The sequence below is a fragment of the Arthrobacter psychrolactophilus genome (assembly GCF_003219795.1).
GTDB lineage: Bacteria > Actinomycetota > Actinomycetes > Actinomycetales > Micrococcaceae > Specibacter > Specibacter psychrolactophilus.
Genome location: NZ_QJVC01000027.1, coordinates 1 through 42,955 on the forward strand (window position 1 = coordinate 1; position 42,955 = coordinate 42,955).

The window sequence follows — 42,955 nt, forward strand, 5'->3', positions numbered from 1 at the left end:
AACGGATGGCAAGAAATCACCAACACCACCCTCAACCACCAACCCCTCGAATAAAACAACCCCACCAAAACACCACCGTGTGCTGCGAGCCAGTCGTAGACTCGAGGTTGGGTCCTAGTGAACTCGTTCTTGGAGGTGGAATGCATGTCACGCATCATCCGTTTTGATCATGTTGGCGTCACGGTTCGGAATCTCACGGCTGTGACAGAGTTCTTCGTTGAACTTGGTCTGGAAGTTGAAGGGCGAACGTTCGTCGAGGGTGACTTTATCGACACGGTTATCGCCATCCCTGGCTCTCGAACAGAAATTGTCATGCTGCGAACACCCGGTGGAGGAACCGCAGTTGAGCTATCCAGCTTCGTCCGGCCGGAACCGATTCCAGGATCATCCAATGCCATGGCCAACGAACTCGGCTTGCGGAGTTTGTCCTTCGAGGTCGATGACCTTCAAGCCCACGTTGATCGATTGGTTACACAAGGCTATTCCTTGGTGGGCGGCATTGGTGAGTATGAAGGTGTCTGGAGAATGGCCTATGTGCGAGGCCCCGAGGGCATTATCGTGGCCCTCGCCGAGCGGCTCAATTGAGTGCGGCAACAGGGGACCGACGCCGTCGAACTTTATCCAGAAGGAATATCCGACACCCCCGTGTAAGTGGAGTAGTTGGCACTTCCCACAACCTGATACTTATGCAGAGCCAGGCCGCCGGGGGTGGTTTTGCTAGATAACAGTCGCAAGCCCGTGGGTGCGCTGCCTTCGGGGAAGAGCCGGCGTCCACTACCCACCACAACGGGGGCCTCTACGAGGCGGATCTCGTCGATCAGCCCGGTTGATAACAAGGACTGGGCCAGCACTGAACTCCCATGGATCTGAAGTTCACGACCCGGACGAGCCTTGAGCTCGGCCAATGCGGCAAGGATATCCCCAGAGAGGACAGTCGTGGGATGCCACGAGCCAGACGCCAGGGATTGGCTGACGACGTACTTAGGCAGGCTGTTCATGAGCGAGGTGAAGGGATCGTTCGGGTCAGTGATCTGTGGCCAATCCCGTGCAAACGCCTCATAAGTGCGGCGACCGAAGAGCAATGCGTCGGCCTGTTCGAGCCATCTGGCTGCCTCGTCGATGAAGGACTGATCCATGTGGGGAACGAACCAGCCGCCCTGCGTGAAGCCGCCGCTAATGTCCTCGTCAGGAGAGCCTGGACCCTGCGAGACGCCGTCGAGAGAAACGAACTCGGTCAATGTCAGCTTCATCTGGGTTCTCCATGGGATTTAGGCCTGGCGTTCATGATTGCGGCACAGGGGTGAAGCGGGTGATGGAATTTCCCGAGGCAAACGTCAGGTTATCCACCATGGCGAATTGGACTGGTGCGTAGCCGTGAGCGAAGGCGCGCAAACCCGAACCAACAATGACCGGATATCGCTTAATGATCAGCTCGTCGATCTCTGGCAGAAGGACGCCAGCCAGCTGTCCGCCTCCGGCAAGATAAATATCCATCACGGAGTCCTCACTTTTGAGGCTGCGAATCGTTCCGAGTGGATCGCTCTCAATGACCTGCACCGCAGGATCTGTGGACACCAAAGTACGGGAAAAGACCAGCTGTCGCAGATGAGCATAAGGACTCGTCATCCCCATTGCTAAGGCCGGTTCATAAGTCCGACGGCCCATCACCACGGTGTCAAAGCGACTCAATGAATGTTCGGACAGGCCTAGCTGCACCCGAGCGTGGTGTGGCATGAGATCGGCGTAGTCGTGAACCATGCGTTGCATATAGTCATCAGATCCATCGAAGAAGTCAACCTGATCCTCCGGGCCTGCAATGAAGCCGTCGAGGGACAGCGAAATGAAATACACCAATTTGCGCACGAGCGTGAGACCTTCCGTTGAGCGGCAGTGACTTCACGCTAGGTGGGGCAACGGTGGATCGTCAAGGGCTTCACGTGTGGAACAGGCGGTCACATTCTAGGTGTTGGGGCAATAACGTTATCTAATTACTGCATGGCTATTGATAACAGAGCCGCCGAGATCGCCGAGATGATCAAGGCGCAAGCGGCATCCATGCGGGCAGGAGACAAACTTCCGTCCGTGCGTGCACTCTCAAAGAGTTACGCTGCGAGTCCCGTGACGATTACGCAGGCACTCACGGCACTTTCCGCACTGGGGCTGGTCAGGGCAGAACCTGGTCGGGGTACTTTTGTGGCGAAACCCGAGGCGCCGAAGGAACCGGATTATGCGTGGCAGTCCTCAACGTTGGGGCGTTCCAGAGTTGAACCTGGACGGGTAGGCCGTCAGGGGAGCCACGCTGCGGACGATGTGCAACTCTCTTGGGGTTATCTCGCCCCGGAACTGCAACCCTTCGATGAGTTGCGAACCCTAGGCGTCCGGGCAGCCAAGAGCCACCGGGCCTGGACCATGGCCCCACCCATGGGGCTGCCGGAGCTACGTCGCGCCTTTGCCACGGGGCTCAATGCAGAGGTCGAGGACATGTTGATAATGCCCGGTGGCCAGCAGTCGCTCGTGTTTGCCATGCGGACACTCGCGGACCCGGGCGGCACCCTGATCACGGAAAGCCCCAGCTACCCCGGAGCGACCATCGCAGCTCAAGCAGCGGGTCTGGCGCTGGCAGCCGTCCCCTCCGACGCTCAGGGAATCATCCCAGAGTTACTCGCGGACGCCTTGAAGCGAACGAACGCGAAGTTGATCTATCTGCAGCCCTGTTATGCGAACCCGACCGGTGCGATCCTTAGTCCGGAACGTCGTGTCGAGGTCTTAGCTCTGGCGAAACGTCACGGCGCCTTCATTATTGAAGATGACTGGGCTAGGAATTTGTCCTTGGACGGCGCAGCGCCACCCCCACTCTTCACGCAAGATCCGGACGGCCATGTGGTGTCCATTGCAACGCTGTCCAAGCCTGTCGCACCAGGCCTGCGCGTCGGTGCCTTGGCCGCGCGTGGCCCAGCAGGGGAACGGTTGAGGAGCGCCCGCGTTGCCGACGACATCTGTGTCCCCCCGCTGGCGCAGGAAATTTCCCTGGGTTTGTTGACCTCTGGTGCGTGGCCGCGCCATATCAAGCGTCTTCGTTCGGGCCTCTTGGAGCGGCGCAACGCCATGCTGGCGCAAATCCATGAGTCCATGCCAGATGCCCGGGTGGCCAGTGTTCCTACCGGCGGCATTCACCTCTGGGTAAGGCTCCCTGAGGGCAGTAGCTCGACAGAGTTGACCGCGGCCGCTCAAAAGGTGGGCGTGCTCATCGGCGACGGTAAACACTACTATGTGGACGAACCATCGGCACCGCACATCCGGCTCTCCTACAGTGCGGCGTCCATCCCGCAGATTCAGGCCGGCGTGCGCCTGATCTCGACCCTCATGTAGGGCTGCGAGCGCTCTCTGGATGCTCCGACGCGATGGTTATCTCACTCCCAGTGTGATCACAGCCCCTGCATAGGCTCTCTGTTGATGATTGAAGAAGGAGTTCAATCATCAACAGAGGGGTCATCCCGCGAGAACTCACATCAGCGGAAAGAAGATCGCGGCTAGCGTCACAGCCATAGTGGCGGTGGGTAGCCTCGGGATGACCGGCGTGGCAGCGGCCGCGCTTGCCTCCACGAGCACCAGTGCTGATTCGAATACAGATTCGAGCGCAGATGCAGGCGGCGGCACATCCGTCAGCCCGGTGCAGCCAGGTACCGGTGGCATCGTCAGTGGCCGATCGGCGGGTTCTTGAGATGCCGCGGACGTGGACGGTATGGGGAGTGGAAGCCGCTCTCGATGTCACTCTTCCCGCGGTCGCCACAGCGGCCGAGCGGATTGTGCATTCCGTGACGGATGACGTCGACCGGGCCTGCAGTCGTTTCCGCAGCGACTCCGAGCTAAGCCTCCTGGGCCCGCAGCTGGCGACGGGTGCACGGCTGAGTCCTACATTGCGGACCCTTGTCGAGGCGGACCCTTGTCGAGGCGGCCCTGGATGCGGCGCGCCTGAGTAGGGGCGCCGTCGACCCTTCCCTGGGTAGTGATTTGACGGTGCTCGGCTATGACCGGGACTTCACCGAGGTGCTGCTAGCGTCGTCGAGTGGGCCCATCACCGCCAAAGTTCGACGGCGGACCTTGGCTTGGCAGGATGTCCACCTTGAGGGGGACTGGCTGAGAGTGCCGGCGCCGTTGCATTTGGACCTGGGTGCCACGGCGAAGGCTGTCGCTGCCAATCTGGCCGCTCGACGCATCGTGGAGGAGCTCGGCAGTGGGGTAATGGTCTCTCTGGGTGGTGACATTGCCACCGCTGCCACCGCTGGCACGGCGCCTCACGGTGGGTGGCAGGTGCTCGTGCAGGACCGGGATGAAAACCCTGGCCAGCAAATCTCCCTCGTGGCCGGGAAGGCCCTAGCCACCTCTAGTACGCAGAAGCGGCGCTAGGTGCAGAACGGTCGCAGCGTCCATCACATCCTTGACCCGCGCTTTGGGCTTCTTGCCGACGACGTGTGGCGTTCGGTCTCTGTTGCCGCGGATAGCTGTCTTGAGGCCAATGCCTACAGGTACGGCTGGAGTTGTCCGTGGTTTTGCGGCGATCCAGTGGTTTCGGGATCCAGGCATCGCGGGGCGCTTTGTGGATCAACGGGGACGCGTGGTGCTGACCGGGATGTGGCCGCAGGACGCGGGAGACCGCGAGCGCGCAGCGGTGGTCAACGCCGATGGATAACGTGATGTGGGCCATCGGACGGGTGAGCGGATTTGTCTCGCTGTTCCTGCTCACCAGGAATTTCTCACTCCTCTCGACGGTGTTCCTCGTCATCCATGTCGGAACGCTGCTCCTCGATTCCTATGCCCAGCTCCGTGCCATTGATCTGGTGGCGCCGTTCCTTGGTAACAACGCCGCAGCGATGGCCTCCGTACAGAGCGCTGTGGCACAACGCGCGGATGCACCAGGGATCAACGTCAGCCAGGAGGCGGATACCTTTATCTCAGGTGAGGCGAGCGCCGTCGTGCATGCCATAGGGGGAGCGAACGCCATCCCTAGGGACAAGAGTCAACGCCTCAGCGAATCGGGGCTGAAGAAGCGGCCCACCGTCGTGCTCAATGTGGAGACCCTGGCACACATAGCGCTCATTGCCCGCTTTGGCGCCTCATGGTTCAGCAGCGTGGGCGCCGATGACGAGCCGGGAATACGCCTATTGTCCATCTCGGGACTTGCACGCGCGCAAGTGCTGGAAATGGCGGCCTCCGCGACCGTGGCAGAAGTCCTTGCGGCAGCCGCCGTCGATCCTTCAGAGGTGCAAGCCATCCTCGTCGGCGGATACCACGGACGATGGATCAAGCCGCTGAACTATCGACTCGCCACCAACGGGCCCACGCTGAGCACCGTCCGTCCAGGGGCAGGGGTGATTCATCTTCTAGGGAAGGGGCAGTGTGGGCTCAAACCACGGCATCCATCGCATATTATCTCGCCCAAGAGTCCGCCAAACAATGCGGCCCCGGCGTATTCGGGCTACCTACCATGGCACAAACATTGTCCGCGCTCGCAGATGGTGGCCGTGATCCGCTGCTTCCCGCAGAGTTGGAGCGGTTGAGTGCTCTCGTTGCCGGGCGTGGCGCCTGCCATCACCCAGATGGCTTTGTGCAGCTGATTGCCAGTGCCCTCGAGACATTTTCCGATGAGGTCGCCGCTCATCTCGGCGGTCAGTGCCTCGCGGTTTCGGGGAGGCTGGCATGAGCACCTCGCTCAATATTGATTGGACGGCCTGCGAAGGGCGCGACTTGTGCTCGGAGCTCCTGCCGACACGTCTGGGCCGCGATGAGTGGGGCTACCGGCTCGCTCTCGCGCCGCAGCAGGGCGACGGCAGCAACCTCACACTGGCAAAGTCCGAGGAATCCGCCGCCCAAGACGCTGTGCGGCTGTGTCCTGTCCGGGCCCTGCGGCTCACCTCAGCAAAAATGCCATAGCTGGGCATTGCCCGTGGGCGGCACCTCGGGCGCCCACGGGGCAGAAAGGGAGTCCTAGTTGGCCCAGAACGGGTAATCGGTGTATCCGACGGGGCCCTCGGTGTAGAAGGTGGCGAAATCCGGTTCGTTCAACGGCAAACCTTGTTCCCAGCGCCGCACGAGGTCCGGATTAGCCAGCGCGGGGCGCCCAACAACCACGGCATCCGCCCATGCGGCAACAGCCATGGCATCGTCCAAGGTCGTAATGGTCTCGAAGCCTGTATTCAGCAGGACCGGACCACCGAAACCGGTGCGGAGCTTCTGAATCAGATCACCGGAGGGATTCTTGTGCAAAATACTCAGGCCAGCCAAGCCCAATGGAGCGATGCCAGCCACCAGCGCAGAGTAGGTGGCCTCGGTCACAATGGGATCCGTTTCCAGTGCTCCTTGAACATTGTGTTCGGGGGAGATCCGGAGCCACGTCTTCTCCGAGCCGATAGCGTCGGCAACGGCCTTCACTGTTTCAATGACAAAGCGGGCACGATTCTGCGCCGATCCACCATATTCATCGCTTCGCTGGTTCGAGGACGGAGCCAGGAATTCGTGCAAGAGATATCCGTTGGCGCCGTGCAGCTCCACGCCATCAAAGCCGGCCACCAGCGCATTGCGCGATGCCTGGACAAAATCCTCGATAATGCTCGGCAGCTCAGCCGCCTCCAGGGCGCGCGGCACGGGATACGGTTCCTTGCCTTCGTAGGTGCGGGTCTCGCCGTCGATCGCGATGGCACTGGGGGCAACCACCGTGCGCCCACCGGTCTTATCCGAGTGGGTGACCCTACCCGAATGCATGACCTGGGCGATGATCCGTCCGCCGTCGGCGTGGACCGCATCCGTGACGCGCCGCCATCCGGCGATATGCTCGTCCGTCACCAGACCCGGCTGGCGGACGAATGCTTGCCCGGCGAAACTGGGGTAAATACCCTCGCTCGTGATCAGCCCCATGGAGGCGCGCTGGCGGTAGTAATCCACCACGATATCCCCGGGGACACCGTCGCGACCGGAACGTGAGCGTGTCAGCGGCGCCATCACCACGCGGTTGGGTAGGTCAAGATCGCCAAGCGTGACGGGGGAAAACAAATTCACGGACTTCTCCAAAATTCGGTCAATAGGTACACCGGCGACAACGCCCAGACCGCAGAATGCTATTCCCCGCCAAGACGCGTCCCCGCTCACAGCTCTCGCCATTTCGAAAAGTCCGACGGCGGAACTCCACCTTCGCAGATGACCTCACCCGGTTCTCCACCTATCGTGAGACAGTCATCCCACCACCAAAAAGCAAGAACGTCCATATGGTGGGCAGGTATTGCAAAATGGCCGTAGACTAGCGCAGTGCAAAAACTTCAACCCGTCACCGTCTCCATCGCCAGGACCGTGCAGCCCGGATACCATCGGCAATTCGCGGCCTGGGCGCAAGCCGGCCAGGAGCTCGCCCGCGAATGGCCCGGCTACCTCGGATCGGGGTGGGTACGCACCAGCCCAGAGTCTGACGAGTGGCACGTCATGTATCGTTTCTCCACCGAGGAAACCCTGCGCGACTGGGACAATTCACATGAGCGTGCCTGGTGGATGGGCGGCGGTGACGACCTTATGGAAATCACGCGCGTGGAACATCGCACCGGCATCGAGGGCTGGTTCGATCAGCCCGGCGACGTCTCGATTTCCGTGCCCGAAACAGTGGTTCCGCCTCGCTGGAAGCAGGCCGTGAGCATCTTCCTGCCGTTCTTCCCCATGAGCCTTCTGTCCAACATGGCCCTGCGACCCCTTATACATACCTGGCCTCTGGTCCTCCAGGTGCTCCTGAGCGTCGCGATTTTGACACCCATCATGACCTACCTGATGCTGCCACTGAGCACCCGGATTCTGCGTCCGTGGTTGCAGGCACCGCGCAAGCCTCTTCGGAAAAAATCCACCGTAGCTAATCGAATGCATAACTAGACCCCGGGGAACACATCACGCAGCCCGTGGATGAACTAGGCGTTCTGCCACGCCCAATCGTGACTGCCAGGGACAGAGGGGTACTGGATATCGAATCATCGTAGCTGCGATCCCTCCGGACGTTTCATGATCGTGGTGTGGAGCTCCAATCATTCCGGTCGCAGCCTGGGAGATTGCCACAATCCACTTGCGCCGGCGCTGACAATCAGTGGTGTGATGTGCCACATAAACGCCCAACCATTTTGCGTTGTGGGCGGGTCATCGCAGTAGGCTTGGCTGCGGAAAAGCCCAGTAGGTGATAGGGAACCACCCGAAATTTGACGTCACACGAACCGCCGCAGGTAGAGCGCGTCGAACACACCAAGGCCGCCATGTAGCTTTCGTCGAATAACACAGGAATTGGCTTCTGCGACCGCCTCGCATAACCGGCACCGGCCGCTTCGCAGCACCGCCGGGACTTCAATACAATTCAACATCCAATGGACGGGCCAAGAATTTCCCATGAGCAATCCTTCTACAGAAACTCAGACTCAGCCGTCACCGCAGGGCCGTCGCATCGACACGTCCGGCGGCGGAGACCTCTCGGGACCTGCGACCAACGAACTCAAGCGTGGGCTCAACAGCCGCCATCTCCAGATGATCGCCATCGGCGGCGCTATTGGCACGGGACTCTTTGTGGCCTCCGGCGGCACCATCTCACAGGCAGGTCCGGGCGGTGCCCTAGTCGCCTATGCCCTGGTGGGTTTGATGGTCTTCCTGCTCATGCAATCTCTGGGGGAGATGTCGGCAAAGATTCCGGTCGCTGGTTCCTTCCAGACTTACGCCACCCGTTTTGTTTCACCATCCTTTGGCTTTGCCATTGGCTGGAACTACTGGTTCAACTGGGCCATCACCGTGGCCGCAGAGCTGGTCGCCGCCGGCATCATCATGGACTTCTGGTTCCCGGGGGTACCCGGGTGGGTTTGGGCCGGTGGGTTCCTGGTCCTGCTCACGGGAATCAATGCACTCTCGGCCAAGGCGTTCGGGGAGAGCGAGTTCTGGCTGTCATTGATTAAGGTTGTGGCCGTGATCCTGTTCCTAGCGGCCGGCGTACTAATGATCTTGGGCATTCTGGGTCATGGTTCCGCGGGCATGAGTCACTGGCAGAACCGCGAGGACGTGTTCCACGGCGGATGGGTGTCCATCATTTCCGTCTTCATGATTGCCGGATTCTCCTTTCAGGGCACCGAGCTCGTCGGTGTCGCCGCCGGCGAGGCCAAGAATCCTCGCAAGGAGGTACCGCGCGCCATCCGATCGGTCTTCTGGCGCATCATGATCTTCTACATTGGCGCCATTTTCGTCATCGGCTGCCTAATTCCGTTCACCGATCCAAGCTTGCTGGCGTCGGGTGAGGCCGACATTGCAGCTTCACCGTTCACCTTGGTCTTTGAACGTGCCGGCATTGCCTTCGCTGCCGCCTTGATGAACGCGGTCATTCTTACGGCCATCCTCTCTGCCGGCAACTCCGGGCTCTACGCTTCCACCCGCATGCTCTATGCCATGGCACACGACGGAAAGGCCCCCAAGATCTTTGGCCGCACCAATTCGCGCGGCGTGCCCCTGGCCGCATTACTGGCCACTGCCACTGTCGGGCTCTTTGGGTTCCTAAGCGCGATCGTCGGCCAAGGCGCTGCCTATTCATGGCTGCTCAATGTCTCGGGCCTGTGCGGATTCATTGTGTGGGCCGGCATTGCGGTCTCTCACTACCGCTTCAGGAAGGGTTTCTTGGCTCAGGGCAACAAAGCCAGCGATCTGCCGTACCGCGCAGCTTTCTTCCCGATCGGACCCATTCTGGCGTTCGCTGTGCTCATTGTGGTTATCGCGGGGCAAAACTACGAAGCGGTCCTTGCCGGTCGCGGCATGGAAGTTCTCTCGTCCTACATTGGCATACCGATTTTCCTTGGCTTGTGGATCGTGCACCGCATCGTCACGAAGTCCAAGGTTGTTTCGCTGTCAGAGATGGATCTGACCGGCCCCGACGACATCGACCTCGCGGCCGCTGAGAGGTCCTGACTCGCTGGTGCTGCGATTCATTGCTCTGGACTACACCGGCGAATTCAGATTTTGACCATCTGGGTGTGACTCCCGGGGATTGCCTATATGAGGCCCACGCTTGACTTAGGTTATGCTTACCTAGTTCATTTTCTTAGCACACACTCCTGTTGCGTAATTCTCATAAGGATGCCTCATGCGCTTTGCGCGTCCCTTTGCTCTGGCTGCCGTAGCACTCTCGGTGACACTGACAACCGGCTGTGGCGCAGCCACGGCCCCCACGGGCGCTCCAAACGCCAACAACGACGGCAGAATCGTGGTTGCCAATTTTCGGGCCCCGGTATCTAACTGGGCATTGGAAACAGATGACGCCTACATCCTCTCGATTGCAGGATGCTTGGAGACCATGACCCGCTACGATCAGACTCAACAGAAGGTCGTTCCGATGCTCTCCGAATCCTGGGAGCAGACAGCGGCAAAACAATGGGACTTTAAGCTCCGTGCGGGCGTCAAGTTCCAAGACGGCACTCCGATGGACGCGAAGGCTGTAGCTGGCTCCCTCAATCACGTTCTTGGTGCCACCGCACCTGCACGTGCTTTTAACTCGAAGTTCATCGACGCCGTCAAGGAAATCGACGCTACAACCGTTCGCGTCACCACAGTCAATGAAGACCCGCTCCTTCCTTACCGAGTTGCCAGCGTTAACACCGGTATTTTGTCCCCTGCGTCATACACCGACAAGGGCATCGACCCGTTCGGTCACTGCACCGGACCTTTCGAACCAGTCTCGGAGAAGCCCAGCCAGTCGCTGACAGTGGACCGCAACTCGGAATATTGGGGCGGGAAGGTCGCCTTGGCCGGTGGCGAGATTCGATTCATTGCCGAGGGAGCCACCCGTGCTACTCAGGTGCAGACCGGCGAGGCCGACATCTCTATGTCGATCCCTGCCGCCAGTCTCGATGCACTGGATACAGACAAGTCCCTGAGCCTTGAGAAGACCGACTCACCTCGCACAGCGACGCTCTATATGAACAACTCAAGGGCGCCCTTCAATAACGTTGAGCTGCGCCGCGCTGCCCAGCTGTCATTGGACTTGAACGCCATCTCCTCCAGCGTCTACGAAGGAGCGGCGGCCCCAGCCACCGGCCCGTTCGCGCCAAGTGAACCTTGGGCCAACAAGGAATTGGCGGTTCCGCAACAGGACCTCGAAAAGGCCAGGAAGCTGGTTGCCGAGTCGGGCTACAAGGCCGGCAAACCCTTGGAGGTCATCGCGATCGTTGAGCGAGCCGAGTTCGCCGACGTGGCCGCCATTATTCAGGCCAACTTCGCCGAAGCCGGTTTGGAGGTTTCAGTAGTCACGAAGGAGTACGGAGCGGTGGAACCGGACCTCCTGGCCGGCAACTACGACATGGTACTCAGCCAACGCAATCGCATGATCGATATTGCCAATCCCATTGGTTTCCTCCAGGCCGACTACACGTGTGAAGGAAGCTACAACCTGAGCCACTATTGCAATGTCTCTTACGACAAACTGGTGCAGCAAGCAGGTTCAGAAACAGATGAGAAGCTACGTAACGAGCTGTACCGCAAGGCTGGCGACATCCTCACAGAGGACGCGGCCAACGTCTGGGTCGTGAACGAACAAGCCATTGACGGGGTCCGAAACGAAGTACAGGGCTATGTCCAGGATCCGCTGACTCGATACATCCTGACAGCAACCCTCTCCAAGTCCAGCTAGGGTTTCCGGCACATGAGTACGCTCATCGCGCGGCGCTTCTTGGGACTTGTTGCCATCGCGCTGCTGTCTTCGTTCGTGGTATTCCTGATACCCTTTATCACCCCCGGAGATCCCGTGCGCAAGCTCCTCCGGGCCCGTATGGATGTGGGTCCGGCTGACGCGGCGGCGGTGCAAGCGTATGCCCAACAATTTGGGCTGGACGCACCGCTGTGGCGCCAGTTCCTATCGTGGGTCACCCGGTTCCTGACCGGTGATATGGGGATTTCCTACACGAGCCTGACCCCGGTCTTCGACCAAGTGATGCCCGCAACCGCGATTACGTTGACGCTTGCCGGTGGCGCGATGGTTGTTGCCGTACTGATCTCTCTGGCTCTCGGTCTGGTGTGTGCCGTGTCGACCGGCCGCTGGCCAGATCGGGTCATTACAAGTTTCACACACGCCCTGGTTTCGATTCCCGAATACGCTATCGCGCCGTTATTGGTGGTGATCTTTGCCTTGAAACTGGCTCTTCTGCCATCGGCGGGCTGGGCTGGCCCGGCATCGTGGGTGCTACCAATTGTAGTTCTGGCCCTTCGCCCCATTAGTTTCTTCACCGTCGCAGTGAGATCCGGCATGCTAGATGCCCTGGCCAAGGAGCACATCGTGGCCGCCCGAGCCCGCGGCCTAGGGGAGAGACGAACCGTGCTTACCCACGTGATTCCGCACGGCTTGTTGCCACTGTGGACCATGATGGGCGTATGGTTCGCTGGGCTGCTCGGTGGGTCCGTCATCGTCGAAGTCATCTTTGCCATCCCGGGCATGGGCAGGCTCGTGTACGAAGCAGTCCTCAACGCCGACATTCCCGTTGCCCAAGGAGGTGTCGTGGTCGTCGTTGTGCTGGCCGTTGTGGTGACTACACTCGTGGACTTAGGGCATGTGGCCTTCGATCCGACGGTGCGTTCAAGGATTCGGCATGCGTAGGAGTCATGCGCGTCGGTGCAATCTCGAGCTGTGGCCGCCACTGCTGTTCATCACGTTGGCCACGTTATCTGTGGTCTTACTCCCGATCCTCGTCCCGATGGATCCAGACGCCCAGAGCCTCGCCAACAGGCTCGAGGGCCCATCGCTAGCCAAGCCATTCGGCACCGATCATCTAGGACGAGACATCTTCAGCCGAATCGTGTACGGAGGCAGATTCTCCCTGGCGATTGCAGCCATCGCCACCATTGCGACATCCACCATTGGCGTGTGCTTAGGTCTGCTCAGCGCGATGAAGCGCGGCTGGATCGATGAGTTCCTGACCCGCACCAACGACATGCTGCTCGCCTTGCCGGAAATCGTTGTCGCCCTCTTGGTCATTGCGATCATGGGCCCGGGCTTCGCCTCAATGATCGTGGCGGTGACCATCATGGGATGGACGCCGACCGCCCGACTGGTCCGTTCACTGAGTTTTGAGATTCTTTCTAAGGACTATGTCGAAGTGGCCAGACACTTGGGGTGCAGCAAATGGTTCATTATCCGACACCACGTGATTCCGGGACTAGCCAGCCCCGTGATGGCGCAAACCGCATTGCGCTTTGGGCTACTGCTGGTCGGCCTTGGGGCCTTGTCCTACCTCGGAGTTGGCGTCCAGCCGCCGCAGTCCGATTGGGGATCCATGCTGGCCGACGCGCAACCCTACGCCGCCAGAGCGCCTTGGGGACTACTTGCCCCGGGCGCCGCCATTTTCATCGTGACACTGTCCATCACGCTCCTGGGTAACGCGATCACGCACCGCACAGGGCGCAGGGACTTGCTCTTGATTGAAGCCAATTCACCCGACAAGAAGGCGTCGCATGTCCAATAAGGGACTCAAAATCGCGTCATTGACTGTTCACATGGTATCGGGAGAAATGATTCTTGACGACGTGAACCTGGCGGTGGCTCCGGGGGAACTAGTGGCGGTGGTTGGCCGCTCCGGTTCTGGCAAGACCATGGTGACCCGGGCCATTCTTGGGCTGCTGCCACGCGGCCTGAACGCCACCGGGTCCATCCACCTGGACGGGAGGGACTTGACTGCGCTGAATGACCGCGAGATGGATTCCGTGCGCGGTGCACGGATCGGCATGCTGTTTCAGCAGCCCAAGCGTGTCCTGAATCCACGGATGTCGGTAGGGAACCAAGTGCGTGAGGGACTGCGTGCCAGGGGACGCTCAAATCGCACGCACGAATCTTCCGAGGTTCGGCGGCTGCTGGCCGAGGTAGGACTGAAGGATCCCGCTCGCGTGGCCAAGCTGCGTTCCGAGCAACTGTCCGGGGGCATGGCCCAACGGGTCATGATGGCCATCGCCATCGCCGCCAGTCCAAGCATCCTACTGGCCGATGAACCGACGTCGTCCCTAGACAGCATCCTCAAAGCCCAGACACTTCAGCTGATCCGCCAAGAACAACGGGCGAGGGGACTGGGCGTGCTCTTAATTACCCATGACCTCGGTAGCGTTAGTCAGATCGCGGACCGTGTCGTGGTGCTCGACGGTGGACGTGTCATCGAGGAAGGAGCCACCGAGTCCCTGCTTGCTGCTCCGATCCACCCGATCACCCGCGAACTCATCGCCGCCTCCACCCCTACGGCGGCGGCTGGCAAACCCTTCGAAGGTGAAGTCTTGGCACGCTTGCAAAACGTCGGCCGTACTTTCTCGCCGCGCCGTAACCCAACCATCGCCCTGAGCAACGTGGACCTGGTCATCAGGCGGGGCGAAGTTCTGGGAGTGTTGGGGCATTCCGGGTCAGGAAAGAGCACGTTCGCACGTCTGCTGGCACGCATGGACCGCCCCGATTCCGGCACCGTGACCCTCAGCGCGGACGCTGCGACGCCGACAGCCACCCAGATCATCCTTCAGGAGCCGTTCGCGTCGTTTGACCCGAGCCTCATCTTGAGGGAAAGCTTACGGGCACCGTTGCACCGCTCGGACAGAGACTCTGCCGATGCACTGGTGGATGCCGCAGTCAACGATGTCGGTCTGGATCCGCAGCTGCTGGAACGGATGCCATCAGGTTGTTCGGGTGGACAACTCCAACGCCTCGCGATCGCCCGGGCACTCCTTGTGAATCCCCTCATGCTGATCTGTGACGAGTCCACCTCGGCACTAGACACCGTAGCTCAACGGCACATCCTCGATCTGTTGCTGCGTTTGCGTGAAGAACGCGGGATTACCCTCGTGGTGATTTCCCACGACATCGAGGTCATTCGCTATGTCAGTAACACCGTTGCAGTCTTTTACGACACGGAACTCGTCGAGCATGCCCCGGCTGATGTTTTCTTCAGCTCAGCGCGCCACAAACACAGCCGCGATCTCATTGGCGCAGCCGGCTAGGAGCTCGATCAGGACCGTCGGCCTTGGACAGGCAGTGGTTAGGCGCGCTTTTGAGCCCCGGAAATCCTCGCTGTGCTCGCGGCTCCGGTAAGTCTAGGGATGGCAATGTATAGGACCATCATGATCCGTGGCTGCATCACCGACCGATTCCAGAAGAATGATGACCGCGTAATCCTCTCAAGCCTCGTCCATGTCCTCCAACGTCAACACGTGCTATCACCAAGTGGGTCAAAATAGGCACTTCACGGCGGGATGGCGGATTTGCCAGCACGTTTCCGGTTGATGCCTGGTTCATCCAGAGAATCACTTTTGTCGTGGAGGAAGCCATCCGTGTGGCTCTGATCCAGACTTGGGAGCATAACGCATGGACAACCACCACGAATGTCTGTGCCAACGACAAAACGCGGGCTCGGTCATCGTATTTTCTTCGATGACCGAGCCCGCGTTTTCGGGTTCAGGAACGGTTAGTGAACTGCTACCGAACCCTTGGCGGGACTCTTATGGGTGTCGGAGGAAGACTCCTTGCCCATGAAGGCCGCGATGACCATGATGCCCAGGGACACGCAGGCCGCCACCATGAATCCGCTGCTGAAGCCACTGGTCTGGGCGGCGATCTGGTCCTTGCCAGTCGCGGCGGCAGCCACCGTTCCGGCGGACATGACGCCCACAAGAAGAGCCGTACCCGCGGCGCCACCTAGCTGCTGGAGGGTGGAGAGCACGGCAGAACCGTGCGAGTGCAGCGAATGCGGCAGCGGGTTCAGGCCGGCTGTGAAGGCAGGCGTGAAGATGAACGCCAGGGCGATCGACATGAGCAGGTGCAGGCCAATGATCATCGGCAATGGCGTGTGCGCATCAAGCTGGGTGTAGCTGAACAAGATGACAGAGAGCAGCGCGCCGCCCGGAATAAGCAACGGTCGCGGACCGACCTTGTCGAAGAGCTTGCCGACCCATGGGGCCAACAGACCCATGAGCAAACCGCCGGGAAGCATGAGCAGACCGGTGACGAGCACGTCGAGCCCGCGCACATTCTGTAGGTACATGGGCAGCAAGATAATGACACCGAACAACGCCACCATGGCCATCACCATCAGGGCCAGCGCCAGCGTGAACTGGCGGTGCAGGAATGGGCGCATGTCCAGCAGTGCGGCATCCTTACGCTGCAATCGCAGCTGCAGAACCACGAAGCATGCCAGGAACACGAGCGAAACACCCAGGGCAATCACGGCGATCAGGTGTGTCTGGGCATCGGGGGAGCCAATTCCGCTCAGACCGTAGACCAGACCACCGAAGGCGGGGATCGAGAGCAAGACAGAGGGAACGGAGAGCTTACTCGGGGCGTGCTTCCTGTCGCCGGGCAACAGTCGTGCACCCAGAATCAAGGCAATCACGGCGATGGGCAAGACAAACAAGAACATGAAGCGCCACGACAGGGAGTGCAGGATCAACCCGGACAGGGTGGGCCCAATGGCCGGCGCCACGGAGATCACGATGGACACATTGCCCATCACGGCGCCACGACGGTTGGAGGGCACCAGATCCAGGATGGTCGTCATGAGCAGCGGCATCATGATGGCCGTACCGGAGGCCTGCACCACGCGTGCAGCCAAAAGGATCTCAAAGCCCGGAGCTATCCCGGCCAGCAAGGTTCCGGCAGCGAAGAGGCTCATCGCCAAGATAAAGACGGTACGAATCGGGAAGCGCGTCAGCAGGTAGCCCGTGGCGGGGATTACCACTGACATTGTGAGCATAAAGGCCGTTGCCAACCACTGAATGGCCGACGGTGAGACCTGGAATTCTTCCATGAGACGCGGCAGAGCCACGTTCATGATGGTTTCGTTCAAGATGACAACGAACGCTGAAACCAACAGCACCGTAATGGTGGTGCGGTCCCGAGCCGAGAGCCTGTCTGGGGCGTCAAGCGGGGAAAGAGACATAGTGGATCCTGAAGCTTGAGGATGAAAATAACGTGGGTTGCCGGGACTGAGTACGCAAGGGCCGGCGCCCATGAAAGCCGAAGTCACCAGAGTAAGCGCCGTGGCCGTTCCATCTATTCCCAGTTTTCCCTCAGGAATCAGGATAAAGTTCGACGGCGCCCAGCCTGAACTTGCGCTTCATAGAGTCGCCGACAGTTTTAGTGTCCGAGACGGGTCAGGAACGGAACTACTTGAGAGAGCAGGAAGAATATCGGCGGAGCCAGAAACAGTCATCGCCTAGCGGCTTTGAGTCGAGTTGGTGCCGGCTCCCAAACCAGCGCTAATCACACGACGTTGGCGAGGACCATGGCCAAGCCAACCGTCAGAATGGGTGAGAAGGTTCCTCCAAACGCAGCGCCTTCCTGCAAGGAGGATACGTCCGCGGAGAGGGCCAAGCCAAGGAGGAGAAAAAATCCAGATACCACGCCATAACTGAGAAAGAGCAGTGTGACCACGACGGACTGTCCTACAAAGTTCCCGGTTTTGTCTTGAGCGGTGCAGAGGTAGGAAAAGGCAGGCAATGACACGAGAAAGGCTACGGTTCCCCAGAGTCCGCTGAATGCCTCGGTGCCCCGGAAGGATCCGCCAAGAGTCTGGCCGGTAGTTGACCAGACCCACACGAGGTAGATGATCAAGAGCGCCATGAAGGTGATGGCCCGTAGCGTTCCCACTCCATAGCGGATGATCTGGGATGCGAGTGATGTGCGGGTTAGGTCAGAGGCTTTCACTCCGACCGTCCCAAGAAGTTTCCTCGCCAGTTATAGTTCCTTCACTTTTCATCGTTCAAGCCTGCCGCGGAGCATAGTCTTTAGCGTCCTACTGTGGGATGATTCGTCGTAGCGGAGGGCCTAACACTGCGAGGTTTCTACGCTCAGCGGTCCAGCTGAGTGCTCAGCAGGGAGCAGCAACCCCGCTGAGCCACTATGTGATGGGAGAAGCATGAAAAATCGCATGATCTTCATCGATCAGCTTATCGATTTGGACGGACGGTGGACTCATGTCGTCATGCTGGAAATAACACCAGAATCTACACTTCTTCACCTGAGGCGGGAAGTAAAACATCCCTTCGGAGTAGCCCACGATACGCCGAACTCTACCCTTGCCTTGATGTCCGATTTTCCATCGGTGGTGTTGCGCGATGAGTCTCGAGAGTTGTCAGTGACCGGGGCTCAGGGTGGTGGCAGTGGTATGCACGATCAAATTGTTTTGGCTTACGATTCGCAGGTCCGCGGAGACGTCGCTGTTCTTAATAGCCTAGGTGCCGAGCTCCTCACTGTGAAGTTATAATGACGGCACGGCAAGTGATTCTGACGAAGGTTGCTCCACAGTGTCGGCCGTCAGCGGGGTGGCCCGTCGGGCAATAGCTGCAATGCCGAGGGCCGAAACTAGAAAGATGACGGCGAGCCGTCGTCGACAGAACTGGGTGTTCGTTTCGGGGTGAGCACCTCGGCCGTCAATCAGCATCTGCGAGCTCTCCTGGCTGTCGGCCTGGTGACCTCCACGCGTTATGGGCACAGCATGTTGTATCTGCGCAGCCAGCTCGGATCGGCCTTACTGGGGGCACCGCAGCCGCTTTAGAAGGCGAAGCCGTCCGGCGCGCAGTGGGGTCTACGCATCAGGCTGCGCAATAATATGGGGGTAATCCCGGGGTCGAAACCGGGGGTTTCCCCCATAGTGCCCAGTCTCCACCATCCGTAGCGTTGAACTCATGAGAAACCAAGCGTTGCAAGGTGATTTAAGATGACTGAGTTTCTGCTTGGTGCGGCCGAACAGCCCTGGATCTACGCGGCCGTAGTGCTCGTCTGTCTGATTGACGGCTTCTTCCCGCCGGTTCCCAGCGAGGCCCTCGTTGTAGGAATGGCGGCACTGGCCGCCACCCATGGGGGACATGGCCTGTGGCTGCTATTGCTGGCCGGGGTGCTCGGAGCCTTCCTTGGTGACAACGTCGCCTATAGCCTTGGCCGGCGCATGGGAACAACACGTTTTAGGTGGATGCGGCGCCCACTGATGCAGCGCTCCTTTACAAGGGCACGCCGTGGCCTTGAGAGCAGGGCCGTGTCCATGATCCTGGTCGCCAGATTTCTCCCCGGGGCCCGGGTGGCCGTCAATCTAACGGCAGGTGCCACCGGGTTTTCGAGGAAGAGGTTTGTTGCCATTTCAGCCCTCTCGGCCACACTTTGGGCTGGCTATTGCGTTGGCATTGGCGCCCTTGCCGGCGCGTGGCTCGCCGAGAATCCGCTTGTGGGTCTTGTTGTGGCCGTGGTTGCAGCCGGGACCATCGGAGGCATCGTCGATATTATTGCCAGAAAGTTGAGCCCCCTTTCAGTCCGCACCCGCAAAACACTCCCGTTCGAGGGTGCAGAACCGAATTTCGGGTCGGCTCGTGAAGGGGTCGGTGCCACAAACTTGTAGCGGTTTCATTAGCTGTTCAAAACCTCGCGGACCAAAAAACCCCGCCCGGTTCAGGTGAGCCTGCTATTGATATTTCGGTATACCTAAACTAGCATCGTGGCATGCCAATCTTCCATGCGACGCCGATGAAGCCGCTACGCCGGAGCACCCTTGCCTGCCTCATCGTTCTTGCCCTGTCCCTCACCGCCTGCGGATCAGAGGCAAACTCTGCCGGATCTGCAGCGAATGACGATAGGCCGGTAGTGCTGACCACCTTTACAGTCTTGGCTGACATCGCCCAGAACGTCGCAGGGGATAAGTTACGCGTCGAATCCATTACCAAGCCCGGCGCAGAAATCCACGGCTATGAACCAACCCCCGGGGACATCCGCAAGGCGGGCAAAGCTGATCTGATCCTCGATAACGGCATGCATCTGGAGGCCTGGTTCGCCAAGTTCGTTCAGGACTTAGACGCTCCGCATTCCGTCATGACGGAGGGTGTGGAGCCCATCAACATTGCCGAGGATGCTTACAAGGACATGCCTAATCCGCACGCTTGGATGTCACCGGCCAATGTACAGATTTACGTTGACAATATGATGAAAGCCTTCACCAAGCTGGACCCGGCCAATGCCGCCACCTATGAAAGCAATGGGGCTGCCTATAAGGCATCCCTTCAAGAAGTGCAGGACGAACTCGTCGCCAAACTCTCCGTCCTACCTCAGAGCCAACGCGCGCTGGTCAGCTGTGAGGGTGCCTTTTCCTATTTGGCCCGCGATGCGGGGCTGACCGAGAAGTACATTTGGGCAGTCAATGCCGAACAGCAGGCCACGCCTCAACAGATCGCCAGCGCCATTGAGTTTGTTCGGGACAATCAGGTGCCGGCCGTATTCTGTGAATCCACCGTTTCACCGGCTCCCATGGAACAGGTCGTCGAAGCTACGGATGCCGTGTTCGGCGGGACTCTCTATGTTGACTCGCTCTCCGAGGTCGATGGGCCCGTACCCACCTATCTTGAGCTGATCCGGCATGACTCCAAGGTCATTACCGACGCCCTGACAGGAGCTCTAGCGACAGGAGCTGCTCCGTGAACACAGCCATCGACGTCAACGCGGTAACCGTCCACTACGGGGATGTGCTGGCCTTGGACGCGGCGACCCTGAGAGTTGAAAAGGGGCGCATCTGCGGTCTCGTCGGCATGAACGGCTCGGGAAAGTCCACGCTCTTCAAGGCCATCATGGGCCTTGTGAAGCCCGACGCCGGAACCGTCACCATAGCGGGCGACACCCCCACCAAGGCCCGACGGTCCGGTGCCGTCAGCTATGTGCCACAAAGCGAGGATGTTGACTGGCAATTTCCCTTGTCAGTCCAGGACGTGGTCATGATGGGCCGCTACGGACACATGGGCATGGCGCGGCGCCCACGAAAGGCCGACAAGCTGGCCGTTGCCGACGCCTTGGAACGCGTGGAACTTTCTGAGCATGCGCAGCGGCAGATTGGTCAGCTTTCCGGCGGCCAGAAGAAGCGCACCTTCGTAGCCCGGGGCATCGCCCAGGGTGCCACCACCTTGTTATTGGATGAACCGTTTGCGGGTGTGGATAAGCGCTCGGAGGCCACGATCTGTGCACTGTTGAAACAGATGGCAAGTGACGGGGCAACGATCCTGGTTTCCACCCATGACCTTCACGCCTTGCCGGACTTGGCCGATGAAGCCGCCTTGCTCATGCAGCGGGTCTTGATGCACGGTACGCCACAGGAAGTCTTGCGTCCCGAAAACCTGGCACTGGCCTTTGGCTTGGACGTCATCAATCGAAGCGAGGACGCCCTGTGAGCATTTTTGAATTCCTCTTGGAACCGTTCGACTACGTTTTTATGCAGCGCGCACTGGCCGTGACGGTGGTGGCTTCCGTGGTGTGCGCCGTGCTGTCCTGTTGGCTGGTGCTCATTGGTTGGTCCCTCATGGGCGACGCAGTCTCTCATGCCGTCTTGCCTGGCGTTGCTCTGGCCTACATTGTCGGGGCGCCGTTCGCCGTCGGCGCGGTGCTGTTCGGTTTTCTGGCGGTGGCCTTGATTGGCGCCGTGCGCGGTACCAGCCGGGTCAAGGAGGACGCCGCCATCGGTATCGTCTTCACGACGCTCTTTGCCCTCGGACTCGTACTGATCTCCGTCACGCCGAGCCAGACCGATCTCTCACACATTATTTTCGGTAATCTGCTGGGACTGAGCCAAGGCGATCTCCTTCAGGTCATCGTGCTCGGTGCCATCACCTTCGCCATCCTCGTCTTCAAGCGGCACGACTTCACGCTGTACGCGTTTGATCCAACCCACGCCCATGCCATCGGGCTGAACCCTCGGCTTCTCGGGGCGTTCCTGCTGGGGTTGCTGGCCCTGACATCAGTAGTGGCCCTGCAGGCCGTTGGGGTCGTCTTGGTGGTGGCCATGTTGATCATTCCGGGAGCGACGGCTTATCTGCTGACCGACCGATTCAGCCACATGCTGGTTCTAGCCCCTGCTATTTCGGTGGCGTGCGCCATCGTGGGGCTTTATATCAGCTACTACCTTGACGCTGCTTCCGGTGGCATGGTGGTGCTGACCCAAGGTGCGGCGTTCACGCTGGTTTACCTATTCAGCCCGCGCCACGGACTGATCGTTGCCCGCCACAATGCAGCACGCCGCCGGAAGCTAGCTACCGCCTGATCACTGCAGCTACCTCAGGGCGAGCCTCGTTTGGGTTTGCGCCGCACCGCCGTCGGTCTTGAGCATGCGCAGCAGCTGATCTAAGGCTTTGGTCGTGGGGACCACGACATGCAGGATGTAGTCGTAAGGCCCTGTGACATGGACAGCGTCACGCACCGGCGGTGTCGTCTTTGCCCAAGTTAGAAACGTGGCGGAGTCTGCATCTGCACTGAGCCGGATGTCGATGAACGCTTCCAAATTTGGCCCTGGCCCGGTCACGTCCTCGGCGAGAATCGCCCGATAACCCAGGATGACGCCGTCGTCCTCCATCCGCCGGACGCGGGCCGACGCGGCATTGGTGCTCAGGCCAATCCGGCGACCCAGGTCACTGAAGGATATCCGCGCTTCTTGGCCCAGAATCTTGAGAATAGTGCTGTCCATGGTGTCCATACTGCGATTCTAACCGTCAAACCACAATATTCTCGGTCCTGGCGAGTTGGTGAAGACACCATGGAGGCATGGAAATATATGTGGCGCTCGGAGCCGGACTCTTGGCAGGGGTGGGATTGGCCGCACCCCTGGGGGCCATAGGCATTCTTTTAGTTCGCGAAGGCATGGCATGGGGATTCAGGGAAGCTTCACCCGCTGCAGCTGCCGTGGCAACAATGGATGCCATCTACTGCATTCTCGCCGTCGCCTTGGGGCTCGCGGTGGCACCCATTGTCGCCTCATGGGGAGACTGGCCTGGACTTATTGGTGGGCTTGTCCTCGTGCTGCTCGGCGGAGTCGGAGTATTCAAGGCGAACAACGCCAGATCCTTCTCGGAGGACGAATCCACGGTGCAGCCACGCGGGCGGGCTGGACGATTCATGCTCTTCGCGGGGTTAACTGCCATTAACCCGGCGACGCTTCTTTACTTTGTCGCCCTGCTGACAGGGTTCGGGCGTTCGCTGGGTTCGTTCACCGGCACCGCCGCCTTCGTGGCGGGTGTGGCCCTGGCATCTCTGATGTGGCAGCTGGGCTTGGTGTTCGTTGGACAACTATTTCGGGGCAGGATCACCGTCGCAGCCCAGCATCGCCTCAGCACCGCGGGTTTCTCCTTGGTGATCGTGCTGGGCCTTGCGGCCCTCGCGTCCAGCCTGAGCTATTAGTCATCTCCATCGCGGAAGTCCTGCGGCAGCTCAGAGGAAAGCCGGACACCCATTCCAGGGTGTCCGGCTTTCCTCTGACGCACCATTACCGGTGCTTAGCTCTGCCGTGGTGTCAGTTGCCCGCGTTGCCGTTGGCAGGAGACGATTTAGCCACGGTGGCGAAGCCGAGCAGCGATCCTGTCTCACCTTGCACGGTCACGTTGTAGTCGCCGGGGGTAACGCCATTCGCCACGTTCAAGGGCGCGGTGCCGAGCTCGTTGCTGCGCACCCACTCAAAACGGTTGGCATTCCCACGAGCCTTCCCAACTCTTTCTACAGCGACGAGCAACCACTCATTGGCCGGCAGGTTCTTCAGCGTCAGGTACGCGCCGCCGGTGAACTCTCCCGCAGGAAGAGCTAGGTCAAGGGGGGAGACCTCCGGCAATGACGAGGTGTCGGGCAGTACTGGGATCGTTTCTGGGGCAGCCGAGGCTGTTGTCCAGTTGATGCCGGTGGTCTTGAAATGCGTCAGGCCTTCAAGGGCCATACGACCACCGAGGGCTCCGACTCGTTGGTTGAAATCAGCATATTTGCGGCTGGCCTGCGGGGACCAGCCGAGCTCTGCCGTGGCCAGTGCCCGAGGGTACTGGTAGCTTTCGGTCTGATCCATACCGCGGATCCACTCGCCCCACTGGACAGTTTCCACGCCGAGCACTCGATCATCGCCCACACCTGGCAGGTAGTTGGCCGGATCCCATTCGTAGTGGTTTTTCAAGGTGCAGGGGCCACCGCAGGCCCAGGTTCCGCCGGCTGTTTGGCTGGACTCTTGCTTCTGCGGAATATAGGTCTTCTCGGCAGGGGAGAGAATGACCTTCGAGTCATTCGCGAGAACTCGGTTAGCAACGGTTTGGCGGTTGCCAGCCCAGTATTGAACCACTGCTCCTGCGGGCAGGGCGGCTGAGGAATACTCGTTCCAGCCAATGACCTTCTTATCTACCTCGAGCACCTGCCCGGCAAATGCGGTGATCATCTTGTTGTACTTGTCGTGGGGTGTCACATGCGATTCATCCCCGCCAACGTGCAGGTATGGCCCGGGGGTCATGGCGGCGAGCTGCGTCAAGACCTCTTTGGTGAACTCATAGGTTGCGGGGTTATCCGCGTCGAACGTCGACCCGCCCACGTTGCCAGATCCCTGGGCCGGGGCAGTGTCGGTGCCCGAAAGTGGTTTGGGTGCAGAACCTGCAGAGTTTAGCTGCGGAATGGCGTGGAGCGCGGCTGTGGTGTGCCCCGGCATGTCAATCTCAGGAACCACTGCCATGCCGTTCTCTCCGGCATAACGGACGATTTCCTGATAGTCAGCCTTGGTGTAGAAACCAGTGTGTCCAAGTTCTGTGCCTTGGAGAACTCCGGCATCGTTATAGGTCATGGCCGTCTTGCCAGAAATCTCGGTCAGGTCTGTGTACTTGATCCCTGAGGGATTGACCAGTGGTTGATCCATGGCGATGCGCCATCCTTGATCATCCGTCAGATGCAGGTGCAGCATGTTGAACTTGAACTGCGCTGCGTTGTCGATGTGCTCCTTCATCTCATCCACCGTGTAGAAAGAACGGGCCACGTCGATCTGGATGCCACGGTACTCATAACGCGGTTAGTCGTTGATCATCACCCCATCCAGAGTCCACGAGGTGTTGATGACGTGGTCCGATTCAATCCATTGCGGAAACAGCTGGCGCAATGTCTGTGCGCCATTGAGGGCCCCGGCTGAAGTATTCGCGGCAATTTTGGCGCCCAAGGCATCGACCTGAACCGTGTAGCTCTCCGGTTTAGCCACAGAACTATCGGCGGCCACGGTGAAGGAAATATCGTTAGCCGTCGCCTTCCCACTAGTCACAGGAAGCTTGAATCCAGTGCTCTTGCGGGCCTTCTGTGCGAAGTAATTCGCCGCGGCTTGTGCCTCGCCAGTGGCAATAATTCGACTCGAGGGTGTCAGCTGGAAAGTTCCGCCATCAGTCTTTGCCGACTCGACTGGAAGCGGTACAAGTGAAAGTTTCTCAGGTACTACGGGTTGAGGCTTATCGTAGATTTCAAATTCTGAGATTGAGTACCCAAATGTTGCCCATTGCTTGGCCAGGAGCGCTCGAACGAACTTCACATTGGCCGAGCCAAGGTAAATTTCATCCGTGCGCGACGGACCAACGCCGCTGGTCATGACCTTTACATCGGTCCAGGTGTTTCCATCCGCCGAGGTCTGCAGGGTGTAGTTGCGCGCAGCGCCGGCGGGCCACTGTATAACCACGTGGTCCACCGGTCCTGCAGCAGCTAATTGCACCTGGAACCAGCCGGGATCGCCAGCGCTCGACGACCAGCGGGTGCCGGTGTTTCCGTCTATGGCGTTGGCGGGAACATTGCCAGGCAGCGCAGCCTCCACGCCATGGGCTGTCGCTGTGCCGGTTTTGGCCAGATTGGTGGGTGTAGTGGTTGGCGACGGGGTCGGGACCACAATCGGAGCCGCTTGGGCGCTCGGCGCTGTGAAGGCTGTGGGTAAGACCGCTGCAAACAAACTGAGCGCGGCGGCACAGGCGAGCCCGGCCGTCGTCGTTCTTTTTAATGCTTTCAATCGATTACTCGCTTACTTCTCGTGGACCGCAAGAGGCATCCGTTGGGTTTTTGAACTTGACCTAGCGTGGGGCCTATCTATTGAGTGATGAAACGTTCGACGGCGGTCACCGGACGAACGCGTTCGTCTTCCGGAATGTCTCCGGCAAACGCCAGCCACTGGGCGAACTTGTCTCCGCGTTCGTTGAGCTGGCGATACATGGCCCGACGCATATCCCGCACTTGTTCGCGATAAAACGGCACATTGACGACATTCGTGAGCTCGTCAGGATCGGCGATCATGTCGTAAAACTCGTCGATGCCCTCGGGGTTAGCAATGTACTTGACCTGCTTATTGCGAATCATGCGCTGCGCGTAGGGGAAGTGGTGGCCGTGGAATTCACAGAGAATGTCTTCGCGCCACCCCTCAACGTCTTCGCCATGGGCCAGAGGCACGAGACTGCGTCCCCGAACACCTGAGGCATCTGCCCCGGCGATGTCATGGAAGGTTGCCGTGAAATCCAGCAGGCTGATGAAGCGGTCCTCGCGACGCTCCTGCTCACCCGGAAGTGCCAGGATGGCAGGGATTCGGTAGATATCCTCGTACATCGCCGGGCCCTTGTCGTTGAGGCGATGAGCGCCGGTAAACTCGCCATGGTCGGCGGTAAACATGACGGCCGTGGAATCCGTAAGCCCCAGTTCATCCATGACCTCAAGGATTCGTCCGACTTCGTGGTCAATCATGGAGACATAGCCCCAGTACACCGCGGTGAGCTTCTTCCATTCATCCACCGTGAAGCAATCCGTCGACCAGTATTCGGCATAAGCCTGCTGCACCATGGGTTTGCCATGGAATGTCTCGGCAAAGGAACCGGGCAGTTCAATGGTGGACGGATCCACCATGTCGTACCACTGTCGCGGGATCAAATACGGCAAATGTGGGCCGAAGATATGGCATGAGAGGAAGAACGGTGTGCCGTCATCCTCCTGCAACGCCCCTGCCGCAAATTCCCGCAACTTGGCGATGGTTTGATCGGCCAAAAACGCCTCAAATGTCGCTTCCGTTGGCTGATCCGTGACGCCGGCAATCAGATGCCCCTGGCTTCCGTCTGCCCGCGTTGTGTACACAGGATTGGAGATATGGAAGTCGGGATAGTCGTTGGCCTTGAGCCAGTCCTCATAGCCGGGATCATCGAAAACATTCAAGGCGCCCGGAAGATGGATGCCCTCGAAGCCGTAGTGTTCCGGTCCGCGGTCCTTCCCGACATGCCACTTGCCCACATGGCCCAGCCGGTATCCCTGTTCCAGAAGTGCTGCCGAGAAGGTCGGCAAGCCATCAGGAAGTTCCTCGCGATGCCCAGAGTTCCACTCGTAGTTAGCCAACAGGCCGTGCTCGAACGGTTGCAGGCCAGTGAGCAAGCTAGCCCTGGCCGGCGTACAGATGGCCGTCGGGGTGTACGCCCGGTCAAAGGTGGTGCCACGCGCCGCCAACCGATCAAGATTAGGCGTATGTAAAGAGGTGTTTCCATAGCAACCGAGGGTGTCGATACGCTGCTGATCTGTCATGATGAACAGCATATTTTGGCGCTTTTGTGCGTGTGTTGCAGTCGTCATGGAGAACTTAGACCGCCGGAGTTTCTGCGTAAAGAGCGGCATCGTAGAAGGTCTTGGGATCAACCACGGCCGGAATCTTATCGGCAGCCTTGAACTGCTCCTGCAGGGCATTGAGCCAGACGTTGACGGTGCCATCCGTGGACAACTTAGCGAGCTCCTCGGAGCTGAAGAGCTTGGCGACGCTGGCCTGCGCGGCCATGTCTTCTTCCTTGAGCTTGAGGAAGGTAGCGGTTGCGGCGATGGTCTTGTCCTGGTTCTTCAAACGGTAATCATTGGCAGACTTGATGACCGAGATGAAGCTTGTCGCCAGCTCTTTGTCCTTGGCGGCACGTCCCGGGCTCGCAACAAAGGTGGACGGGAACGTGAACTTGTCGATGAAATCTTCATTGGAGAACAGCTCGACCAGGTTCGGTTTGCCCTTCTTGGCGCTGTCGATGAGCGGGTACCAGAGAGCTGCTCCGTCGATCTGGCCGGCGGCGAAGGCGGCAACGATGGCCGGCGGTTCCATGGCGGTGACCTCAAAATCGCTGCGGGACAGGCCGTCTTTCTCCAGAGCCAAGGTGAAGAGCTGATCTCCTGAGGTACCTGTCGGAACAGCAATCTTTTTGCCCTTGAGCCCAGCCAACGAGGTGATACCTTCCTGAGCGATGATGCGGTCCGCGTTGGACACGGAGTTCACAGCCCAGATCTCGGCCTTACCCGAGGCAGGAAGCCACAGGGCGCCCGAGCCAATGTACGCAACATCGACGTTGTTTGTGCCGAGTGCCTGAATGGCGAGCGGGCCGTTCGTGAAGGGGAGGTACTTGGGCTTCAAACCAGCCTTGGCCCACAGACCTTCCTGGTCAGCAACTGCCATGAGGGCCGCGCCGTTGTAGTCGGCAATGTAGCCAACCTTGATCTCAACGGGGTCCTTACCGCCGGCGGGGGTGCCGGCGTCGTCTTTGGCACCGCAGGCGGCCAGAAGAGAGATGGCAGCGGCGCCCATGGAGAGCTGCAAGATATTACGACGAGAGAATGATGCGGACATGAGGTCCTCCTGAAGACGTGTGCCGAGGCACGAAGTGATGGAAAGTTCTTGCGAGAAAAGCAGTGCGTGGAGCTTATTGATGGGCTTCGGCGACACCTGGCTGGTGGTACACCGCGGCCCAGACTTCGGAGCGAAGTTTGGCGAACTCCTCAGAAAGGCGCATCTCTTCCGTACGCGGGTAGGGAAGATCCACCTTGATTTCCTTGTAAATGCGCCCTGGTCGGGCGGCCATGACGATGACTCGTGAGGCGAGGAAGACCGACTCATCAACGTCGTGGGTGACGAACATGACGGTGCGCCGTTCCTTGCTCCAGGTTTCCAGGAGCTGTTCTTGCATATGAACGCGGGTCAGGGCGTCCAAGGCGCCGAAGGGCTCGTCCATGAGAAGGATCTCGGGGTTGACGGCGTAGGCACGGGCAATCGCGCACCGCTGTTTCATGCCGCCCGAGAGTTCCTTTGGTAGGGCCTCGGCAAAGCGCGTCAGGCCAACCAGTTCAAGGTAGTGGTCAACGATGGCTGTGCGTTCTCTGGCGGGAACCTTCTTCAGCTCCAGACCAAACTCAACATTCTTGCGCACCGTAAGCCAGGGGAACAAGGCGTACTGCTGGAAGATGACACCCGTGCGAGGGCTGGGGCCCTGAACCGGGCGGTCATCAACAAGAACCTGTCCACCGGTGGGCTGCAGGAGTCCCGCGGCAGCGTTGAGCATCGTGGATTTACCACAGCCCGAGGGGCCCACGACGGTGACAAACTCACCATCGGCAATGTCCAGGTTCACGCCGTCGAGAGCGGTGAAGGTGGTCCCGGTCAGGGTGAATTCCTGGCGGAGGTTTTCAAAACGAATCATGGCTTGGGAATTGGTGCTTGTCATGAGAAAAGTCCTTAGCGGCGTTCTTGCCAGCGGGTCAGGTGAGCTTCGATCATCAGCAGGAGGCGGTCCATGAGCAGACCCAAGATACCGATGACAATCACGTTGACGAGGATGGTGGGCATGTCGTAGAACTGCTGAGCCTGTTGCATGCGCATACCCAAACCATTGGGGGCCGCGAGCAATTCTGCGGCGACAACGGTGGCCCAGCCAGCGCCGAGGCCAATGCGCATACCGACGAGGATGAATGGTGAGGAGGCCGGGACAACAACGCGCATGAAGATGACGTAGTTGTTGGCGCCCAGGACCCGGGCCGCGTTGATCAGGGTGTTGTCAACGCTGACCACTCCCTGATAGGTGGAGATGACGCAGGAGAGGAATGCGGCCAGGAAGATAACGAAGATTTTCGGCGTTTCACCGATGCCCATCGTGACCATGACCAACGGCAGTAGTGCCAGCGGGGGAATGGTGCGGAAGAACTGAACCCACGGTTCAATGATGGCCCGACCAACGTGGTACCAGCCCATGAGGAATCCGACGGGGACAGCCAAGGCGCTGCCGAGGAGGAAACCGCTCAAGACACGCAGGAGCGATGCGCCAGTGTCTTCGGCCAGTGTGCCGTCGGCGAGAAGTTCTCCGCCGCGAGCGAGAACTTCAAGAGGGCCAGGGAGTCCAACTAATCCCGTGGCGGCCAAGATGGCCCACAGGATGAGTCCGGCCGCGACTGATCCAAAGTTGATGGTCAACATGGCCTTGCGGCTGAGCTTACGGGAGCGAGTTTCCTTGTTTTTTGCGGAATTCGCGGAGCGTGAGGTAGCTGAGGTTGCCGTGGAAATGGCGGCCCCAGGAGGCGGATTGCGGGGCGAGATGATGGTGTCTTTTTCGGCCATAGCTCAAAGATATGACAGCAATCACATAGTGTCAACGCTATTTACATAAATAGACCTTGCATGACGTTACCGGTCTATTTATTGCCGCTCGTTGCGGCGCATGGCGGCTAGTGCCCTTGGTCCAGAGCCCAATGGCTCAGTGCTAGATGCGCGGCTCCGTCGCTTCCGGCTGTAGGGGCGAACGGCGCCGCGCTGATGGTGACAACTCGCGCTCCCAGGTCGAGATGTTGCTCGGCGAGTGCCCGTCGCAGGGGCGCAAGCAGTGGCTCGCCAAATTGGGAGAGTTCTCCGGCGATGACGATGCGACTGGGATCGAGAAGTACGGTGGCGCCAACGACGGCCCGGGCCAGAAGTTCGCCTGCCCAGTCAATAATGTTCAGTGCGATCCCATTACCTATTGTTGCCGCCTGAGCGAGTGCGGCTATCGAGGCGAACGACTGCCCCCGATGGGCTGCCTCTGCGAGGACATTGGCCTCGTTGAGGTAGCTTTCTAGGCAGCCGTGCCGTCCGCACCAGCATTGGGGGCCGGCGAAGTCGACGCTGATATGTCCGAGTTCTCCGGCCATACCATTACCACCGCGCAGGAGGGTTCCGTGGCTGACGCTTGCCGCGCTAACACCCGCCGAGAGCACGATATACAGCAGGTCTTCGCTGTCTTTGCCATAAGCCATGGCGGCTAGGCGAATATTGTTATCCCACAGTAGGGGTCCTGGCAGGATGGCGCGCAAGGCATCCAGTGTGGCGCCTTGCGGGTCGAGCTGATGCTGGGCGCCATCGGCGAGAGAGAGCGGATTCGCGTGACGACTTGCGATGCCGATGCCGGTGCCAATAATCGCTTCGGGCTTGATGCGTCCGTCGTCGATGAGCTGGCGCACCATGTCGACAGCCAGTCTCACCTTGGCCTCCAAGCCGAGTGAGGAGGCAATCTCCTGCAGTTCGGTCGTCAGCGGGGACCCGTCAAAGCCCTTGACGGAAATGCTGATGCGACGTCGGCCCAGTTCGATGCCAACGGCGGCTCCGGCGTTGGGATTGAGCGAGAGCACTTTGGTAGGCCGCCCATGACGTCCGGTAGGCGTCACGGCCTGCTCGGTGTCGGTAATGACTCCGCGGTCCCGCAATTCGCCAACGATGGCCGACAGTGTCGTTCTGGAGAGTTTCGTGTCGTCTTCTAGCTCGCGCCTAGTTCGTTGCCCATGGGCAACGAGGGACTCAAGAACTCGGAGTTCATGTCGGCGTCGAACTGCCTGTAAGGCGCTATCATCGGGCGTAAGCACGTCCCCCACCACTTTCTTTGAAGGCCAACTCGACCTTGAGGTTTTCCTGCGGGTACGTAACTGTTGAGACGCTACCGACCCACTTATGTAAACACTATTATCATAAGGGCATAGTGGCGAAAAAGCTCTGGACGACAGGCGGTTTAAAGTCGGCGTTGCACGCTGCGTTAGCCTCGGGCGGCGCGAATAAAGTCTTGGATCAGCGCAATATCCTTGATTCCCCGGGTCGATTCAACGCCACTGGAGACATCGACGCCGTGGGGATGAAGTTCTGTCATCAGTTCAGCGACATTCTCTGGGTTGAGCCCGCCAGCGAGGAGCCAGAAGCCACTGGGCCATCCGCCCGTGAGTGTGCTCGCGTCAAAGGTGACCCCGGCACCTGGTTCGACGGCATCTAGCAGCAGCCGTTCTTGATCCCACTGCTTGCGTTCGGCGGTACTGAGTGCCGCGTAAGCATCAATCGAGAAAGCGCGGAGAGTTTGGAATCCGGCATCCTTGAGCTGCTGCATCTCCGTCAAGCTTTCGTTGCCGTGCAGTTGGACGGTACTGACCTTGGCTGCCGCTGCGATCGCCATGACTTCGGCGATGGGCTGGTTGCGAAAGACGCCGACCGTTTCAATACCAGAGGGCACCAGAGCCGTGAGAGTCGCGACCGTTTCGGCCGTGACAGTGCGCGGACTACCCGGAGCGAAGACAAAGCCTAGGGCGTCGGCGCCGGCCGCAACCGTTGCGGTGACCGTCTCAGCGGTTTGTAATCCGCAAATCTTCACGTAGCGGGCGTTCATGGCTTCCACTTCTCTTCCGGACGGGATGGTAGTTGCTCCACAAGGGCAATATTAACAGTTAGCGGGCGACGCTTAGGCAAAGATGGCGTCGGCGATGGCCCAGATGACGTATCCGCTCAGAGGTACCAGTAGGAGCCATTCGCGCACCGAGCCGGCATTGCCCAGGATGGGGATGGCGATATTGCCATTGGGGCGCCAGAATTTTTTCACGAGAGGCAGCTTCTGTAGCAAGCGCGGCGGCCGGATGCGCAGTGGCCATAGGAGGTTGCAACCTCCGGTGGTCAGCATATCGCCGGCGATATGCGTGGCCACGCCCAATGCCATGGTCAGGGGGAACCAGTAGGGTTCCTGAGGTGCATAGAAGGCGACAAAGGCGCCAACGGCTAACCCGACGAGCCACGGGAATTTTTGCATGGTATCGGGAATGATCTTCAGAGACTTCGCAGCAAAGGATGCCAGGAGTACGGCGAGGATTCCAGCGCCCGGGTAGACGGTACCAAAACCACTGAGCTCGAGCTGCCACATTCCTGCGAGCGCGGCGATGGCCACGAAGACAGCTAATCCCAGAAGGGAGTGCGTGCCGTGCCGATGTCCGCCGGAGAGTTTTCCGATCTGAATGCAGAGGACATTCGAAAGGGGCGGCAGGGAGTGGGCGATGGTCGCGTGGCGATGATCGGCGTCGGGCACGAGCGCGGCCCCGGCGGCAACGAGCGCTCCGGCAACGACTCCCGCAGGGGAGACGTCCATAAGCCCCATGCCGAGAGTTAGATGATCCGGCATGGCGGGGATGTGCTGCGCAAGGGGAGCTAGTCCGACGTCGAGCTGGGTTGTCAGGGCTAGCCAAACGGCTGCTCCGCTGGCGGCGTGATGGGCACCCATCATGAGGGGTTACGTCCTTGCATTCTCGGGACTTCGTTCTGATCCCGCGATACGTGGACAAAACCTGCTGGGTCAACACTATGCCTACCCGGAGACATTTTCGAAACCAGGTGACGCAGCCCACTCGTTCTCGAAATAGAACATAAATTCTAATTTGAGAACGAGTGGGATTTTGCCTTATTTACTCAGCTTCAGCAGCATCTCGACGCTTCCGGCGGGCTCGACCTTGACGAAGCCTAGATCAGGCGCTGCAATGCCGTAATCGCTGAAGGTGACGGGGATAGAGCCTTGAACCTCGACTCCGCTGCCGGTGCTCTGGGCCTTCAGATCGACCGTGACGGACTTGGTAGTCCCGGCAATCGTGAGGTCACCAACGGCCTTGACGCTCGCCACGCCGGCCTTGATGGCTGCTATGTCGACCGGTGCGCTCAGCGTGAAGGTTGCGCTGGGGAACTCCGCCGTCTTGAGAATGCTCAAGAACTGACTGTCCCGGCTTCCGTTATCGGTGGCAACCCCTGTCAGGTCAACGCTCACCTGCGCGGCGGTGAGCTTGCTGTCTGCGATGGTCACGCTGCCCTCAACACTCTCGGTACGGCCCACGACCGTGACGTTTTGGCCATTGAGCACTTCGGCCACTCGGTATCCGGCCTGAGAACCCTGAACAATGCTCCAGTCACCCTCAAGGCTTCCGCTGTCGGATACTCCTGGTGTTGCGCCACTGCTCGCACCCTCGGTAGCCGTAGCAGCTGTAGGTGTAGAGAGGGACAAGGCCGTCGGTGCCTTGCTATTCTCTTTACTCGCATAGATGGCACTGCCACCCCAGATGCCACCAATAATGATGACGAGTACGGCCACGATGGTGACTAATTTCTTGCGCATGTTTTTCCCCTCGCTGCTAAGACCTTTCTAGGAACTATGACAGCGCTGACTGAAGGGAAGCTGAGGATTACCTTCAGTACTCCGGGTAGTCAGGCGCTAGATAAGCACACACTAGGACAGCGAGCGTAGATACCGCTGACGAACCACTCGCTGCATCAGCGACAAAGCCGGGAAGAGAAGCCGCCACGGCTGCTCAGGTGCTGACCGAGTGAGAGCACGGATAGTCAAGAAGACCTCACCGCCGCGCCTATGGACGATAAACGCCTCTTCGCCGTTCACCGGATGTCCCGGTAACGTCCTATAAGCAAAGCCAACCCTGTCAGGGAGGCTGACAACACTCACCACCTCAACGGGCTCCACAACCGTGAAGCCTAGGGCGCTCACCGTGACGATAACACTTTGCCCCTGCCGCACTGGGTTGTTCGAATCCACACGAAAACCACTCCTGGTCTTCACCTTCCAACGGAGAACGTCAGAGACGGCCCGACGCCATAGGGCTTCACCGCTCCCCAGTGACGCAGACACCTCGGAACGGTGAAAGCCAGAGGGACTATGAGTCCACTCGTGACTCTCCGGCATCGTCACGCGACAGGCTTGCGTTGCACAGCCATCATGCACTCAGCCTAATAGAGGCGACAGGCTAGCCCCGAGAGGGAAAGAGCTCACAGAGCGAGAGAGCTACGCCTTGAGCGCAGCCCATCCGGTACGGCTGCCCCGCAACTGAAGATCAGGGCGCTGCTCCACAGACCCAGGACCATGACCTAGCAACTTTTCAAGAGAAGCCTGATCTGCAGGGGAAAGCGACGAGCCCGTCGCCTCACGCATCCGGCTCAGGAAGGCGCGGGCATAGCGAGAGGTGAGAGACGCCGTCGAACTTTCCAATGACCCGACTGACGGGAAGAGGCGACGCTCAACCGAAACAAAGCCCGCACCCAACAAAGCCTCGCTCCAATCAGGATGCGCATTCCACCCCAGATGCGCCAACCCCTCATGCAACCGCGACTCCACACCCGACAAGGCGCTCGCAGGCAAGAAGGTCGGAAGGCTATCCATCTCGATCACGATCAGAACCCCGCCCGGACGCAAGGTGTCATGCATCTGTCGCAAAGCCCCCTCGGGATCTTTCAATTCATGCACGAACGACGAAGCCCACATGAGATCTGCAGAAGCGCTCGCAGGCAGTCCCTGCTCGAGATCTGCTTCGAGGGTGGTGACGCGATTCTGGATGCCGTGCTGGGCGGCGGCGAGGGCGACCTCGGCAAGCATGCCGGGGGACCTGTCGAGCGCCATGATGTCCGCGTGCGGGAAACGCCGGGCCAGGGCCACCGTTCCAGCGCCCGAGCCCGCGCCGAGATCAACAACTGTCGCCGGCGCGGCGATGAACCCGGCAGCCCACTCGCTGGCCTCATCGAGATAGGCGCCGAGCAGAAGCGCGTCAAGCCGGAGTGTTTCCGCCAATTCGACGTGGCCGGCGTGAGAGTGGCTATGGTCCTGATGATGTGCATGGTGAGTCATAGGGCAACGCTATCCATTCTGTGCGCAAAGTGCATAGACTTTTGCGTATGACGCAAGAAAATGATGTCGACGCCGTAATTCGCCAGCGGATCCGGAGCCTGCGGCTCGCGCGGGGCTGGTCACTGGAGAATCTTGCTGCCCGGTGCCAGCTCAGCGCCTCGACCTTGAGCAGGATCGAAAGTGGGCACCGCAGAATGGCCTTGGACCAGTTGCTGCTGATCGCACGCGCCTTCGACACCACCCTGGATGCGCTCGTGGAGCAGGCGGGGCAGGACGATGTGGTGATTCGGCCGCTCCCGTCCCATGCGCCGGGGCTGACAACCTGGGTGCTCTCGAGCGCCGATGGCATCCATGGCAAGACGGTTGCCAAAATGCGGATCACCCCCGGCCGGCCAGGAGAACGTGGCGTGCATGCCGGACGCGACTGGTTCACGGTGCTCTCCGGCATTGTCCGGCTGGAATTGGGGGAGCAGACCATCCTGGTGCACCCGGGCGAGGTCGCGGAGTTCTCCACGATGACCCCGCATGCCATCTGCGCCCATCTCGGGCCGGTGGAAATTCTCACCATCTTCAACCACGACGGCGGCCAGGCTCACCTTCACGGGGCCTAAACCGGCCAAGGATTTCTGGGCTGGAACTCGTGGCGCGGTAGACCAAGCCGCCGCAACACTGGCCGAGGCCGACAAGCTGGCGTAGTCTCGGTACGGCAATTCTTCTGCCCCGATTGTGAGGATTACTATGACAAGCCTGCCCAACCGTTCACAAACGGCTCTCTTGATCGTCGATGTTCAAAACGACGTCATGGCCGAATCCCACGAACCGGCCCCCATAGTGGCGAACATTCAAACGCTCGTGGCCGCTGCCCGAGAAAGCGACACCGCCGTCATCTGGGTCCAGCACTCCGATCCCGAACTCCCCAAGGGCTCCCCGGGCTGGGAGTACGTTCCGGAACTGCCCCGCCGTGACTCCGAGGCGCTCGTTCACAAGAACTATGGCGACGCGTTTGAGGACACGGATCTGGAAGCCGTCCTGGCGCAAAACAACATTGGCCATCTCGTCGTGGCCGGCGCGGAGACCGACGCCTGCATTCGCTCCACCATCCACGGCGCCTTCACACGCGGCTACGACGTCACCCTGGTCAGCGACGCCCACACGGCCTCGGACAAAAGCCAATGGGGCGCTCCGGCCGTGCCCGACGTCGTCGCGCATACCAATCTGTACTGGCAATTCCAGCGCGCCCCGGGACGTACGGCGGCAGTCGTGGCCACCGCCGAGGTGCAATTTCCCCATTAAGTCCGACGTCGGACGGTGGGCTCAGCGACTCGGCACTCCTCAGGCGGTGGGAGGGACCTCGGAGACTTGATCAAAATGTTCTACGACCGGAAACGGTTCGTAAAACTCATGCAGTAGCGCTTTCCACTGTTGGTAGCTCTCTGAGGTGCGGAAGCCAATCGTATGGTCCTCGAGTGTGTCCCAGTCCACCAGAAGCAGGTACTCGCTGGGGGACTCGATGGAACGCGAGAGCGTCAGTCCACGGAAACCAGGTATTGCGGAAATGATGTGCCGGGCCGTGTCAAAGGCCGCTTCGAAGTCACTTTCTCGGCCGGCGATGACGGGCAAAATGGCGTGTTCGGTAATCATGTATTCATCCTGTCATAGCATGCATCGGGCCTAAGCCACGGGCAACTAGCGAAAGAGGAGCGCCACGCGTTGCTCGCTTGGCGCTCCTCTTTCTTAAAGATGCTTACTTGTCAACGGCGGGGTTAACTTCGGCCTTGGCGATAGCTCCGTCACCGTTGCCCCAGGTGTCGAGAATCTTCTTGTAGCTGCCATCGGCGATGAGCTTGTTGACGGCCTTAGCGACGACGTCGGCGAGCTTCGTATCATTCTTGTCCACGGCAATGCCCAGGGGTGAAGCGCCGTAGAGCGTGCCGATGGTTTCAAGTGAACCTTCGGTCTGGGTGATGGCATATGCCGTGGTGATGGAACCGGCAGCCATGGCGTCCAGACCACCGTTGACCAGGCGGGTTGTGACGTCGGTCTGCTTCTTCAAAGACACCACGTTGATGGCGCTCTTGCCTTCGGAAACACACTTGGCGCTGCGTCCTGAAATATCGGGGTCTTCTTGGAAGGTGCCCGTCTGCACTCCGACGGTCTTGCCGCAGAGATCTTCAAGGTCGATGCTCTTCGGGTTGCCCTTTTGGGTGACCCACTGGGTTCCGGCCTGGAAGTAGCTCACAAAGGTAGCTGCCTTGCTGCGTTCCTCGGTGATGAAGAAGGAGGAGATGCCCAAATCGTACTTGGGGCCAAGGGAGGGGATGATCCCGGTGAAGTCAGCTGTCTTGACCTCAACTTTAAGACCCAAGGTAGCTCCGATGGCCTTGGCCATATCAACGTCGTAGCCCATAGGCGTTTGGCCGTCGTTGCCGCCCAAGAATTCAGCGGGTGCGTACGTCGTATCCGAGCCGACAATCAAAGTTCCCTTGGAGCTAATGGCAGCCGGAACTTCCGCTGCCAGGGCGTCATCCTTTGCCACAGTGCTCAGATCGAAGGCGGAGGCGCCTGCGGGCTGGTTTTCTGCGGTGTCCTGTGATGCGGTGGTGCATCCGGTGAGCGCGATCAATCCGGCTGCAACAGCCGCCGTGATTTTCAGGGAGTTCTGTGCTTTTACAAACATGAGGTGGTTACTTTCAGTTTTTAGGTTGTGCAGAGAAATATCAGGAGCAGATGCTCAGTGCTGGTGGCTAGCCGTGGTTGATGCGGCGGATAGCTACTTCAGCCAGCCATGCCGCCGCGTCGGGAAGCACGGAGTCGTCAAAGAGTGCATGGGCCGAGTGATTGTTTCCAAGGTTCGTGGCGGTGTTGTCCACACAGGCGCTGAGGAACAAGAAGCTGCTGGGGACTTCCTCGGCGATGAAGGCAAAGTCTTCGGAGCCCGGCAGAGGGAACTGCATTTCGCTATAACGATCCTCGCCAAACATGTCCACGACGGTCTGCCGAGCCAACTCATACGCCGATTCTTCGTTGACCAGGACGGGGTACAACTCGGTGTACTCGACGCTGGCTTCGAGGCCGTGAGCCTCGGCAATCCCTTGAACGAGGCGGACGCTCTTCTCTTGGATAGAGCTGCGGGACTTGGCGCTGAAGCTTCGCACGGTGGCGTCGAAGGTCGCGTCATCCGGAATGATGTTGTCCCGCGTTCCGCCGGCAATCTTCCCTACCGTGACAACTACCGGGTCAAAGACGTCGAAGGCCCGGGTGACCATGGTCTGAAGAGCCGTGACTGCCTCACACAGCGCAGGGATCGGGTCTTTGGCCTCGTGCGGTTGGGACCCGTGACCGCCCACTCCCTTGAAGCGCACGTGGAGTTCATCGGCGGCCGCCATTTGTGAGCCCTGACGCCCGTACCAAACACCTTGGGGTTGTCCCGTCGAGAAGACGTGAAGACCAAAGGCTGCGTCGGCGCGGCGTCCAGCGGCGTCCAGAACTCCTTCGGCGATCATGGGCTCAGCACCGCCGGGGCTTTCCTCGCCGGGCTGGAACATGAAGACCACATCACCGGCCAGATCAGCCTTGCGCGCATGAAGGATTCTGGCGGCACCTACCAACCCCGCCATGTGGAGGTCGTGACCACACGCATGCATGAGTCCCTCATGGGTGGACTTGTAGTCGAGATCATTTGCTTCGGCCACGGGCAGGGCGTCCATGTCTCCGCGCAGCAGCACTACGGGCTTGATGCCTGAGGCATGGGTTCCTTCGCCGCGGAGAACGGCCGTGATGGAAGAAAGCTGCTTTCCAAGGGTTATTTCGAGATCGAGATCAGCCAACGCTGCCAGCAGCCTTTGCTGAGTCAAGGGCAGATCATTGCCCAGTTCAGGGATCTGATGCAATTCACGACGGAGCGTTGCGAGCTCATCGGCCATGGTTGCGGCCAATGCTTGTGTGCTGGGTGTTTCCAGGGAGGCTGAACCTGTCATAGTTTCCATCGTTTCAACGTTTACTTTCATTCGAAGGGTGATTGTGGGCAGGGACCCTAAATACCGCTCCACCCAACACATCACCGGACTATGCTGCATCCTCGTACCGTGGATGTCGCATAGCTGAATCATTTCACGATTTCCAGTGGGGAGTGTCTCAATTATGTGATACTTGGCGTATGGAATCGCAAAAACTGAAAGAAACGAGCATGAACAATGATTCTTTGTCAGATTCCATCACTTTGAGTGAACTTGATTTGGCGCTCGTCAATGCCTTGCAGCTTCGTCCGCGGGCAAGCTGGGTCGAATTAGCGAAGCCTTTGGGGACCACGGCAACAACCTTGGCTCGCCGCTGGGAGAGACTTTCCGCCGCGGGGCTGGCCTGGGTTGCGGCCGCGCCCGGCCCGGAGTTTGGCCGGAGCCGCTGCATCTCCTACATCATGATTCGCGTGGAGCCGAATGCTCGCAAGCGCGTCGTTGACGATCTGGCACAGTGGTCCGAGGTCGCCACGATTGAGGTGGCGACCGGTGGGCACGATCTCAACGTTGACGTTCTCACGCACGACCTCAGGGAACTGGACCAATTTCTCACCGACAAAGTCTTTGATATTCCCGGCATTAACTCCGTGGACATCCTGCTCACCACGGCCCTGTATTTGGAAAGCAGTCGCTGGAGACTGCGATCCTTAGACAAAGGACAATTAAGTGTCCTCAACGGCGGCACGATGTCGCTCAAGAAGTCCCACCATGCCATCGGCCTCGACGATCTTGATCGCGCACTACTAGATCATCTGGTTCATGATGGCCGATTGAGCTGGGCTGAATTGGCATCCCTCACAGGGGCGAGCACCGCCACAGCGCGACGCCGGGTCACGCGCCTGATCTCCTCCGGAATTGTGACCTTCCGCTGCGAAATAGCGCATTCACTGGCGGGTTGGCCCATCCAGGCATCACTCCTAGCCCAAGCCCCAGGGGAAGACCTCGATAGTATTTGCCAGACCTTATCCACGTGGCCAGAGTGCCGCTTCGTTGCCGCAGTCACCGGAACGGCCAATATCTATGCAACCTTCTGGGTTCATGATTTGGGAAGTGTGCAGCGCCTCGAAGCGGAAACACGCGGCACCATGCCCAGCCTTACGGTTGTGGACAGAATGGTAGCTCTGAGTACCCCCAAGCGCATGGGTCATCTCTGCGACCTTGAGGGTCGGCGCATCGGAATCGTTCCCATTTCTCCTTGGTAGCCGGCCGCGACTCACCCACGCCTCACTAGTTGCTGCCGACTAATAGTTATGGCAGCATAGCGGTATGGACGAACCAGCACCCTCTCACGACCCTCAATTGTTGAGGGGAGTACTTCCCATGCTCATCTTGGTCTTGTTGCAAGAGCAGCCGTCCTACGGATACGAGCTGGTCGAACGCCTGAGATCCCTTGGCTTGTCGGGCTTGGCAACCGGGGCGGTCTATCCAGTTCTGAGCAGATTTGAACGGGACGACTGGATATCCAGCTACCTCCAGAAATCCGATGCTGGACCGACACGAAAATACTATGCACTCACGTCCACTGGAGAAACAGCCCGCGTGGACGCTGAGCGAGCATGGAACGCCATTGCCGCAGCAGCGGCGCGAGGCTTGTCTCTAGCTACGGCTGTAGGGGCACAACAAATTGGGGGAAAGACGTTATGACTGTGGAATCTCGGAGCATGAGGAAATCAACACCGCGATGGGGATTGCGGCACGCCGTAGGCCGAGAGTGGTACCTCTTTGGGGTCGATCTCAACCTCGACGGTCGAGTGCCCGGTCGACAGCGCAAACGCATCCTTGCAGACTTACGAGACTGCATCGATACAGAGGCCGAAACGACCAGTCTCAAGGCCGTGCTTGCTGGATTGGGGAAGCCAGGTGTCCTCGCCAAAAGTTATGTGGAAGATGCCGACCACTCTCGCCCGCTGTGGTCAGGCGGTTTAATGGTCGCCACAGGAGTCCTTGTCAGCTATTGGCTGTTCTTTTTCACGTACGTCCTCGGGATGTATTCTGTCGTCTCGCAAGTGGGCGGCGAGTTCCATTCCCACTTCCTCTTTGTGAACGTCATGGCATTCTCGGACAATACCGGGATTGGGGTTGGCTGGTTCGATGCGGCCGCGTGGTGGGTTCCCTTAGCCCTGACCATGGTGGCCTTTGTGCTCGGCAGTAGATCCTGGCGCGTCTTTCGGCGCTAAGCCGGGTCAGCTCGCTTCGCGGAATTCCTCGCGCAGAATCGAAAAGAGTAGCGAGTCACGGCGAGTTCCGTGAGCGATCCGGTGGGCGCGCAAACGCCCTTCCAGGGTGAACCGATTCTTTTCCAACACCCGGACCGAGGCTGCATTTTCGGGATGGCAGGTAGCGGTGATGCGTTCCAGCCCAAGCGTGTCAAAGCCAATTCTCAGAAGCTGCTGGACTGCTTCCGAGGCATAACCTTGTCCCCAGTGAGCGCGGTGGACGGTATATCCCAGCTCGCCGTTGCGGTCGTGCGGATCGGTGACCCAAATACCCACCGACGCAATGAGTTGCTGATCCACGATGGCCGCTAAGGAGTAGGCCGATCTTTCGGGCTGCAGCTGAGCCTGCGCCGCGTGCTCCACGAACGCGGCCGTTTGCTCCACGGTGTTGGGGCCCCAAGTTGACCAACGAGTGACCTCTGGATCCGAAGCGTATTCGTGAACGGCTGCCGTATCTGAGGGCGTAAATTCTCGGAATGCTATCCGAGGGCCGGCAGGGTACGTGGTCGGTGCACGCATGATTCACTTCATTTCAGTCGTGGGTGGATAATCCAGCCTAACGTCCAAGCACCTAGCGGGTGTTCAGCGATCGGGGTGGTCCCGAGGTGTCCAGCCCGACGGCAGCATTCCGCTCATGCTGCCGCGGTCTCGATCCTCCCGCGCTGACCATCCCTGGGCAGCATCGGGAGTCTTGAATCCACCCCGAGCGAGGCGGAAGCCAACGTCGGGATGACACATTCCGGGTGCGCCTCCGCGCCTTGTTGATGCACGAACACTCCAGTGCTTATCGGCAAATCCGCCGCCGCGGAAGACTCGGTAGTCTCCATAGCGGGCCGGATCAAGGTGGTCCCAGCACCATTCCCAAGCATTTCCGAGCGTGTCAAAGAGCCCAAAGTCGTTGGGCAGCTTCAATCCCACGTCCTGAGGTGACTCAAGCTGGTCGTTGGCCGTCCATGCGATGGCGCCTAAGGCTCCGTAGTGTGGCCCTTGGCTGCCGGCCCGGCAGGCATATTCCCATTCTGCTTCGGTGGGCAAACGGTATCCGGATCGGTGAGTCCACCAGAGAACTTCACCGGCATCCATCGTGTAGCTCGGCTCCAGCCCGTCCTGTAAGGATGCCGCATTGCAAAAGTCGACGGCGTCTCCCTACGTGTCAGGCTGGAGCGGTACCACGGTGACAGAGCAAATCGGCTCGATCGCGTAGGGCGAGAACCAGGAAAC

The 42,955-nt window shown here is 59.6% G+C and carries 44 protein-coding genes and 4 pseudogenes; 25 read left to right on the top strand and 23 right to left on the bottom strand.

Features of this window, described 5'->3' with window-relative positions:
• The first annotated feature begins 144 nt into the window (after positions 1-144).
• Entirely contained in the window at positions 145-585 is a 441-nt protein-coding gene (locus CVS30_RS16640; protein WP_110486676.1) for a VOC family protein, read from the top strand.
• Between the two features lie 32 nt (positions 586-617).
• Here CVS30_RS16640 and CVS30_RS16645 read toward each other — a convergent pair whose 3' ends face one another.
• Together CVS30_RS16645 and CVS30_RS16650 are read right to left on the bottom strand one after the other, a co-directional pair.
• The gene (locus CVS30_RS16645) at positions 618-1,250 is read right to left on the bottom strand and encodes a dihydrofolate reductase family protein (protein ID WP_110486677.1); all 633 of its coding nucleotides are present in this window, start codon (positions 1,248-1,250) and stop codon (positions 618-620) included.
• Between the two features lie 31 nt (positions 1,251-1,281).
• Positions 1,282-1,863, bottom strand: a complete 582-nt coding sequence (locus tag CVS30_RS16650; RefSeq protein WP_110486678.1) for a dihydrofolate reductase family protein — start codon at positions 1,861-1,863, stop codon at positions 1,282-1,284.
• 132 nt (positions 1,864-1,995) lie between these two features.
• On the opposite strand from CVS30_RS16650, the gene CVS30_RS16655 reads away from it, so the two are divergent.
• The 6 genes and pseudogenes from CVS30_RS16655 (at position 1,996) to CVS30_RS16685 (ending at position 5,931) form a co-directional block, all read left to right on the top strand.
• A complete protein-coding gene (locus CVS30_RS16655) occupies positions 1,996-3,369 on the top strand; it encodes an aminotransferase-like domain-containing protein (RefSeq protein WP_110486679.1) in 1,374 nt (457 codons plus the stop codon).
• A 558-nt stretch (positions 3,370-3,927) separates the two neighbouring features.
• Positions 3,928-4,407 carry an FAD:protein FMN transferase gene (locus CVS30_RS16665; RefSeq protein WP_110486680.1) on the top strand — a complete coding sequence of 160 codons (480 nt, stop codon included), beginning with the start codon at positions 3,928-3,930 and terminating at the stop codon, positions 4,405-4,407.
• 109 nt (positions 4,408-4,516) lie between these two features.
• Positions 4,517-4,690, top strand: coding sequence for a hypothetical protein (locus tag CVS30_RS18050; RefSeq protein WP_181419843.1), 174 nt, complete (start codon positions 4,517-4,519; stop codon positions 4,688-4,690).
• 4 nt (positions 4,691-4,694) lie between these two features.
• Positions 4,695-5,081: pseudogene (locus CVS30_RS18605) on the top strand (hypothetical protein); the annotation flags it as partial.
• A gap of 215 nt (positions 5,082-5,296) precedes the next feature.
• Positions 5,297-5,701, top strand: coding sequence for an NADH-ubiquinone oxidoreductase-F iron-sulfur binding region domain-containing protein (locus tag CVS30_RS18610; protein WP_110486682.1), 405 nt, complete (start codon positions 5,297-5,299; stop codon positions 5,699-5,701).
• Positions 5,698-5,931 carry a ferredoxin gene (locus CVS30_RS16685; protein ID WP_110486683.1) on the top strand — a complete coding sequence of 78 codons (234 nt, stop codon included), beginning with the start codon at positions 5,698-5,700 and terminating at the stop codon, positions 5,929-5,931. Before CVS30_RS18610 ends, CVS30_RS16685 begins: the two co-directional genes overlap by 4 nt.
• Positions 5,932-5,985: 54 nt before the next feature.
• Here CVS30_RS16685 and CVS30_RS16690 read toward each other — a convergent pair whose 3' ends face one another.
• The gene (locus CVS30_RS16690; RefSeq protein ID WP_181419845.1) at positions 5,986-7,053 is read right to left on the bottom strand and encodes an alkene reductase; all 1,068 of its coding nucleotides are present in this window, start codon (positions 7,051-7,053) and stop codon (positions 5,986-5,988) included.
• A 246-nt stretch (positions 7,054-7,299) separates the two neighbouring features.
• Between CVS30_RS16690 and CVS30_RS16695 the strand changes: the two genes are divergently transcribed.
• From CVS30_RS16695 to CVS30_RS16720, 6 genes are all read left to right on the top strand, one after another.
• On the top strand, positions 7,300-7,905 hold the full coding sequence (locus tag CVS30_RS16695) for an antibiotic biosynthesis monooxygenase (RefSeq protein WP_110486685.1): 606 nt from the start codon (positions 7,300-7,302) through the stop codon (positions 7,903-7,905).
• Between the two features lie 501 nt (positions 7,906-8,406).
• Positions 8,407-9,957, top strand: coding sequence for an amino acid permease (locus CVS30_RS16700; protein WP_110486686.1), 1,551 nt, complete (start codon positions 8,407-8,409; stop codon positions 9,955-9,957).
• A gap of 175 nt (positions 9,958-10,132) precedes the next feature.
• Positions 10,133-11,674: an ABC transporter substrate-binding protein gene (locus CVS30_RS16705; RefSeq protein ID WP_110486687.1), complete on the top strand. Its 1,542-nt coding sequence runs from the start codon at positions 10,133-10,135 to the stop codon at positions 11,672-11,674.
• Positions 11,675-11,686: 12 nt separating this feature from the next.
• Complete coding sequence (locus CVS30_RS16710) at positions 11,687-12,634, top strand: ABC transporter permease (protein WP_110486688.1); 948 nt, start codon at positions 11,687-11,689, stop codon at positions 12,632-12,634.
• The gene (locus tag CVS30_RS16715) at positions 12,627-13,499 is read left to right on the top strand and encodes an ABC transporter permease (RefSeq protein ID WP_181419846.1); all 873 of its coding nucleotides are present in this window, start codon (positions 12,627-12,629) and stop codon (positions 13,497-13,499) included. Before CVS30_RS16710 ends, CVS30_RS16715 begins: the two co-directional genes overlap by 8 nt.
• Before the next feature lie 19 nt (positions 13,500-13,518).
• Positions 13,519-15,006, top strand: coding sequence for an ATP-binding cassette domain-containing protein (locus CVS30_RS16720; protein WP_181419847.1), 1,488 nt, complete (start codon positions 13,519-13,521; stop codon positions 15,004-15,006).
• 464 nt (positions 15,007-15,470) lie between these two features.
• On the opposite strand, the gene CVS30_RS16725 is transcribed toward CVS30_RS16720, so the two are convergent.
• Entirely contained in the window at positions 15,471-16,940 is a 1,470-nt protein-coding gene (locus CVS30_RS16725) for an MDR family MFS transporter (RefSeq protein WP_245934661.1), read from the bottom strand.
• Between the two features lie 323 nt (positions 16,941-17,263).
• A complete protein-coding gene (locus CVS30_RS16730; protein WP_110486690.1) occupies positions 17,264-17,707 on the bottom strand; it encodes a hypothetical protein in 444 nt (147 codons plus the stop codon).
• A 211-nt stretch (positions 17,708-17,918) separates the two neighbouring features.
• Between CVS30_RS16730 and CVS30_RS16735 the strand changes: the two genes are divergently transcribed.
• The 6 genes and pseudogenes from CVS30_RS16735 (at position 17,919) to CVS30_RS16760 (ending at position 22,067) form a co-directional block, all read left to right on the top strand.
• The gene (locus CVS30_RS16735; protein ID WP_146233438.1) at positions 17,919-18,266 is read left to right on the top strand and encodes a hypothetical protein; all 348 of its coding nucleotides are present in this window, start codon (positions 17,919-17,921) and stop codon (positions 18,264-18,266) included.
• A gap of 123 nt (positions 18,267-18,389) precedes the next feature.
• A pseudogene (locus CVS30_RS16740) lies at positions 18,390-18,557 on the top strand (ArsR family transcriptional regulator); the annotation flags it as partial.
• A 162-nt stretch (positions 18,558-18,719) separates the two neighbouring features.
• Positions 18,720-19,391 (top strand): DedA family protein, encoded by a 672-nt coding sequence (locus CVS30_RS16745; RefSeq protein WP_110486692.1) that lies wholly within the window; start codon positions 18,720-18,722, stop codon positions 19,389-19,391.
• Positions 19,392-19,492: 101 nt separating this feature from the next.
• Complete coding sequence (locus tag CVS30_RS16750) at positions 19,493-20,461, top strand: metal ABC transporter substrate-binding protein (RefSeq protein ID WP_281268092.1); 969 nt, start codon at positions 19,493-19,495, stop codon at positions 20,459-20,461.
• Positions 20,458-21,201, top strand: coding sequence for a metal ABC transporter ATP-binding protein (locus CVS30_RS16755; RefSeq protein ID WP_110486693.1), 744 nt, complete (start codon positions 20,458-20,460; stop codon positions 21,199-21,201). Before CVS30_RS16750 ends, CVS30_RS16755 begins: the two co-directional genes overlap by 4 nt.
• A gap of 41 nt (positions 21,202-21,242) precedes the next feature.
• Positions 21,243-22,067, top strand: a complete 825-nt coding sequence (locus tag CVS30_RS16760; protein ID WP_220033948.1) for a metal ABC transporter permease — start codon at positions 21,243-21,245, stop codon at positions 22,065-22,067.
• A 9-nt stretch (positions 22,068-22,076) separates the two neighbouring features.
• Here the strand turns inward: CVS30_RS16760 and CVS30_RS16765 are convergent, their stop codons facing one another.
• The gene (locus tag CVS30_RS16765; protein WP_110486695.1) at positions 22,077-22,496 is read right to left on the bottom strand and encodes an Lrp/AsnC family transcriptional regulator; all 420 of its coding nucleotides are present in this window, start codon (positions 22,494-22,496) and stop codon (positions 22,077-22,079) included.
• A 68-nt stretch (positions 22,497-22,564) separates the two neighbouring features.
• Between CVS30_RS16765 and CVS30_RS16770 the strand changes: the two genes are divergently transcribed.
• Entirely contained in the window at positions 22,565-23,197 is a 633-nt protein-coding gene (locus CVS30_RS16770; RefSeq protein WP_110486696.1) for a LysE family transporter, read from the top strand.
• A gap of 112 nt (positions 23,198-23,309) precedes the next feature.
• Here the strand turns inward: CVS30_RS16770 and CVS30_RS16775 are convergent.
• The 12 genes and pseudogenes from CVS30_RS16775 to CVS30_RS16830 all read right to left on the bottom strand — a co-directional run.
• Positions 23,310-24,806, bottom strand: a pseudogene (locus tag CVS30_RS16775) (family 20 glycosylhydrolase); the annotation flags it as partial.
• A gap of 18 nt (positions 24,807-24,824) precedes the next feature.
• Positions 24,825-25,793: a glycoside hydrolase family 20 zincin-like fold domain-containing protein gene (locus CVS30_RS16780; RefSeq protein WP_110486698.1), complete on the bottom strand. Its 969-nt coding sequence runs from the start codon at positions 25,791-25,793 to the stop codon at positions 24,825-24,827.
• 77 nt (positions 25,794-25,870) lie between these two features.
• The gene (locus tag CVS30_RS16785) at positions 25,871-27,427 is read right to left on the bottom strand and encodes a sulfatase family protein (protein ID WP_370801197.1); all 1,557 of its coding nucleotides are present in this window, start codon (positions 27,425-27,427) and stop codon (positions 25,871-25,873) included.
• Complete coding sequence (locus tag CVS30_RS16790) at positions 27,393-28,412, bottom strand: aliphatic sulfonate ABC transporter substrate-binding protein (RefSeq protein ID WP_110486700.1); 1,020 nt, start codon at positions 28,410-28,412, stop codon at positions 27,393-27,395. Before CVS30_RS16790 ends, CVS30_RS16785 begins: the two co-directional genes overlap by 35 nt.
• Positions 28,413-28,485: 73 nt before the next feature.
• On the bottom strand, positions 28,486-29,283 hold the full coding sequence (locus CVS30_RS16795) for an ABC transporter ATP-binding protein (protein ID WP_110486701.1): 798 nt from the start codon (positions 29,281-29,283) through the stop codon (positions 28,486-28,488).
• A gap of 11 nt (positions 29,284-29,294) precedes the next feature.
• Positions 29,295-30,170 (bottom strand): ABC transporter permease, encoded by an 876-nt coding sequence (locus CVS30_RS16800; RefSeq protein ID WP_245934664.1) that lies wholly within the window; start codon positions 30,168-30,170, stop codon positions 29,295-29,297.
• A gap of 107 nt (positions 30,171-30,277) precedes the next feature.
• On the bottom strand, positions 30,278-31,444 hold the full coding sequence (locus tag CVS30_RS16805) for an ROK family transcriptional regulator (RefSeq protein ID WP_181419849.1): 1,167 nt from the start codon (positions 31,442-31,444) through the stop codon (positions 30,278-30,280).
• A 167-nt stretch (positions 31,445-31,611) separates the two neighbouring features.
• Positions 31,612-32,229: a phosphoribosylanthranilate isomerase gene (locus tag CVS30_RS16810; protein ID WP_110486703.1), complete on the bottom strand. Its 618-nt coding sequence runs from the start codon at positions 32,227-32,229 to the stop codon at positions 31,612-31,614.
• 72 nt (positions 32,230-32,301) lie between these two features.
• Positions 32,302-33,111 (bottom strand): metal-dependent hydrolase, encoded by an 810-nt coding sequence (locus CVS30_RS16815; RefSeq protein WP_110486704.1) that lies wholly within the window; start codon positions 33,109-33,111, stop codon positions 32,302-32,304.
• 174 nt (positions 33,112-33,285) lie between these two features.
• The gene (locus CVS30_RS16820; RefSeq protein WP_110486705.1) at positions 33,286-33,987 is read right to left on the bottom strand and encodes a YceI family protein; all 702 of its coding nucleotides are present in this window, start codon (positions 33,985-33,987) and stop codon (positions 33,286-33,288) included.
• Positions 33,988-34,098: 111 nt separating this feature from the next.
• Entirely contained in the window at positions 34,099-34,566 is a 468-nt protein-coding gene (locus CVS30_RS16825; protein ID WP_110486706.1) for a DUF1990 domain-containing protein, read from the bottom strand.
• Between the two features lie 99 nt (positions 34,567-34,665).
• Positions 34,666-35,502, bottom strand: coding sequence for a class I SAM-dependent methyltransferase (locus CVS30_RS16830; RefSeq protein WP_110486707.1), 837 nt, complete (start codon positions 35,500-35,502; stop codon positions 34,666-34,668).
• 47 nt (positions 35,503-35,549) lie between these two features.
• Between CVS30_RS16830 and CVS30_RS16835 the strand changes: the two genes are divergently transcribed.
• A complete protein-coding gene (locus CVS30_RS16835) occupies positions 35,550-36,113 on the top strand; it encodes a helix-turn-helix transcriptional regulator (protein ID WP_110486708.1) in 564 nt (187 codons plus the stop codon).
• Positions 36,114-36,240: 127 nt separating this feature from the next.
• The gene (locus CVS30_RS16840) at positions 36,241-36,795 is read left to right on the top strand and encodes a cysteine hydrolase family protein (protein ID WP_110486709.1); all 555 of its coding nucleotides are present in this window, start codon (positions 36,241-36,243) and stop codon (positions 36,793-36,795) included.
• A gap of 39 nt (positions 36,796-36,834) precedes the next feature.
• Here the strand turns inward: CVS30_RS16840 and CVS30_RS16845 are convergent, their stop codons facing one another.
• From CVS30_RS16845 to CVS30_RS16855, 3 genes are all read right to left on the bottom strand, one after another.
• Positions 36,835-37,143: an antibiotic biosynthesis monooxygenase family protein gene (locus CVS30_RS16845; RefSeq protein ID WP_110486710.1), complete on the bottom strand. Its 309-nt coding sequence runs from the start codon at positions 37,141-37,143 to the stop codon at positions 36,835-36,837.
• 103 nt (positions 37,144-37,246) lie between these two features.
• A complete protein-coding gene (locus CVS30_RS16850) occupies positions 37,247-38,179 on the bottom strand; it encodes an ABC transporter substrate-binding protein (RefSeq protein ID WP_110486711.1) in 933 nt (310 codons plus the stop codon).
• A 67-nt stretch (positions 38,180-38,246) separates the two neighbouring features.
• A complete protein-coding gene (locus CVS30_RS16855; protein WP_110486712.1) occupies positions 38,247-39,479 on the bottom strand; it encodes a M20 metallopeptidase family protein in 1,233 nt (410 codons plus the stop codon).
• A 209-nt stretch (positions 39,480-39,688) separates the two neighbouring features.
• Here CVS30_RS16855 and CVS30_RS16860 point away from each other — a divergent pair, with 209 nt between their 5' ends.
• The 3 genes from CVS30_RS16860 to CVS30_RS16870 all read left to right on the top strand — a co-directional run bounded on the left by CVS30_RS16860 (position 39,689) and on the right by CVS30_RS16870 (position 41,695).
• Entirely contained in the window at positions 39,689-40,720 is a 1,032-nt protein-coding gene (locus CVS30_RS16860; protein WP_181419850.1) for an Lrp/AsnC family transcriptional regulator, read from the top strand.
• A gap of 64 nt (positions 40,721-40,784) precedes the next feature.
• On the top strand, positions 40,785-41,162 hold the full coding sequence (locus CVS30_RS16865) for a PadR family transcriptional regulator (protein WP_110486714.1): 378 nt from the start codon (positions 40,785-40,787) through the stop codon (positions 41,160-41,162).
• Between the two features lie 17 nt (positions 41,163-41,179).
• A complete protein-coding gene (locus CVS30_RS16870) occupies positions 41,180-41,695 on the top strand; it encodes a hypothetical protein (RefSeq protein WP_146233439.1) in 516 nt (171 codons plus the stop codon).
• A 6-nt stretch (positions 41,696-41,701) separates the two neighbouring features.
• Here the strand turns inward: CVS30_RS16870 and CVS30_RS16875 are convergent, their stop codons facing one another.
• Positions 41,702-42,253 (bottom strand): GNAT family N-acetyltransferase, encoded by a 552-nt coding sequence (locus tag CVS30_RS16875; RefSeq protein ID WP_110486716.1) that lies wholly within the window; start codon positions 42,251-42,253, stop codon positions 41,702-41,704.
• 63 nt (positions 42,254-42,316) lie between these two features.
• Positions 42,317-42,874 (bottom strand): annotated as a pseudogene (locus tag CVS30_RS16880) (formylglycine-generating enzyme family protein); the annotation flags it as partial.
• Positions 42,875-42,955: the final 81 nt, after the last annotated feature.

Coding starts and splice junctions, on each gene's coding strand:
- CVS30_RS16810 (WP_110486703.1), bottom strand. CDS start 32,229: ATGAACGCCCGCTACGTGAAGATTTGCGGATTACAAACCGCTGAGACG.
- CVS30_RS16800 (WP_245934664.1), bottom strand. CDS start 30,170: ATGGCCGAAAAAGACACCATCATCTCGCCCCGCAATCCGCCTCCTGGG.
- CVS30_RS16770 (WP_110486696.1), top strand. CDS start 22,565: ATGGAAATATATGTGGCGCTCGGAGCCGGACTCTTGGCAGGGGTGGGA.
- CVS30_RS16790 (WP_110486700.1), bottom strand. CDS start 28,412: ATGTCCGCATCATTCTCTCGTCGTAATATCTTGCAGCTCTCCATGGGC.
- CVS30_RS16640 (WP_110486676.1), top strand. CDS start 145: ATGTCACGCATCATCCGTTTTGATCATGTTGGCGTCACGGTTCGGAAT.
- CVS30_RS16700 (WP_110486686.1), top strand. CDS start 8,407: ATGAGCAATCCTTCTACAGAAACTCAGACTCAGCCGTCACCGCAGGGC.
- CVS30_RS16840 (WP_110486709.1), top strand. CDS start 36,241: ATGACAAGCCTGCCCAACCGTTCACAAACGGCTCTCTTGATCGTCGAT.
- CVS30_RS16870 (WP_146233439.1), top strand. CDS start 41,180: ATGAGGAAATCAACACCGCGATGGGGATTGCGGCACGCCGTAGGCCGA.
- CVS30_RS16750 (WP_281268092.1), top strand. CDS start 19,493: ATGCCAATCTTCCATGCGACGCCGATGAAGCCGCTACGCCGGAGCACC.
- CVS30_RS16735 (WP_146233438.1), top strand. CDS start 17,919: ATGAAAAATCGCATGATCTTCATCGATCAGCTTATCGATTTGGACGGA.
- CVS30_RS16795 (WP_110486701.1), bottom strand. CDS start 29,283: ATGACAAGCACCAATTCCCAAGCCATGATTCGTTTTGAAAACCTCCGC.
- CVS30_RS16830 (WP_110486707.1), bottom strand. CDS start 35,502: ATGACTCACCATGCACATCATCAGGACCATAGCCACTCTCACGCCGGC.
- CVS30_RS16850 (WP_110486711.1), bottom strand. CDS start 38,179: ATGTTTGTAAAAGCACAGAACTCCCTGAAAATCACGGCGGCTGTTGCA.
- CVS30_RS16835 (WP_110486708.1), top strand. CDS start 35,550: ATGACGCAAGAAAATGATGTCGACGCCGTAATTCGCCAGCGGATCCGG.
- CVS30_RS16725 (WP_245934661.1), bottom strand. CDS start 16,940: ATGTCTCTTTCCCCGCTTGACGCCCCAGACAGGCTCTCGGCTCGGGAC.
- CVS30_RS16705 (WP_110486687.1), top strand. CDS start 10,133: ATGCGCTTTGCGCGTCCCTTTGCTCTGGCTGCCGTAGCACTCTCGGTG.
- CVS30_RS18050 (WP_181419843.1), top strand. CDS start 4,517: ATGCCTACAGGTACGGCTGGAGTTGTCCGTGGTTTTGCGGCGATCCAG.
- CVS30_RS16825 (WP_110486706.1), bottom strand. CDS start 34,566: ATGCCGGAGAGTCACGAGTGGACTCATAGTCCCTCTGGCTTTCACCGT.
- CVS30_RS16845 (WP_110486710.1), bottom strand. CDS start 37,143: ATGATTACCGAACACGCCATTTTGCCCGTCATCGCCGGCCGAGAAAGT.
- CVS30_RS16685 (WP_110486683.1), top strand. CDS start 5,698: ATGAGCACCTCGCTCAATATTGATTGGACGGCCTGCGAAGGGCGCGAC.
- CVS30_RS16860 (WP_181419850.1), top strand. CDS start 39,689: ATGAACAATGATTCTTTGTCAGATTCCATCACTTTGAGTGAACTTGAT.
- CVS30_RS16815 (WP_110486704.1), bottom strand. CDS start 33,111: ATGATGGGTGCCCATCACGCCGCCAGCGGAGCAGCCGTTTGGCTAGCC.
- CVS30_RS16760 (WP_220033948.1), top strand. CDS start 21,243: ATGCAGCGCGCACTGGCCGTGACGGTGGTGGCTTCCGTGGTGTGCGCC.
- CVS30_RS16710 (WP_110486688.1), top strand. CDS start 11,687: ATGAGTACGCTCATCGCGCGGCGCTTCTTGGGACTTGTTGCCATCGCG.
- CVS30_RS16655 (WP_110486679.1), top strand. CDS start 1,996: ATGGCTATTGATAACAGAGCCGCCGAGATCGCCGAGATGATCAAGGCG.
- CVS30_RS16715 (WP_181419846.1), top strand. CDS start 12,627: ATGCGTAGGAGTCATGCGCGTCGGTGCAATCTCGAGCTGTGGCCGCCA.
- CVS30_RS16820 (WP_110486705.1), bottom strand. CDS start 33,987: ATGCGCAAGAAATTAGTCACCATCGTGGCCGTACTCGTCATCATTATT.
- CVS30_RS16645 (WP_110486677.1), bottom strand. CDS start 1,250: ATGAAGCTGACATTGACCGAGTTCGTTTCTCTCGACGGCGTCTCGCAG.
- CVS30_RS16765 (WP_110486695.1), bottom strand. CDS start 22,496: ATGGACACCATGGACAGCACTATTCTCAAGATTCTGGGCCAAGAAGCG.
- CVS30_RS16855 (WP_110486712.1), bottom strand. CDS start 39,479: ATGACAGGTTCAGCCTCCCTGGAAACACCCAGCACACAAGCATTGGCC.
- CVS30_RS18610 (WP_110486682.1), top strand. CDS start 5,297: ATGGATCAAGCCGCTGAACTATCGACTCGCCACCAACGGGCCCACGCT.
- CVS30_RS16785 (WP_370801197.1), bottom strand. CDS start 27,427: ATGCCGCTCTTTACGCAGAAACTCCGGCGGTCTAAGTTCTCCATGACG.
- CVS30_RS16875 (WP_110486716.1), bottom strand. CDS start 42,253: ATGCGTGCACCGACCACGTACCCTGCCGGCCCTCGGATAGCATTCCGA.
- CVS30_RS16865 (WP_110486714.1), top strand. CDS start 40,785: ATGGACGAACCAGCACCCTCTCACGACCCTCAATTGTTGAGGGGAGTA.
- CVS30_RS16745 (WP_110486692.1), top strand. CDS start 18,720: ATGACTGAGTTTCTGCTTGGTGCGGCCGAACAGCCCTGGATCTACGCG.